At 74.0% G+C, this 57,671-nt stretch carries 40 protein-coding genes, 1 tRNA gene, 7 pseudogenes and 2 other annotated features (1 of these 50 running past the window's edge); of the genes and pseudogenes, 8 read left to right on the top strand and 40 right to left on the bottom strand.

Annotated elements, in window-relative coordinates:
* From Ae150APs1_RS33105 to Ae150APs1_RS32465, 5 genes and pseudogenes are all read right to left on the bottom strand, one after another.
* A pseudogene (locus tag Ae150APs1_RS33105) lies at window positions 1-2,855 on the bottom strand (SDR family NAD(P)-dependent oxidoreductase) (its annotated part extends 18,184 nt beyond the left edge of the window); the annotation flags it as partial.
* Between the two features lie 20 nt (window positions 2,856-2,875).
* Window positions 2,876-7,682: pseudogene (locus tag Ae150APs1_RS00260) on the bottom strand (type I polyketide synthase).
* Between the two features lie 1,989 nt (window positions 7,683-9,671).
* A pseudogene (locus tag Ae150APs1_RS31790) lies at window positions 9,672-12,370 on the bottom strand (type I polyketide synthase); the annotation flags it as partial.
* A gap of 45 nt (window positions 12,371-12,415) precedes the next feature.
* Window positions 12,416-14,371 carry an acyltransferase domain-containing protein gene (locus Ae150APs1_RS32470; RefSeq protein WP_075294940.1) on the bottom strand — a complete coding sequence of 652 codons (1,956 nt, stop codon included), beginning with the start codon at window positions 14,369-14,371 and terminating at the stop codon, window positions 12,416-12,418.
* A complete protein-coding gene (locus Ae150APs1_RS32465; protein WP_075294938.1) occupies window positions 14,329-15,567 on the bottom strand; it encodes a polyketide synthase in 1,239 nt (412 codons plus the stop codon). The genes Ae150APs1_RS32470 and Ae150APs1_RS32465 overlap by 43 nt, the downstream gene beginning before the upstream one ends.
* Before the next feature lie 214 nt (window positions 15,568-15,781).
* On the opposite strand from Ae150APs1_RS32465, the gene Ae150APs1_RS00220 reads away from it, so the two are divergent.
* The 5 genes and pseudogenes from Ae150APs1_RS00220 (at window position 15,782) to Ae150APs1_RS00190 (ending at window position 22,237) form a co-directional block, all read left to right on the top strand.
* A complete protein-coding gene (locus Ae150APs1_RS00220; protein WP_075294936.1) occupies window positions 15,782-17,197 on the top strand; it encodes a glycosyltransferase in 1,416 nt (471 codons plus the stop codon).
* A gap of 33 nt (window positions 17,198-17,230) precedes the next feature.
* Window positions 17,231-19,591: a cytochrome P450 gene (locus Ae150APs1_RS33095; protein WP_249266154.1), complete on the top strand. Its 2,361-nt coding sequence runs from the start codon at window positions 17,231-17,233 to the stop codon at window positions 19,589-19,591.
* A 34-nt stretch (window positions 19,592-19,625) separates the two neighbouring features.
* A pseudogene (locus Ae150APs1_RS00200) lies at window positions 19,626-20,872 on the top strand (IS3 family transposase).
* Window positions 19,907-20,035 (top strand) — a sequence feature (AL1L pseudoknot). (Overlaps the previous pseudogene by 129 nt.)
* A gap of 102 nt (window positions 20,873-20,974) precedes the next feature.
* On the top strand, window positions 20,975-21,304 hold the full coding sequence (locus tag Ae150APs1_RS00195; RefSeq protein WP_060572285.1) for a metalloregulator ArsR/SmtB family transcription factor: 330 nt from the start codon (window positions 20,975-20,977) through the stop codon (window positions 21,302-21,304).
* Between the two features lie 15 nt (window positions 21,305-21,319).
* Window positions 21,320-22,237: a hypothetical protein gene (locus Ae150APs1_RS00190; RefSeq protein WP_075294935.1), complete on the top strand. Its 918-nt coding sequence runs from the start codon at window positions 21,320-21,322 to the stop codon at window positions 22,235-22,237.
* Window positions 22,238-22,671: 434 nt separating this feature from the next.
* Here Ae150APs1_RS00190 and Ae150APs1_RS00185 read toward each other — a convergent pair whose 3' ends face one another.
* From Ae150APs1_RS00185 to Ae150APs1_RS00160, 5 genes and pseudogenes are all read right to left on the bottom strand, one after another.
* On the bottom strand, window positions 22,672-23,013 hold the full coding sequence (locus Ae150APs1_RS00185; RefSeq protein ID WP_075294933.1) for a hypothetical protein: 342 nt from the start codon (window positions 23,011-23,013) through the stop codon (window positions 22,672-22,674).
* Between the two features lie 289 nt (window positions 23,014-23,302).
* Entirely contained in the window at window positions 23,303-23,788 is a 486-nt protein-coding gene (locus Ae150APs1_RS00180) for a serine/threonine-protein kinase (protein ID WP_083679851.1), read from the bottom strand.
* Between the two features lie 37 nt (window positions 23,789-23,825).
* A pseudogene (locus Ae150APs1_RS00175) lies at window positions 23,826-25,072 on the bottom strand (IS3 family transposase).
* Window positions 24,663-24,791: a sequence feature (AL1L pseudoknot), on the bottom strand. It overlaps the preceding pseudogene by 129 nt.
* A gap of 498 nt (window positions 25,073-25,570) precedes the next feature.
* The gene (locus Ae150APs1_RS00165) at window positions 25,571-26,215 is read right to left on the bottom strand and encodes a hypothetical protein (RefSeq protein WP_075294925.1); all 645 of its coding nucleotides are present in this window, start codon (window positions 26,213-26,215) and stop codon (window positions 25,571-25,573) included.
* Window positions 26,216-26,553: 338 nt separating this feature from the next.
* Window positions 26,554-27,159 (bottom strand): TetR/AcrR family transcriptional regulator, encoded by a 606-nt coding sequence (locus tag Ae150APs1_RS00160; protein WP_060572307.1) that lies wholly within the window; start codon window positions 27,157-27,159, stop codon window positions 26,554-26,556.
* Between the two features lie 56 nt (window positions 27,160-27,215).
* Here Ae150APs1_RS00160 and Ae150APs1_RS00155 point away from each other — a divergent pair, with 56 nt between their 5' ends.
* Window positions 27,216-28,256 carry a hypothetical protein gene (locus Ae150APs1_RS00155; protein ID WP_075294924.1) on the top strand — a complete coding sequence of 347 codons (1,041 nt, stop codon included), beginning with the start codon at window positions 27,216-27,218 and terminating at the stop codon, window positions 28,254-28,256.
* A 428-nt stretch (window positions 28,257-28,684) separates the two neighbouring features.
* Window positions 28,685-29,167 carry a tyrosine-type recombinase/integrase gene (locus Ae150APs1_RS32460; RefSeq protein ID WP_075294922.1) on the top strand — a complete coding sequence of 161 codons (483 nt, stop codon included), beginning with the start codon at window positions 28,685-28,687 and terminating at the stop codon, window positions 29,165-29,167.
* Window positions 29,168-29,176: 9 nt separating this feature from the next.
* Here Ae150APs1_RS32460 and Ae150APs1_RS00145 read toward each other — a convergent pair whose 3' ends face one another.
* The 20 genes and pseudogenes from Ae150APs1_RS00145 to Ae150APs1_RS00060 form a co-directional block, all read right to left on the bottom strand.
* Window positions 29,177-29,794, bottom strand: a complete 618-nt coding sequence (locus Ae150APs1_RS00145; RefSeq protein WP_075294919.1) for a hypothetical protein — start codon at window positions 29,792-29,794, stop codon at window positions 29,177-29,179.
* A 168-nt stretch (window positions 29,795-29,962) separates the two neighbouring features.
* Window positions 29,963-30,036 (bottom strand) — tRNA-Pro (locus Ae150APs1_RS00140).
* Between the two features lie 27 nt (window positions 30,037-30,063).
* Window positions 30,064-30,831 (bottom strand): LuxR C-terminal-related transcriptional regulator, encoded by a 768-nt coding sequence (locus tag Ae150APs1_RS00135; protein WP_249266153.1) that lies wholly within the window; start codon window positions 30,829-30,831, stop codon window positions 30,064-30,066.
* Complete coding sequence (locus tag Ae150APs1_RS00130) at window positions 30,828-31,559, bottom strand: DUF5995 family protein (protein ID WP_075294916.1); 732 nt, start codon at window positions 31,557-31,559, stop codon at window positions 30,828-30,830. The genes Ae150APs1_RS00135 and Ae150APs1_RS00130 overlap by 4 nt, the downstream gene beginning before the upstream one ends.
* Before the next feature lie 95 nt (window positions 31,560-31,654).
* Complete coding sequence (locus Ae150APs1_RS33090) at window positions 31,655-32,221, bottom strand: helix-turn-helix transcriptional regulator (protein WP_249266512.1); 567 nt, start codon at window positions 32,219-32,221, stop codon at window positions 31,655-31,657.
* A 797-nt stretch (window positions 32,222-33,018) separates the two neighbouring features.
* Entirely contained in the window at window positions 33,019-34,008 is a 990-nt protein-coding gene (locus tag Ae150APs1_RS33085; RefSeq protein ID WP_249266152.1) for a hypothetical protein, read from the bottom strand.
* Complete coding sequence (locus Ae150APs1_RS30165) at window positions 34,009-34,659, bottom strand: ATP-binding protein (RefSeq protein WP_170918019.1); 651 nt, start codon at window positions 34,657-34,659, stop codon at window positions 34,009-34,011.
* Window positions 34,660-34,710: 51 nt separating this feature from the next.
* Entirely contained in the window at window positions 34,711-34,953 is a 243-nt protein-coding gene (locus Ae150APs1_RS00120; RefSeq protein WP_010231558.1) for a hypothetical protein, read from the bottom strand.
* Between the two features lie 13 nt (window positions 34,954-34,966).
* Window positions 34,967-35,956, bottom strand: coding sequence for a zinc-binding dehydrogenase (locus Ae150APs1_RS00115; RefSeq protein ID WP_075294914.1), 990 nt, complete (start codon window positions 35,954-35,956; stop codon window positions 34,967-34,969).
* Entirely contained in the window at window positions 35,956-37,365 is a 1,410-nt protein-coding gene (der, locus tag Ae150APs1_RS00110) for a ribosome biogenesis GTPase Der (RefSeq protein ID WP_060576166.1), read from the bottom strand. Before der ends, Ae150APs1_RS00115 begins: the two co-directional genes overlap by 1 nt.
* A gap of 89 nt (window positions 37,366-37,454) precedes the next feature.
* The gene (locus Ae150APs1_RS00105) at window positions 37,455-38,144 is read right to left on the bottom strand and encodes a lysophospholipid acyltransferase family protein (RefSeq protein ID WP_075294912.1); all 690 of its coding nucleotides are present in this window, start codon (window positions 38,142-38,144) and stop codon (window positions 37,455-37,457) included.
* Complete coding sequence (gene cmk / locus Ae150APs1_RS00100) at window positions 38,141-38,815, bottom strand: (d)CMP kinase (protein WP_033200533.1); 675 nt, start codon at window positions 38,813-38,815, stop codon at window positions 38,141-38,143. Before cmk ends, Ae150APs1_RS00105 begins: the two co-directional genes overlap by 4 nt.
* Before the next feature lie 103 nt (window positions 38,816-38,918).
* Complete coding sequence (gene aroH, locus Ae150APs1_RS00095) at window positions 38,919-39,281, bottom strand: chorismate mutase (RefSeq protein ID WP_010241432.1); 363 nt, start codon at window positions 39,279-39,281, stop codon at window positions 38,919-38,921.
* On the bottom strand, window positions 39,281-40,042 hold the full coding sequence (locus tag Ae150APs1_RS00090; RefSeq protein ID WP_010241431.1) for a pseudouridine synthase: 762 nt from the start codon (window positions 40,040-40,042) through the stop codon (window positions 39,281-39,283). The genes aroH and Ae150APs1_RS00090 overlap by 1 nt, the downstream gene beginning before the upstream one ends.
* Before the next feature lie 4 nt (window positions 40,043-40,046).
* Window positions 40,047-40,805: an SMC-Scp complex subunit ScpB gene (gene scpB, locus Ae150APs1_RS00085; RefSeq protein ID WP_075301508.1), complete on the bottom strand. Its 759-nt coding sequence runs from the start codon at window positions 40,803-40,805 to the stop codon at window positions 40,047-40,049.
* 778 nt (window positions 40,806-41,583) lie between these two features.
* A pseudogene (locus Ae150APs1_RS30860) lies at window positions 41,584-42,294 on the bottom strand (segregation/condensation protein A); the annotation flags it as partial.
* Between the two features lie 92 nt (window positions 42,295-42,386).
* Window positions 42,387-43,271, bottom strand: coding sequence for a ParA family protein (locus Ae150APs1_RS00075; RefSeq protein ID WP_010241425.1), 885 nt, complete (start codon window positions 43,269-43,271; stop codon window positions 42,387-42,389).
* Between the two features lie 190 nt (window positions 43,272-43,461).
* On the bottom strand, window positions 43,462-44,145 hold the full coding sequence (locus Ae150APs1_RS00070) for a hypothetical protein (protein ID WP_139316759.1): 684 nt from the start codon (window positions 44,143-44,145) through the stop codon (window positions 43,462-43,464).
* Window positions 44,146-44,198: 53 nt separating this feature from the next.
* Window positions 44,199-45,122: a site-specific tyrosine recombinase XerD gene (locus tag Ae150APs1_RS00065; RefSeq protein ID WP_010241420.1), complete on the bottom strand. Its 924-nt coding sequence runs from the start codon at window positions 45,120-45,122 to the stop codon at window positions 44,199-44,201.
* A 4-nt stretch (window positions 45,123-45,126) separates the two neighbouring features.
* Window positions 45,127-46,119 (bottom strand): LLM class F420-dependent oxidoreductase, encoded by a 993-nt coding sequence (locus tag Ae150APs1_RS00060; protein WP_075294908.1) that lies wholly within the window; start codon window positions 46,117-46,119, stop codon window positions 45,127-45,129.
* Between the two features lie 109 nt (window positions 46,120-46,228).
* On the opposite strand from Ae150APs1_RS00060, the gene Ae150APs1_RS00055 reads away from it, so the two are divergent.
* Window positions 46,229-47,227, top strand: a complete 999-nt coding sequence (locus tag Ae150APs1_RS00055; protein WP_075294907.1) for a DUF1707 domain-containing protein — start codon at window positions 46,229-46,231, stop codon at window positions 47,225-47,227.
* Between the two features lie 15 nt (window positions 47,228-47,242).
* Here the strand turns inward: Ae150APs1_RS00055 and Ae150APs1_RS00050 are convergent, their stop codons facing one another.
* From Ae150APs1_RS00050 to Ae150APs1_RS31780, 10 genes and pseudogenes are all read right to left on the bottom strand, one after another.
* Window positions 47,243-47,881 carry an NUDIX hydrolase gene (locus tag Ae150APs1_RS00050; protein ID WP_075294906.1) on the bottom strand — a complete coding sequence of 213 codons (639 nt, stop codon included), beginning with the start codon at window positions 47,879-47,881 and terminating at the stop codon, window positions 47,243-47,245.
* Window positions 47,882-48,204: 323 nt separating this feature from the next.
* On the bottom strand, window positions 48,205-49,980 hold the full coding sequence (locus Ae150APs1_RS00045) for a CTP synthase (RefSeq protein WP_075294904.1): 1,776 nt from the start codon (window positions 49,978-49,980) through the stop codon (window positions 48,205-48,207).
* A 24-nt stretch (window positions 49,981-50,004) separates the two neighbouring features.
* Window positions 50,005-50,922 (bottom strand): copper transporter, encoded by a 918-nt coding sequence (locus tag Ae150APs1_RS00040; RefSeq protein ID WP_075294902.1) that lies wholly within the window; start codon window positions 50,920-50,922, stop codon window positions 50,005-50,007.
* On the bottom strand, window positions 50,919-52,094 hold the full coding sequence (gene steA, locus Ae150APs1_RS00035; protein ID WP_075294900.1) for a putative cytokinetic ring protein SteA: 1,176 nt from the start codon (window positions 52,092-52,094) through the stop codon (window positions 50,919-50,921). Before steA ends, Ae150APs1_RS00040 begins: the two co-directional genes overlap by 4 nt.
* A gap of 130 nt (window positions 52,095-52,224) precedes the next feature.
* Window positions 52,225-54,066: a DNA repair protein RecN gene (gene recN, locus Ae150APs1_RS00030; RefSeq protein ID WP_083680366.1), complete on the bottom strand. Its 1,842-nt coding sequence runs from the start codon at window positions 54,064-54,066 to the stop codon at window positions 52,225-52,227.
* A 100-nt stretch (window positions 54,067-54,166) separates the two neighbouring features.
* Window positions 54,167-55,078, bottom strand: coding sequence for an NAD kinase (locus Ae150APs1_RS00025; RefSeq protein WP_010226916.1), 912 nt, complete (start codon window positions 55,076-55,078; stop codon window positions 54,167-54,169).
* Window positions 55,075-55,899 (bottom strand): TlyA family RNA methyltransferase, encoded by an 825-nt coding sequence (locus Ae150APs1_RS00020; RefSeq protein WP_075294896.1) that lies wholly within the window; start codon window positions 55,897-55,899, stop codon window positions 55,075-55,077. Before Ae150APs1_RS00020 ends, Ae150APs1_RS00025 begins: the two co-directional genes overlap by 4 nt.
* A 2-nt stretch (window positions 55,900-55,901) precedes the next feature.
* Window positions 55,902-56,108 carry a hypothetical protein gene (locus tag Ae150APs1_RS00015; RefSeq protein ID WP_010226912.1) on the bottom strand — a complete coding sequence of 69 codons (207 nt, stop codon included), beginning with the start codon at window positions 56,106-56,108 and terminating at the stop codon, window positions 55,902-55,904.
* A 278-nt stretch (window positions 56,109-56,386) separates the two neighbouring features.
* Window positions 56,387-57,406 carry an HAD hydrolase-like protein gene (locus tag Ae150APs1_RS00010; protein WP_075294894.1) on the bottom strand — a complete coding sequence of 340 codons (1,020 nt, stop codon included), beginning with the start codon at window positions 57,404-57,406 and terminating at the stop codon, window positions 56,387-56,389.
* Window positions 57,403-57,671 (bottom strand): annotated as a pseudogene (locus Ae150APs1_RS31780) (hypothetical protein); the annotation flags it as partial. The pseudogene Ae150APs1_RS31780 and the gene Ae150APs1_RS00010, both read right to left, overlap by 4 nt.

Raw genomic sequence — 57,671 nt, 5'->3', positions numbered from 1 at the left:
ACGAACGCGGTGCCGGGCAGCAGCGCCCGGCCCTGCACGCCGTGGTCGGCGAGCCACGGGTGGGTGCGGACGGACAGCCGGCCGGCGAACAGCACGCCGTCGTCGCCCGCGAGCTCGACGGCGGAGCCGAGCAGCGGGTGGCCGGCCGTGCCGAGCCCGGCGGCGGTGACGTCCCGGGCGCCCCGCCCGGGCGCCGGCCAGTAGCGGGTGTGCTCGAACGGATAGGTGGGCAGGTCGACCCGGGTCGCACCGGTGCCGTCGAACAGCCGGGCCCAGTCCACCGTCGCCCCGCGGACGTGGGCCGTCGCGAGGCCGGTGACCAGCGACAGCTCCTCGCCACGGTCGCGGCGCAGCAGCGGCACGGCGACGGCGCCCTCGGGCAGGGACTCCTGCGCCATGCCGGAGAGCACGCCGTCGGGGCCGAGCTCGACCAGCGTGGTGACGCCGCGCGCGGTGAGGGCGGCGACGCCGTCGGCGAAGCGGACGGTGCCGCGGACGTGCCGCACCCAGTAGTCGGCGGAGCGGATGTCGGCGACCTCGGCGACCGAGCCGGTCAGGTTGGAGACGACCGGGATCCGCGGCTCGTTATACGTGAGACCGGCGGCGACGGCGCGGAACTCGTCGAGCATCGGGTCCATCAGCGGCGAGTGGAACGCGTGCGACACCCGCAGCCGGGTGGTGCGCCACTCCTGGGCGCGGGCGTGCCCCTCGATGGTGGTGATCCCGTCGGCGTCGCCGGCCACCACGACCGACGACGGCCCGTTGACCGCGGCGAGCGAGACCCCGTCGGTGAGCAGGGCGGCGACCTCGTCCTCGGTCGCGCCGACGGCGAGCATCGCGCCGCCGCGCGGCAGCGCGGCCAGGAGCCGGGCGCGGGCGGCGACGAGCGTGCAGGCGTCGTGCAGCGACAGGACGCCGGCGACGTGCGCGGCGGCGATCTCACCGATCGAGTGCCCGCCGACCAGGTCCGGGGTCACGCCCAGCGAGGCGACCAGCCGGTACAGGGCGACCTCGATCGCGAACAGCGCGGGCTGCGCCCAGCCGGTGTCGTCGAGGGCGTCGGCGTCCGTGCCCCACAGCACGTCGCGCAGGGTGCGGCCGGTGTCGGGCAGCGCGGCGTCGAGCAGCGCGGCGGTCTCGTCGAACGCCTCGGCGAACACCGGGAACCGCGCGTGCAGCTCCCGTCCTGCGCCCAGGCGCTGCGAGCCCTGCCCGGAGAACAGGAGCGCCGTCAGGCCCTCCCCGGCGACGCCGCGGGCGATCTCGGTCGCGTCGTCCCCGGAGCCGAGCAGCACGGCGCGGTGCTCGAAGGTGGCGCGGCCGGTGGCCAGCGAGGCGCCGACGTCGAGCGGCCGGACGCCGGCGGCCGCCGTGGTGAGCCGGGTGCGCAGGGTGTCCAGGGCGGTGGCGGTGCGGGCGGACAGCGGCCACGGCACCACGGCGGGGGCGGGGACGTCGGCGGCGGGTGCCTGCTCGTCGGTCTCCGGGGCCTGCTCCAGGATGACGTGCGCGTTGGTGCCGCTGATCCCGAACGAGGAGACGCCTGCGCGGCGCGGGCGGCCGGTCTCCGGCCAGTCGACGGCGCCGTCGAGCAGCTCGACGGCGCCCGCGGTCCAGTCGACGTCGGCCGAGGGACGCTCGGCGTGCAGGCTGCGGGGCAGCACCCCGTGCCGCAAGGCCATGATCATCTTGATGACGCCTGCGACGCCCGACGCGGCCTGGGTGTGGCCCATGTTGGACTTCACCGAGCCGAGCAGCAGCGGGTGCGCGCGCTCCGCGCCGTACGTGGCGAGCAGCGCCTGCGCCTCGATCGGGTCGCCCAGCGTGGTGCCGGTGCCGTGTGCCTCGACGGCGTCGACGTCGCCGGAGCCCAGGCGCGCGCTCTCCAGCGCGGCCCGGATCACCCGCTGCTGGGACGGGCCGTTGGGGGCGGTCAGGCCGTTGGAGGCGCCGTCCTGGTTGATCGCCGACCCGCGCAGGACGGCGAGCACGTCGCGGCCCTCCCGGCGCGCGTCGGAGAGCCGCATCAGCACGAGCATCCCGGCGCCCTCGGCCCAGCCGGTGCCGTCGGCACCGTCGGCGAACGGCTTGCAGCGGCCGTCGGCGGCCAGGCCGCTCTGCGCGGTGAAGGAGACGAACGGGCCGGGGGTGGCCATGACCGACGCACCGCCGGCCAGCGCCACCCCGCACTCGCCGGCGCGCAGCGCCTGCACCGCCTGGTGCATCGCGACGAGCGACGACGAGCAGCCGGTGTCGACGGTGACGGCCGGGCCCTCGGCGCCCAGGGTGTAGGACAGCCGCCCGGAGATGACGCTCGCGGCGTGCCCGGTCGTCGAGTAGACGGCCACGTCCTCGTCGGACGCGCGGATCACCTCGCCGTAGTCCTGGCCGGTGGTGCCGACGAACACGCCGGTGTCGGTGCCGCGCAGCGACGACGGGTCGATGCCGGCCCGCTCCAGGGCCTCCCAGGTGATCTCCAGGAGGATCCGCTGCTGCAGGTCCATCGCGACGGCCTCGCGCGGGGAGATCCCGAAGAAGCCCGGGTCGAACCCGGCGACGTCGTCGACGAACCCGCCGACCTGGGCCAGGCTGCCGCCCTCGCCGTCACCGGCGAGCGCGTCGAGGTCCCAGCCGCGGTCGGCCGGGAACGGCCCGAGGACGTCCCGGCCCTGGGCGACGACGTCCCACAGGTCCTCCGGGGAGGCGACGCCGCCGGGGAAGCGGCAGCCGATCCCGACGACCGCGACCGGCTCGGCCGCGGCCGCGACCAGCTGCTCGTTCTGCCGACGGAGCCGCTCGACCTCCTTGAGGGACGACCGGAGTGCCTCGACGTACTTCTGGTCCGACGTGCTCATCAGAATCTCCTGCTTGTCGTTCAGTTCGCCGAGTTCTCGGTGACGAGCCGCAGCAGCGCTTCGGCGTCCATGTCGTCGAGGGACTCCGTGCCGTGCTCCTCGGTCCGGCCCGCGTCGGGGTCGGGTTCGTCGGCGGCACCGGGGTCGGCGTCGGCGAGGCCCAGCACCATGTCCAGCAGTCCGGCCCGTCGCAGCCGTCCGACGGGGACGGAGGCGAGGACCTCGCGGATGTGGGCGTCGGGATCGTCGGCTCGGGTGGTGCCCTGCTCGCCGGGGGTGTCGCCGAACAGCAGCGTCCCCAGGTGGCGGGCCAGGTCGGTGGGTGTCGGGTGGTCGAAGACGAGCGCCGCGGGCAGCGACAGCCCGAGCCCGGCGCGGAGCCGGTTGCGCAGCTCCACCGCGGTCACCGAGTCGAACCCGACGTCGCGGAACGCGCGCCCGGCAGGAATCGCGTCGGTGCCGTCGGTGCCGCTGTGGCCGAGGGTGGCCGCCGCCTCGCCGCGGACCGCCTCGACCAGCGCCCGGGCCCGCTCGGCGGTCGGCAGTGCCTCCAGGCGGCCGCGCAGCGGTGGGACGGCCGCGTCCGCGCCGGTGTCGCCGGGGACCGTGGCCTGCCCGTCGGCGAGCGCGGCGACCGCCTCGGGCACCGTGCCCAGCAGTGGGCTGGGACGCAGCGCGGTGAAGCTCGGCGCGAAGACCTCCCAGTCCATGCGCGTCACCGCCACCGCGGTGTCGCCCTCGCCGAGCGCCAGCTCCAGCGTGGACAGTGCGTCGGCCGGGTCCATCGCCGGGACGCCCTGGCGGTGCAGCCGCTCGTGCACCTCGGGATCGGTGGCCATGCCGACCTCGCCGAACGTGCCCCAGGCGACCGACGTCGCCGGCAGGCCGAGCCCGCGGCGGTGTGCGGCGAGGGCGTCGAGGTAGGCGTTGGCCGCGGCGTAGCCGGGCTGGCCGCCGCTGCCCCACACGGCGGCGCCGGAGGAGAACAGCACGAACGCGTCCAGCTCGGTGTCGCGGGTGAGCTCGTGCAGGTTCCGGGCCGCCGTCAGCTTGGACCGCAGGAGCGCGTCGAGCTGCTCCACGGTCAGGTCCGCCACGGGGGCGTCCCCGTCGGCGACGCCCGCCGAGTGCACGACGGCCGTCAGCGGCAGGTCCGCGGGCAGTCCGTCCAGCAGGGCGGCGAGCGCGTCGCGGTCGGCGGCGTCGCAGGCGGCGATCGTGACCCGCGCGCCGAGCGCCTCCAGTTCGGTGCGCAGCGCCGCCGCGCCGGGGGCGTCCTCACCGCGGCGGCTGGTCAGCAGCAGGTGCCCGGCGCCGCGCTCGGCGGCCCGCAGCGCCGTCCGCCCGCCGATGCCACCGGTGCCGCCGGTCACCAGCACGGTGCCGCGGTCGCAGCCGCCGCGCCCGGGGCGCGGTGCGGCCGGTGCGGCGTGGGTGAGCCGGCGGGCGAGGAGACCGTGGGCGCGGACCGCGAGCTGGTCCTCGGTCCCGGCCCCGGCGACCAGCGCGGCGACCCGCTGCGCGGTCCGGGCGTCCGGGCCGGCGGGCAGGTCGATCAGCCCGCCCCACCGGTCGGGGTGCTCGAGGGCGACGACCCGGCCGAGACCCCACAGGGTGCCCTGCTCGGGAGCGGTGACGGCGTCCCCGGGCGTGGTACCGACGGCGCCGCGGGTCAGGCACCACAGCGGCGCCGTGACCCCGGCGTCGCCGAGTGCCTGGACGAGCGCGAGGGTCCGGGCCAGCGCGGCGGGGACGCCCGGGTGGTCGGGGTGCGGTCGTCCCGTCGTGTCCGGGAGTGCCACGACCGCGGTGACCGGGCCGTCGGCGGCGTGCCGGGCCAGCTCGGCGGCCCACCCCGCGCGCCCGGTACCGGGGTCGGTGACGGGGACGGCGCCAGGGCCGAACGCGTCGAGCAGCCCGTCGTCCGCGGTGCCGGTAGCCGGTCCGTCGCCCACGATCAGCACCCGCCCGGCGGGCGGGCCCGCGGCGGGCTCCGGGACCGGGGCCCAGTCGACGCGGTAGCGCAGGTCGTTCGCGCGGGTGCGGGCGCGGGACCCGGCGCGCCAGGCGGACAGCGCCGGCAGCACGGTGTCGAGGGCGCCGCCGGGCACGCCGAGCGCGTCCGCGAACGCCGCCGGGTCCTGGCCGTCGACGAGGTCCCAGAACGCGGCGTCGTCGGCGGCACCCGACGGGTCCGCCTTCGGCTCGGGCCAGTAGGTGCGGCGCCGGAACGCGTAGGTCGGCAGGTCGACGTGACCGCCACCGGTGGCGGGCAGGGTCGTCGTCCAGCCGACGGCGGCGCCGTGCACGTACGCCTCGGCCAGCGAGGTCAGCACCCGGGCGGGTCCGCCCTCGTCGCGGCGCAGCGTGCCCAGCACGACCGCGGCGGCGGTGCCGTCGGGGTCGGCCACCTCCTGGGTCTCCTGGATCGGCCCCGCGAGCACCGGGTGCGGGCTGACCTCGACGAAGATCCGGTGCCCGGCCACGAGGAGGGCCTCGGTCGCGTCCTGCATCCGGACGGTGTGCCGGAGGTTCGTGTACCAGTAGGTGCCGTCGACGCCGCCGTCCTCGGCGGTGTCGAGGCGCCCGCCGGTGACGGTGGAGTAGAACGGCACCGCAGGCGTGCGCGGGGTGACGGGGGCGAGTACCTCGGCGAGCTCGTCGCGCACCGCCTCGACGTGCGGGCCGTGCGAGGCGTAGTCGACGGAGACCCGTCGGGCGCGGACCCCGGCGGACTCGCAGGCGGGCAGCAGTTCGTCGAGCGCGCCCGCGTCGCCGGAGACGACCACCGACGACGGCCCGTTCACCGCGGCGACCGACAGCGCGCCGTCCCAGGGGGCGATCAGCTCCGTGACCCGGCCGGCGGGCGCCGCGACCGACACCATCCCGCCGCGCCCGGACAATCGCGGCAGCGCGCGGCTGCGCAGCGCCACCACGCGGGCCGCGTCGTCGAGGTCGAGCGCACCCGCCACGTACGCGGCGGCGATCTCGCCCTGCGAGTGCCCGACGACCGCGGCCGGCTCGACGCCGTGGGCGCGCCAGACCGCGGCGAGGCCGACCATCATCGCGAACAGCGCGGGCTGGACGACGTCGACGCGCTCCAGCAGCGCCGGGTCGCCGTCGCCGGTGAGGACGTCGTGCAGCGACCAGTCGACGTGCGGGGCCAGCGCGGCGGCGCAGTCGTCGACCGCGGTGCGGAACGCCTCGGAGGTCGCGAGCAGCTCGCGGCCCATCCCCCACCACTGGGCGCCCTGCCCCGGGAACACGAAGACGGGACCGGCGGGGTCCTCGGCGGCGGTGCCGGTGACCAGCCCGGCCGCGGAGGTGCCGTCGGCCAGTGCTGTCAGGCCGCGGGCGAGCTCGTCGGGCGTCTCCCCCACGACGACGGCGCGGTGGTCGAAGGCGGCGCGGGTCGTGGCCAGGGCGTGCCCGGTCCGGGCCGGGGCCAGCAGGTCGCGCCCGGCGGCGTCGCGCAGCCGGGCCGCCTGGGCGCGCAGCGCGTCGGCCGAGCGGGCGGACACCGCCCACGGGACGGGTCCCACCGCGGTACCTGCCGGCTCCCCCACCTCGGCGGGGGCCGCCTGTTCGAGGAGGACGTGGGCGTTGGTGCCGCTGATCCCGAACGACGACACCCCGGCCCGGCGCGGCCGGCCGGTCTCCGGCCACGCGGTGCGGCCGGTGAGCAGCTCGACGGCCCCCGAGGTCCAGTCGACGTGGCTGGTCGGCGCGTCGAGGTGCTGGATGCCGGGCAGCTCCCCGGCACGCATCGCGGCGATCATCGTGATCACTCCGGCGACGCCCGCGGCGGCCTGCGTGTGCCCGATCGCGGACTTCACCGACCCCAGCCGCAGCGGCTCGTCCCGGTCGTGGCCGTAGGTCGCGAGGAGCGCCTGGGCCTCGATCGGGTCGCCGAGCGCGGTGCCGGTGCCGTGTGCCTCGACGACGTCGACGTCGGCCGCGGTCAGTCCCGCGTCGGCCAGCGCCCGGCGGATCACACGCTGCTGTGACGGCCCGTTCGGCGCGGTCAGCCCGTTGGAGGCGCCGTCCTGGTTGATCGCCGACCCGCGGATCACGCCGAGCACCGGGTGCCCGTGGCGGCGCGCGTCGGAGAGCCGCTCCAGCAGCACGACGCCGACGCCCTCGGCGAGGGTCATCCCGGCGGCGGCCTCGGAGAACGGCTTGCAGCGGCCGTCGGCGGCGAGTGCCCGCTGCCGGCTGAACCCGACGAACGCCTGCGGGGTCGCCATCACCGCGGCGCCGCCGGCCAGTGCCAGCGAGCTCTCCCCACTGCGCAGCGACCGGCAGGCCAGGTGCATCGCGACCAGCGACGACGAGCACGCCGTGTCCAGGGTGACGGCGGGCCCCTCCAGGCCCAGCAGGTACGACACCCGGCCGGACAGCACGCTGGCGGCGGTGCCGGTGACCATGTGGGTCTCGGTGTCGCCCGCGACGTTCGCCATCGTCGTCGCGTAGTCCTGGTAGGTGGCGCCGACAAAGGTGCCGGTGCTGCTGCCGCGCAGCGACGCGGGGGCGATCCCGGCGCGCTCGAACGCCTCCCACGAGGTCTCCAGCAGCATCCGTTGCTGCGGGTCCATCGCGGTCGCCTCGCGCGGGGAGATCCCGAAGAACCCGGCGTCGAAGTCGGCGGCGGTGTGCAGGAATCCGCCCTGCACGGAGTAGGTGCGGCCGGTCCGGGTCGGGGTCGTGCAGGGCGGCGGCGTCCCAGCCGCGGCCCGCGGGGAACCCGGTGATCGCGTCGACGCCGTCGAGCGCGAGCCGCAGCAGCGCCTCGGGGGTGTCGGCGCCACCCGGGTAGCGGCAGCTCATGCCGATCACGGCGATCGGGTCGCCGTCGGTGGCGCTGCCCGCCGGGCCTGACGAGTACTGCTGCGCCCCGTCCCCGGCGCCGAGCGCGGCCTCCTCCAGGCGGCCCGCGAGCGCGGCGGGGTTCGGGTGGTCGAAGACCAGGGTGGAGGGCAGCACCAGGCCGGTCGCGGCGGCGAGCCGGTTGCGCAGGTCGACCGCGGTCACCGAGTCGAACCCGGCATCGCGGAAGGCGCGGCGCTCGCCGAACGCGTCGGCGGAGGCGTGCCCGAGCACGGCGGCGGCCTCGGTGCGGACCAGCGTGATCAGCAGCCGGGAGCGCTCGGCCGTGGAGAGCGGCTGCAGGCGTGCGGCGAGGTCCCCGCCCGCTCGGCCGGCGGCGGGCCGGTCGAGCCGGGCCCGGACCTCCGGGATCGCGTCGAACAGGTGCGAGGGACGGCCGGCGGTGAAGACGTCGTTGTAGACGTCCCAGTCGATGTCCATCAGGCCGACGACGGTCTCGTCGTCGTCGAGGACGCAGCGCAGCCCGGTCAGCGCGCGCTGCGGGTCGAGGTACTCCAGGCCGCTGCGCCGGATCCGGTGCGGGTCGGCCTCGGTGCGGCCGGAGTCGGCGTCGGGCCACTTGCCCCAGTGCACCGAGGTGGCGCGCAGCCCGCGGGCGCGGCGCTGCTGCGCCAGCGCGGACAGGAACGCGTTGCCCGCGGCGTAGGCGGCGTGCACGCCGCTGCCCCACATGCCCGCCGTCGACGAGTACAGGACGAGGTCGGTGTCCGGGTCGTCGAGCAGCTCGTCGAGGATCCGGGCGCCGGTCACCTTGGCGTGCACGACCTCGGCGAACTCGTCGACGGTCGTGTCGGCGATCGCGGCCAGCCCGATCACCGCCGCGGTGTGCAGGACGGTGCCGACGGTGCGGCCCTGCGCGGCGAGGCGGTCCAGCAGCGCGGCGACGGCGGCCCGGTCGGTGATGTCGCAGGCGACCGCCTCGGCCTCGGTTCCGGCGTCGGCCAGCTCCGCGACCAGCGCGGCCGTGCCCGGGGCGTCGGCGCCGCGGCGGGACAGCAGCACGACGTGCTCCGCGCCGTCGGCGGCCAGCCGCCGCGCCAGGTCGGGGGCCAGGGTGCCGGACCCGCCGGTCACCACGGTGGTGCCGCGCGGGCTCCAGTTCCGGGCCGGGGCCCGGCCGCCGCGGCCGGCGCGGACGATGCGGCGGGTGAGGACGCCGGACGGGCGGACGGCGAGCTGGTCCTCGTCGCCGAGCCGCCCGGCCAGGACGGCGGCGAGCCGGTCGCCGGTCCGGGCGTCGAGCTCCTCGGGCAGGTCGACGGTGCCGCCCCGGCGGTGCGGGTGCTCGACGGCGGCGGTCCAGCCGAGCGCGGCGACCTGGCTCTGCAGCGGCCGGGTCACGGTGTCGCCGGGCGCGGCGGTGGCCGTGCCGCGGGTGAGGTGCCACAGCGGGGCGTCGGACCCGGCGTCGCCGAGTGCCTGGACGAGCGCCACCGACAGGGCGAGACCGCGGGTCAGGCCGGGGTGGCGGGGGTCGTCGTCCTCGGCGGCGGCCAGCAGCGAGACCACACCGGTGATCTCCCCGCCTGCGGTGGCGTCCTCGATCCGGGCGCGCAGGAGGCCCCGGTCGGTGTCGTCGTCACCGAGCACGAGGGGACGGACCCCGGCGCCGTGGCCCGCCAGGACACCGGCGACGTCAGCCGGGTCCGTGCCGGTCGCGGAGACCACCAGCCAGTCACCGGTCGGTCCGGTGCGGGGCGGCTGCGGGGCCGTCGCCCACTCGACGCGGTAGCGCCAGGCGTCGACGTCCGCGCGGTCGGCGCGGGACCGGCGCCAGGCCGACAGCCCGGGAAGGATCGCGGCGACCGACGCCTCGTCGGTGCCGAGCGCCGCGGTCAGGGCGGGCAGGTCGGCCTGCTCGACGGCGGTCCAGAACTCGGCGTCCATCACGCCGGTGTCCGGGGCCGCGGCGGTCACGGCCCGGGTGCTCCAGTACCGCTCGTGCTGGAACGGGTAGGTGGGCAGGTCCACCCGGGCCGCGGCGCCGGCGTCGGACAGGACCGCCCAGTCGACGTCGAGGCCGCGGACGTACAGCTCCGCCGCGGACAGCAGGAACCGGTCGTGGCCACCCTGGTCGCGACGCAGCGTCCCACCGGCGACACCGGGTGCGCGGCCGACTCGACGAACACCCGGTGCCCGGCCGCGGCGAGCGCGCCGACGGCGTCGGCGAACCGGACGCGGTTGCGCAGGTTCTCGTACCAGTAGGAGGCGTCCATCGTGGACGTGTCCAGCAGGTCGCCGGTCAGCGTCGAGTACAGCGGCACCGCGGACGCCTGCGGGGACAGGCCCGCGAGGGTCTCCAGGATCTCCCCGCGCAGGTCCTCGACCTGGTGCGAGTGCGAGGCGTAGTCGACCGCGATGCGGCGGACCCGGACCCCCTCGCCGTCGAGCACCGCGCCGAGCTCGTCGAGCGCCTGCGGCTCCCCGGAGACGACGACCGAGCGGGGTCCGTTGACCGCGGCCACCGAGACCCGGCCCGCGTACCCCTCCAGCCGGCCGGACACCGCGTCGACGGGCAGCGCGACCGACATCATGCCGCCCCGTCCGGCCAGCGACCGCCCGATCGCCCGGCTGCGCAGGGCCACGACCCGGGCCCCGTCGTGCAGCGACAGCGCACCGGACACGACGGCCGCCGCGATCTCGCCCTGCGAGTGGCCGACCACCGCGTCCGGCTCCACACCGTGGGCGCGCCACAGCGCCGCGAGCGCGACCATCACCGCGAAGGACGCCGGCTGCAGCACGTCCACCCGCTCCGCGTCCGGCGCGCCGCCGGCGCCGCGGAGCACGTCGTGCAGCGACCAGCCGGTGACTGGGTCGAGGGCGCCGGCGCACTCCGCGATCCGCGCGGCGAACACCGGGGACTCGTCGAGCAGCCGGGCACCCATCCCGAGCCACTGCGCCCCCTGGCCGGGGAACACGAACACGGTGCGGCCCTCGACGTCGGCGACGCCGTGCACGACGTGCGGGGCGGGCGTCCCGGCCGCGAGCGCCCGGGTCCCGTCGAGCAGGTCGTCGCGCCCGGCACCGACGACGACGGCCCGGTGCTCGTGCCGGGCGCGGGTGGCCAGCAGCGCGTGGCCGACGTCGTGCGGGCCGGCGGTGCTGTCGTCGCGCAGGCGGGTGTGCAGCGCGGCCGCCCGGTCGCGGCGGGCCTGCGCGGTGTGCCCGGACAGGACCCACGCGACGACGCCGTCGGGGCGCGCCCCCGCCCCGGTCTCCTCCTCGGCGGGTGCCTGCTCCAGCACGGCGTGGGCGTTGGTGCCGCTGATGCCGAACGACGACACCCCGGCCCGCCGGGGGCGGCCGGTCTCCGGCCACGCGGTGCGCTCGTCGAGCAGCCGCACCGACCCGGCCGACCAGTCCACGTGCGACGACGGCTCGGCGGCGTGCAGGGTCGGCGGCAGCACCCCGTGGCGGAGCGCCTGCACCATCTTGATCACGCCGGCGACGCCGGCGGCGGCCTGGGTGTGGCCGATGTTCGACTTGAGCGAACCCAGGTGCAGCGGTGTCCCGGCGTCGCGGTCGCGGCCGTAGGTGGCGAGGATCGCCTGGGCCTCGATCGGGTCGCCGAGCCGGGTGCCGGTGCCGTGCGCCTCGACGGCGTCGACGTCGGCGGGGGTGAGCCCGGCCCGCTCCAGTGCCTGGGTGATGACGCGTTCCTGGGACGGCCCGTGCGGTGCGGTCAGGCCGTTCGAGGCGCCGTCCTGGTTCACCGCGGAGCCGCGGAGGACGGCGAGCACCCGGTGCCCGTTGGCGCGGGCGTCGGAGAGCCGCTCCGCCACCAGCACACCGACGCCCTCGGCCCAGCCGGTGCCGTCGGCGTCGTCGGAGAACGCCTTGCAGCGCCCGTCCACCGACAACCCGCCCTGGGCGCTGAACTCCACGAAGACCGACGGGTCGGCGAGGATCGTCACCCCGCCGACGACGGCGAGCGACGACTCACCACTGCGCAGCGAGTGCGCCGCCAGGTGCAGCGCGACCAGCGACGACGAGCACGCGGTGTCCACGGTGACCGCGGGGCCCTCGAGCCCGAGCGTGTAGGAGAGCCGCCCGGACAGGACGCTCGCGGCGGTGCCGGTCAGGGCGTGCCCGCCCAGCTCGGTGCCGGCGTCGGCGGACGGGCTGCCCCAGTGGTACGAGCCGACGAAGACACCGGCCGGGCTCCCGCGCAGCGAGGTGGGGTCGATCCCGGCGCGTTCGAGGGCCTCCCAGGAGACCTCCAGCAGCAGCCGCTGCTGCGGGTCCATCGCGGCCGCCTCGCGCGGGGAGATCCCGAAGAACCCGGCGTCGAACCCGGCGGCGTCGTCGAGGAACCCGCCGCGGGCGGTGGCGCTGCCGCCCTCGCCGGTGCCCCGCAGCGCGTCGAGGTCCCAGCCGCGGTCGCCCGGGAACTCCGCGATCCCGTCGCCACCGGCGGACACCAGATCCCACAACGAATCCGGGGAATCGACGCCGCCGGGCAACCGGCAGCCCATTCCGACGATCGCGACCGGTTCGTTCCCGATCGATTCCAGTTCGTCGATACGGCGGCGGGCACGGCGCAGATCCGTCGTGACCCGGCGGAGCGAGTCGACGATTCTGTCCTGCTTGTCCGGCGATTCCTGCGGCTGGTTCCGGTGGTCCTGCATCGGCTCGTCCTCGTCATCCGGTCGCGCGCGGAGGCAGCGAATTCGTCATGCGGTGTCGAACTCTTCGTCGATGATGTCGAGCAGCCTGTCGACCGACACCGAGTCGAGGTCCTCGTCGGGGACTGCTCCCCCGGGGCCGGGACGGCGCAGCCCGGCGGCCAGGGCGTCCAGGCGGTCGGCGACGGCCCGGCGGTCCGGTCCGTCGCCGGGCAGCCCGGCCAGCGCCGCCTCCAGGCCGGCCAGCTCGGCCCCGCAGGGCTCCTGCGGTCCCGGGTCGAGCAGGTCGCCCAGCGCGCGGGCGGCGAGCTCGGGCGTCGGGAAGCTGAACACCAGCGTCGCGGGCAGTCGCAGTCCGGTGTGGCGGGCGAGGCGGTCGCAGAGCTCGACGCCGGCGAGCGAGTCGAAGCCCAGCTCCTTGAACACGCTGCGGACGCCGACGTCGGCGGGATCGGGGTGCCCGAGGACGGCGGCGGTGTGCGTGCGGACCAGGTCGAGCAGTGCCTTCTCGCGCACCGCGGGGGGCATCGCGGCGTAGCGCTCACCGGGGTCGCCCGCCACCGTCCCGGGGCGCGCGGGATCGGGTCGGTCGGTCGGGGCGGGGTCCGTGACGGTCCGGGCGTCGTGGGCGGAGTCCGCCGTGGTCCGGGCACCGGAGGCCGGGAGCAGCCCCGGCGCCCCGCCCGGGTTCCCGGGCGTCGGGGGCGCCGGCCAGTGCCGGACGCCGCGGAACGCGTAGGTGGGCAGCGGGACCCGGCGGGCGCCGGTCCCGGCGTGGAAGGTGTGCCAGTCGACCGGCACGCCGAGCGCGTGCAGCCGCCCCAGCGCGACGGCGAACGACGCCTCCTCCGGCCGGTCCCGGCGCAGCACCGGGACGGCGTGCGCCGCGCTGTCCGGGCCGAGGGTGTCGCGGGCCATCGCCGACAGCACCCCGCCCGGACCGAGCTCGACGAGCACGTCGACGCCGTCGGCGGCGAGGGCCCGGACGCCGTCGGCGAACCGGACGGTGCCGCGCACGTGCCGCACCCAGTATCCCGGGTCGGTGGCAGCGAGCCCGCCGAGCTCGCCGGTCAGGTTCGAGACCAGCGGGATCTCCGGCTCGGCGAAGGTCAGTCCCTCGACGACGTCGCGGAACGCGTCGAGCATCGGGTCCATCCGCGGCGAGTGGAACGCGTGCGACACCGCCAGCCGGCTGGTGCGGCGGCCCCGGCCGGCCAGGTCGGCGGCCAGCGCGGTGACGGCGTCGTCGTCACCGGCGACGACGACCGAGCCGGGCCCGTTCACCGCGGCCAGCGCGACCCGGTCGCCGAGCAGCGGTGCGACCTCGTCCTCGGACGCCTCGACCGCGACCATCGCGCCGCCGGCCGGCAGTGCCTGCATGAGCGTGGCGCGGGCGGCGACGAGGCGCGCGGCGTCGTCGAGCGACAGCACCCCGGCGACGTGCGCGGCGGTGATCTCGCCGATGGAGTGGCCCCCGACCGCGGCCGGGCGCAGGCCCAGGGCCGTGACCAGGCGGAACAACGCCACCTCGACGGCGAACAACGCGGGCTGGGTCCAGCCGGTCTCGTCGAGCAGGGCGGCCGCGTCGTCCCCGGTGCCCCAGAGGACGTCGCGGACCGGCCGGTCGAGATGGGGGTCGAGGGCGTCGGCGACGTCGTCGAGGGCGCGGGCGAACACCGGGAAGCGGGCGGCGAGCGCGCGGCCGGTCCCGAGCCGCTGGCTGCCCTGCCCGGAGAACAGGACCGCGGCGCGGCGCGGCGCGGCCTCCTCGCGGGCCACCTCGACCGGGCCGTGCTCGCCGGGCAGCAGGACCGCGCGGTGCCGCAGCGCGGCGCGGCCGGTGGCCAGCGACCAGCCGACGTCGCGCGGGTCGGGCGCGCCGGGCCCGGTGGTGTGCGCCCGCAGGCGCTCGATCTGGGCGTCGAGGTCGCGGGCGGCGGCGGCGGAGACCGGCCAGGGCGTCACCGCGGACGGCGCGGTCCCGCGCTCCGCGGCGCCGGGCACGTCGGCGGCCGGGGCTCCTCGACGATCACGTGCGCGTTGGTGCCGCTGATCCCGAACGACGACACCCCGGCGCGGCGCGGCCGGTCGCCGCGCGGCCACGGCACCGGCGCGGTGCGCAGCGCGAGGGCCCCGGCCGACCAGTCGACCCGGGTGCTGGGGGTGCCGGCGTGCCGGGTCGCGGGCAGCAGCTCGTGCCGCAGTGCCTGCACGATCGCGATCAGCCCGGCGATCCCGGCCGCGGCCTGCGCGTGCCCGATGACCGACTTGAGCGAGCCGACCCACAGCGGGCGGTCCGGGTCCCGGTCCTGCCCGTAGGTGGCGAGCAGGGCGCGCGCCTCCACCGGGTCGCCGACCGGGGTGCCGGTGCCGTGCGCCTCGACGGCGTCGACGTCGGCCGCGGTCAGGCCCGCGTCGGCGAGCGCGTCGCGGATCATCCGCTCCTGCGCGGCACCGCTCGGCGCGGTCAGTCCGTCGGTGGCGCCGTCGGCGGTGATCGCCGAGCCGCGCAGCACCGCGAGGACGGGGTCGCCGTCCGCGCGGGCGTCGGAGAGCCGCTTGAGCACGACGACGCCGACACCCTCCGCCCAGGCGGTGCCGTCGGCGTCGTCGGCGAAGACCTTGCAGCGACCGTCGGGGGCGAGGCCGCCCTGGCGGGAGTGCCCGACCAGCGCCGCCGGGGTGGACATCACGCACACGCCGCCGGCCAGGGCGGCGGTGCACTCCCCCGCGTCCAGCGACCGGATCGCGAGGTGCAGCGCCACCAGCGACGACGACGACGTCGTGTCCACGGTCAGCGCGGGCCCCTCCAGCCCGAGCAGGTGCGCGAGCCGGCCCGAGGTGAGACCGGGGATCAGACCGGTGAGGGCGTGCCCGGCGAGGTCGTCCGGCGAGTTCTGGACGGCCCCGGCGTAGTCCTGCGGGTCGGTGGAGACGGCCTCGCGGGGGGACATCCCGAAGAACGCGGCGTCGAAGTCCCCGGCGCCGTCGAGGAACCCGGCGGTGCGGGTCGCGCAGCGCCCCGGCCCGTCGCCGTGCAGGGCGCCGATGTCCCAGCCGCGGTCGTCCGGGAAGCCGGTGGCGGTCTCGCGGCCGGAACACAGCAGGTCCCAGAAGCCGTCGGCGTCGCGCACGCCGCCCGGGTAGCGGCACGCCATCCCGACGACCACCACCGGGTCGGCGCCGTGTCCTGCCGTCATGCCTCACCCCTGCACACGAATTCGGTCGTCTCGATGTGCGGGGACCGTACGGTCGGCGCGGCTGTGGTTTTCCCTAAGGAATGGGACGCGGCGGTGGCGAAGACTAGGGATTCCCCGGCCACCGGCGTGGGATCAACTACCTGATCGCTGCACCGCGCCGCGGTGCGCCACGCGGCGGGCATCGGCCCGTCACAGTCGGAGAGGGTGTCTACCCATGGGCGCGAATCGGCGGCCAATCCTGTTCGTCAGCTACGCGGAGAGCGGACTGCTCAATCCGCTTCTGGTACTCGCCGGGGAACTGTCCCGGCGCGAGGTCGGGGACCTGTTCTTCGCCGCCGACGAGAAGGCACGCGACGACGTCGAGAGCGCGGGCACCGGCAGCCCCGTCACCTTCACCTCGCTCGGCGACACCGTGTCGGAGATGTCCGCGGTGACGTGGGACGACGAGACCTACGCCGCGGTGACCCAGCGGGACCGGTTCAAGGCGCACGCCGCGGTCATCCGGCACTCGTTCGCTCCGGAGTCGCGGATCGAGAAGTACCGGGCGCTGGAACGCGTCGTCGAGGAGGCCCGCCCGGCCCTCATGGTGATCGAGAGCATGTGCCAGTACGGCTACGAGCTCGCGATCACGAAGGGCATCCCGTTCGTGCTCGGCGTGCCGTTCGTGCCCAGCAACGTGCTCACCTCGCACGTGCCGTTCGCGACGTCCTACACGCCGTCGGGGTTTCCGGTGCCGCACTCCGGACTGCCCGCCGACATGACGCTGCGGCAGAAGGTCGCCAACCAGCTCTTCCGGATCCGGACGCTCGGCATGTTCGTGACCAAGGAGACGCGGAAGGTCGTCGAGCGCGACGACGCCGTCCGGGCCGAGCTGGGCATCGCGCCCGAGGCCCGGCAGATGATGGCCCGCATCGACCACGCCGAGCAGGTCCTCTGCTACTCGGTGCCGGAGCTGGACTACCCGTTCGACCTGCACGAGAAGCTGCGCCTCGTCGGCACGATGGTCCCGCCGCTGCCCCAGGTCGCCGACGGCGGCGAGCTCACCGACTGGCTGGACGAGAACCCGTCGGTCGTCTACATGGGATTCGGGACGATCACCCGGCTGACCCGGCCCCAGGTCGCGTCGCTGGTCGAGGTCGCGCGACGGCTGGACGAGCAGGGCCACCAGGTGCTGTGGAAGCTGCCGCGCGAGCAGCAGGAGATGCTCCCGCCCGCCGACGAGCTGCCCGGGAACCTGCGGATCGAGAGCTGGGTGCCGTCCCAGCTCGACGTACTGGCCCACCCGAGCGTGAAGGTGTTCTTCACCCACGCCGGCGGCAACGGCTACCACGAGGGCCTCTACTTCGGGAAGCCGCTGGTGGTCCGCCCGCTCTGGGTGGACTGCGACGACCAGGCCGTCCGCGGCCAGGACTTCGGGGTCAGCCTCACCGTCGACCACCCGGAGACCGTCGACACCGCCGACGTCCTCGACAAGGTCACCCGGGTCCTCGACGACCCGGCCTTCACCGAGCGCGCCGCACACATGGGCCGGCTGCTGCAGGAGGCGGGCGGCCGCGCCGCCGCCGCGGACCTGCTCCTCGGCCTGCCCGCGCTCGCCGGGTCCGGCGCCCCGGCCGCCCGGACCGCCTGACCCCACCCGACTCCACCGACCCAGGGAATCGCGATGTCCTTCACCCAACCGGTGTCCAAGCCGTGGCTCGACGGCCACGAGCTCTCCTACGTCACCGACGCCGTCGGCGGCGGCTGGATCTCCTCGCAGGGCCCCTACATCGCGCGGTTCGAGGAGGCGTTCGCCGCCTGGAACGGCGTCCCGCACGGGGTCGCGTGCTCGTCCGGGACGACGGCGCTGACCCTCGCCCTGCGCGCACTCGGCGTCGGCCCCGGCGACGAGGTGATCGTCCCGGAGTTCACGATGATCGCCTCGGCGTGGGCCGTCACCTACACCGGCGCGACGCCGGTCTTCGTCGACTGCGGCGACGACCTGAACATCGACGTCACGCTCATCGAGGAGAAGATCACCCCGCGCACCAAGGTGATCATGCCGGTGCACGTCTACGGCCGCCGGTGCGACATGGAGCCGATCCTCGAGCTGGCCTACGAGTACAACCTGCGGGTCGTCGAGGACTCCGCCGAGGCGCACGGCGTCCTGCCCACCGGGGACATCGCCTGCTTCTCGCTGTTCGCCAACAAGATCATCACGTCCGGTGAGGGCGGGATCTGCGTGACCCGCGACGCCCACCTGGCCGGCCAGATGGCGCACCTCCGGGCGATGGCGTTCACCCGCGACCACAGCTTCCTGCACAAGAAGCTCGCCTACAACTACCGGATGACCAACATGCAGGCCGCCGTCGCGCTCGCGCAGACCGAGCAGCTCGACGGCATCCTGGCGGCCCGGCGCGACATCGAGAAGCGCTACGACGACGCCCTCCGCGACGTCCCCGGCGTCACCCTGATGCCGCCGCGGGACGTGCTCTGGATGTACGACGTGCGCGCCGAGCGCCGCGACGAGCTCCTCGCCCACCTCGCCGCGCAGGGCATCGACACCCGGGTGTTCTTCAAGCCGATGAGCCGCCAGCCGATGTACCTCGACCCGGTCTGGCCGTCGCTGAACGCGTCACGGCTGGCCGCCGACGGCTTCTACCTCCCCACCCACACCGGGCTGACCGCCGAGGACCAGGAGTTCATCACCGGCCAGGTCCGCGCGTTCTACGAGTGGCATGAGCACCGGCACCGAGGAGACCACGCCCGCCGGGTCCGGACCCGACACCGGAACCGGAACCGGGACCGGGACCGGGACTGCCTGCCCCGTCACCGGGGCCGGCAGTGCTGCCGCCGGAGCCGGTGGTGTTGCCGCCGAGGCCCATGGTGCCGCCGCCGGCTGCCCCGTCGCGTTCCCGCTGCGCCGCCCCGGCCGGCCGTTCCCGCCGCCCGAGTACGCCGACTACCGCGACGGCGGCGAGCCCGTCCGGTCCGAGCTGCCCAGCGGGCCGGTCTGGCTGATCACCCGGCACGCCGACGTCCGCGCCGTCCTCACCGCCCCCCCCCGATCAGCGCCGACCCGTCCCGTCCCGGCTTCCCGAAGGCGGCCCGGACCGGCGGGGCTCCGTCGGCGGACGAGGTGCCGGGCTGGTTCGTGTCGATGGACCCGCCGGAGCACGACCGGTTCCGCCGGACCCTGATCCCGGAGTTCACCGTCCGCAAGGTGCGCGCGCTGCGCCCGGAGATCCAGCAGATCGTCGACGAGCGGATCGACGCCGTCCTCGCCAAGGACGGCGCCGCCGACCTGATCGAGGACTTCGCGCTGCCGGTGCCGTCCCTGGTGATCGCCGGCATGCTCGGCGTCCCGAAGGCGGACCGCGACTTCTTCGAGGCGAAGACCCGCGTCCTGGTCACCCTCAGCTCCACCGACGACGAGCGCGACGCGGCCACCGCGGCCCTGCTCCGCTACCTGGGCCGGCTCATCCGGATCAAGGAACGGCGCCCCGGCACCGACCTGATCAGCCGACTCGCCGCGGCCGGGACCCTGTCGCGGCAGGAGCTCTCCGGCGTCGCGATGCTGCTGCTGATCGCCGGGCACGAGACGACGGCGAACAACATCGGCCTCGGCGTCGTCCAGCTGCCGACGAACCCGCAGTGGATCGGCGACGACCGCATCGTCGAGGAGCTGCTGCGCTACTACTCGGTGGCCGACCTGGTCGCGTTCCGGGTGGCCCTGGAGGACGTCGAGATCGGTGGCCGCACCATCCGCGCCGGTGAGGGCCTCGTACCGCTGCTCGCCGCCGCCAACCACGACGGCGACGCCTTCGACGGAGCCGGCGCCTTCGACCCGGACCGCTCCGCGCGCTCGCACGTGGCCTTCGGCTACGGCGTGCACCAGTGCCTGGGCCAGAACCTCGTGCGGCTGGAGATGGAGATCGCGTACCGGACCCTGTTCGAGCGCATCCCGACCCTCCGCCTGGCCGTGCCCGCCGAGGACCTGCTCGTGAAGTACGATGGCGTCCTCTTTGTCTCGCGCCGGGTTTGATGGAGGGTGTCAAGCCAGGAGATGATGAGCAGCGATGGCAGCCCCACGGAAGCACCCCAACGAGCTGCGGGAACGAGCGATCCGGCTGGTCCTCGACGCCAAGGCCGACCCTGTCAACGCCGGCACGAACGTCTGCCGCCGTATCGGTGACCAGCTGGGAATCCTTCCGGAAACCCTGCGCGGCTGGGTGAAGCAAGCCGAGATCGACGCTGGATCCCGGCCTGGGACGACGACCGATCAGGCCGCTCGGCTGGCGGAGCTGGAGCGGGAGACCCGTGAACTCCGCCGGGCCAACACCATTCTCAAGTCCGCTTCGGCTTTCTTCGCGGCGGAGCTCGACCGCCCGCAACGGTAGTCACCGACTACATCGACAAGAACAGGAACGAGTTCGGGGTCGGGCCGATCTGTGCCGTGCTGAAAGACGCCGGTATCCCGATCGCCCCGAGTGCCTACTATGCGGCGAAGACCCGTCCACCCTCGGCCCGGGCGGAACGCGACATCCTCGTCTCCGCCGAGATCGCACGCGTGCACGCCGAGAACTACGGCGTCTACGGCGTCCGGAAAGTCTGGGCACAGCTGGGCCGCGAAGGCGGCGTGGACGACCGGCCGGTCGCGCGGTGCACCGTCGGCCGGCTCATGAAAGCCGCAGGCCTGCGCGGTGTCCGGCGGCAGCGGGTGCCGCGGACCACCATCCGTGCCGACAGCCCCGACCTGCGCCCGGACCTGGTCGAGCGCGACTTCACCGCGACGGCCCCGAACCGGTTGTGGGTCGCCGACATCACCTACATCTAGACGCATTCCGGTTGGGTGTATGCCTCGTTCGTCTTGGACGCGTTCTCCCGGAGGATCGTGGGTTGGCAGCTGTCACGTCATCTCTACACCGATCTCGCCCTAGACGCACTCAACATGGGGATCTGGATCAGGGAACGCAGCGGTGCAGATCTGTCGCGGTTAACGCATCATTCGGACCGCGGTGTCCAATACGTTGCCATTCGCTACACTGAGCGGCTCGGCGAAGCTGGTGTCGTCGCTTCCGTCGGGTCGGTCGGCGATTCCTATGATAACGCGATGGCGGAGGCATTCAACTCGTTGTTCAAGGCCGAATTGATCCGCAACAAGGGGCCGTGGGCGGGGATCAGCGACCTTGAACTCGCGGTCGCCGAGTACGTCGACTGGTACAACCACCGCCGACTACACGGCGAACTCGGCTTCGTCCCGCCGGTCGAGTACGAGATCCATAACGCCACCACCACGACCGCCCGGCAGCCCGCCGGAGCATGAGAACTCAGCCTCTACCAAACCCGGCACTTGACAAAGCACGTGACTCGTCTGGACACGGCCGGGCTGCGGCGCGATCCCCCTCCATGCCTGCAGGATGGGGTGATGAGTCGCCCCCTCTATCAGGTCAAAGCTGAGTTCTTCAAGACATTGGGGCACCCGGTCCGGATTCGGGTGTTGGAGTTGCTCAGCCAGCGCGAGCACGCGGTGGCCGAGCTCCGTGCCGATGTCGCGATCGAGCCAGCGTCTCTGTCCCAGCAGCTCGCCGTTCTCCGCCATGCCGGTGTCGTTCGATCCCGTAAGCAGGGGTCCGCCGTGTACTACTCCATCACCAGTCCCGAGATCGCCCAGCTCTTGGTGGTCGCGCGGTCGATCTTGACCGGGATGTACTCGGACCAGGCGGAACTTCTCGAGGAACTGCGGTCTGCTCCATGAGCATCACGGAGCGATGTGGAAGCCAACGAATCTGAGGCCGATTCCGCCGACGGCTCCGGCATCGGCGGCCCGGCCGACACCGCCGGTACCGCGGTCGCGGTCGTCAGCGACGGTAGCCGTCACAGCCAGCACACCAGCCGACGATCGCTGAACGAGGCGCTCGCCACCGATGCCGAGATCGTGGCCGGCCTCGGAGGTTTCGCCGCCGATCCGGTCGTTGTTCCCGCCTCGACCGACGGTTCCCTCGACGTCACCGGGTTGTTGGACGCGCTCGAGAAACTGCCGCGCCGCTACCGCGCGGTCTTCCTCACCCGGACCAGGGTCCCCTCGGACTTCCTCGACGCGGTCCACGGACGTGCGGACCTGCCCCTGGTGCTCTCGGAGCAAGCGGCGAGCATGACGGTCCTGTGTGCCTCAGCCTTGGCGCACCTGCGCCGTACCGAACGCACACCGCTGGAGAGCCGGGTCCTGCTGGCCGGCGCGCACCTGATGCCTGATCTCGGGCCGTTACTGATGCTCGCCGGGTTCTATCACCAGACTTTCTGGAGCGACCGGGATCGACAGACCATCTCCCTCGAGCGGACCAGCGATCTGGCCGACGTCGTCATCGACGTCCGTCAAGGGTCCGCTCCGGCGGTCCAAACTGCGCTGATCGCCCAAAACTTCCCCGACGGAGCGGTCATCCGTCCGACCGGGCTCGATGCCCGCACGCTGGTCGCTCCGGGGATCTTGAGGGTCGCATTGGAATCACCTCCCACCTCGATCCAGGTGCGGTTGCCACTTCTGCGCCGGTGCGCCGAAGCACTGGCACAGTCCCTGCCGCTGACGATGCCGTGGCCGGGCCTGAGCGAGGACCAGCGTGGGGAGACAGTCACGAAGTCGGTGGCCGATGCAGTCAGACGAGGCCTCGATCCCCGCATAGTAGATCCCTGACTGTGGAACATCGTGAGGTCGTCCAGGAATCAGCGACGATGACCGTGCGACCCGCCGTGCGGTCGTTGGTATCAGTAGGTCGATGTCGGCGCCTGGATGTGCCGCCGAACGCGGGCTGAGACGCCCGGCAGACCACCGTGCCTCTCGACAGTCCACCTCACGGCGGCGCGGGACCAGCAGCCGAACCGCCACCGAGCAAGTGGCCGAAGGCGGCATCAAGTCCGTGCCGGGCGCCGAGGACGATCATGAGGGCGTTGTACTCGTCGGCGACGGCGGCAAGCAGGAGCCATCACGCCTTCCGGGACCTCGATAGCCACCGCATCGAGGATGTGCGATCGTGACGTGGTGAGCCTGCCTAGCCTGGCGTAGGGCGATGACGACAGCGGCCCCCGGACTCGTTGTCGCAGGGGCCGCTGTTGTGGCGTGGACTGTGATCAGTCGACGCTGTCGCCGGCACCGCCGGCCTGGGCGCAGTTGTCGGACTGGTCGGTGACCGAGTCGCCCGACTTCGACTTGGCGTCGCCGAGGATTCCCAGGGCGCCGGTGAGGCCGTTGCCCGCCGCGGCGTCCTCGACCGGGACCTGCACGCCCAGCACGTTGACCGGGACGTTGTTGTTGCAGACCTGGACCGGCACGTCGACGTTGTTGCCGTTGAGCCCGGCGATCAGGCCGTCGGCGTCCTTGTCGATACCCCCGTCGGCGGCGAACGCCATCGGGCTGACCGCCAGCAGCGTCGCCACGGATCCGGCGACGACCATTCCAGCCTTCTTCAACACAGTGTTTCTCCTGTTGTGTCCCGGTCACACCCGCACGGGCCTGACCCACTCTTGCCGACATATCGAATAGGTGGGAGCCCATGCCAGCTGCTGGACATGTTTCCGGTCGTTCAGGATCGATTCAATCTGAGCAAGCCTATCGAGGGAACATATTGCTGACAGTTCGGTTACTCCTCCGATACGGCCAATCATTCAGCGTCCAGATCGATCAGGTCGGCCGCATCAGATCACCGAGAGCTTGGGATACCACTCGACGGAGGTACGCCTTTGGGTAGTCGGTCGGTTGGTGTCACTGACGGTGGGCGAGTCGGATGGACAGGTCTGCGGCGAGGATGCGGTCGTCGGGGCGGGTGTAGGTCGCCGCCCGGAGAGCCTCCTGCAGGAAGCTGGGCAGTGTGGCGGGCACGCGAGGTCTGCGATGCAGCCGGGCCACCGCGGACTCGATGGGGGTTCCGGGGTATTCGCGCTGCCCGGTGAGTGCTTCGATCAGCAGCAGCCCGAGGGCGTAGACGTCGGCGGCGGGGCTCACCGAGTCGCCGCTGGCCTGTTCGGGTGCCAGGTAGGCGGCCGTGCCGAGGATGGTGCCGGTCTGGGTCAGGGACGCATAGCCCATGACGCGTGCGATACCGAAGTCGGTCAGCCGGGCGCGGCCGGTACGGGCGCAGAGCAGGATGTTGGAAGGTTTGACGTCGCGGTGCACAACTCCCCGGGCGTGAATGTGGGCGAGCCCGCCGGCGACCTCGGCGCCGATCCCGCAGGCCTGCTCAGGCGTCAGTGGCTGTCAAGTGCCGGGTTTGGTAGAGGCTGAGTTCTCATGCTCCGGCGGGCTGCCGGGCGGTCGTGGTGGTGGCGTTATGGATCTCGTACTCGACCGGCGGGACGAAGCCGAGTTCGCCGTGTAGTCGGCGGTGGTTGTACCAGTCGACGTACTCGGCGACCGCGAGTTCAAGGTCGCTGATCCCCGCCCACGGCCCCTTGTTGCGGATCAATTCGGCCTTGAACAACGAGTTGAATGCCTCCGCCATCGCGTTATCATAGGAATCGCCGACCGACCCGACGGAAGCGACGACACCAGCTTCGCCGAGCCGCTCAGTGTAGCGAATGGCAACGTATTGGACACCGCGGTCCGAATGATGCGTTAACCGCGACAGATCTGCACCGCTGCGTTCCCTGATCCAGATCCCCATGTTGAGTGCGTCTAGGGCGAGATCGGTGTAGAGATGACGTGACAGCTGCCAACCCACGATCCTCCGGGAGAACGCGTCCAAGACGAACGAGGCATACACCCAACCGGAATGCGTCTAGATGTAGGTGATGTCGGCGACCCACAACCGGTTCGGGGCCGTCGCGGTGAAGTCGCGCTCGACCAGGTCCGGGCGCAGGTCGGGGCTGTCGGCACGGATGGTGGTCCGCGGCACCCGCTGCCGCCGGACACCGCGCAGGCCTGCGGCTTTCATGAGCCGGCCGACGGTGCACCGCGCGACCGGCCGGTCGTCCACGCCGCCTTCGCGGCCCAGCTGTGCCCAGACTTTCCGGACGCCGTAGACGCCGTAGTTCTCGGCGTGCACGCGTGCGATCTCGGCGGAGACGAGGATGTCGCGTTCCGCCCGGGCCGAGGGTGGACGGGTCTTCGCCGCATAGTAGGCACTCGGGGCGATCGGGATACCGGCGTCTTTCAGCACGGCACAGATCGGCCCGACCCCGAACTCGTTCCTGTTCTTGTCGATGTAGTCGGTGACTACCGTTGCGGGCGGTCGAGCTCCGCCGCGAAGAAAGCCGAAGCGGACTTGAGAATGGTGTTGGCCCGGCGGAGTTCACGGGTCTCCCGCTCCAGCTCCGCCAGCCGAGCGGCCTGATCGGTCGTCGTCCCAGGCCGGGATCCAGCGTCGATCTCGGCTTGCTTCACCCAGCCGCGCAGGGTTTCCGGAAGGATTCCCAGCTGGTCACCGATACGGCGGCAGACGTTCGTGCCGGCGTTGACAGGGTCGGCCTTGGCGTCGAGGACCAGCCGGATCGCTCGTTCCCGCAGCTCGTTGGGGTGCTTCCGTGGGGCTGCCATCGCTGCTCATCATCTCCTGGCTTGACACCCTCCATCAAACCCGGCGCGAGACAGCCCAGATCACAATGCCGCTGGAAGTCCAAGCCCCACCGGGTTCGGCACTTCGCGACGGCCGATTCCGGCTTGAGTCCCGGCAAACCAAGAGACCACCGATGCTTGGACATGTACTGCCGCTGGGGAAAAGCCGACCACCCGAAACACCACCAATCCGGCCGCCGACCTACTGATTCGCTGGTCGAGACGGGTCGTCGTTTGACGTCACTGGTCGGGCTGGCTTGTACCGGATTGGTACCGGCTGCTTCGCCACTTGGCGACCAGGCTCGTCAGTGCACTCCACGCGCACCACCACGACGACGGGCTGAGCCTGGCGTTCACCACGTGGCCCGATCACTCCGCGAACACGTAGGCATCACCGGTGCAACGGACAGTCTGGTCGCGGCGCGACCTCTAAGGACGGGCCGTCGACCCATGATGGGACCGACGCGACATCGGACCGCGTCAACAGTCACTCTTGGGAACCAGCCCCTGCTCGCACGCGTACTGCATCTGGATCTCACCGCTGGTCGGCGCACGGCCAGCCAACGTGCCCGGGTCCAGGTATCCCTGGTAGGCCGAGCACGACGGGTCGAACTTCCCGGCAGCGATCGCCCGCTGCGCGCAGTTACCCCCAGACTTCCTCGTCTCCCGAGTCTTGTCAGTGGGCTGTCGGACTTGGCCGCGCCTGGCCGCCTCCTGCGCTTGCGCCTTCTCCTCGGCCGCCTTCTTCTCGGCCGCCGCAGCTCGGTCAACCTCCCTGCGGACTGCCTCGATCGCTCCGGCCACGGTCGCACTCAGGCTGGACGACCCCGCATCGAGACGGGGTAGCAGCGCGGCGGCAGGTACGGACTGGTTGACCGCCAACGGGGTCGTCGACTCGGCAGCGACTCGGTCGGCACCCGACGCTGCGGTGCACGCGACACTCACGAGAGTAGTAGCGATCACGCCGGCAAGGACGTAGCGGCCGATACCCATCGTTGCCTCCCGGTTCGCGACACCGACCGCCATGCGCTGGGGGCCTGCACACCGTGTCGCGGGTGGCCTAGCGATGGTTACGACGTCCGCCGAGTAGTCACCACTTCTGATGAGCGTGGCGAGGACCTGCACCTCGCCACTCCATTAGACACTCGGGCCAACGCCTGGACACCCAGCTTGGAAGGCCTCGCAAGACTGGCGTTCTCCGTCACTGACCTGTAAAAACAGCGGACTGCGCACCCCGCGGCTGACCGTGGTTGACCGCCGGTAGTTGCACGCCAATTGCACGCTCCGAGCACTGCGGTTCCCGATCACGACTTCTTCCATGTGAAAAAACCAGAGCGTCAGGCAGACGGGCGGGTAATGCCCATCCAGTGTGCCCGTCTCATCCCTGGGCGTCCGCAGGCAGTTGATCAAGCAGACCGTGGTCACCTCGGTGCCGCGCCCTGGATCCGGGGAGACGAGATCCGCTACGTCAGCCCGCACTTGTAAAGACACCGTCCACGGATGAGCGGTATGAAGATCTCGTCGATGATCTCTATCAGGACCTCGTCCGGTACGGCCGGAACACCGAGCAAGGCGTACTCGCCACGCAACACCGTCATAGGGAGCGCCGCCACCCTCGGATGCACGGCTTCCGGCGAAGCTTCGCCGCGCACCACCGCCTGGTCCACGATCGCCACCCAGGCGGCGTCCAGCGCGCCCCCTCCGGCCTGCTCGCGCAGCAGCTCCAGCAGCGCGGGCTCGTCGGCGGCCGCGGCCAGGAGATCACGCAGGATCTCCCCGCGAGGCGAGGACCAGGTCGAGTTGACCTGCCGCAGCAGCTCCAGGGCATCACTGCGGAGATTTCCTGTGTCCGCGGCCGGAGTGTGAGCGTCTGCCACGTATGTGTAGGCGGCGACGCCGAGCGCAGCGCGCCCGGGCCAGCGCCGGTAGATCGCGTTCTTGTTCGTGCCGGCGCGCAGCGCGACCTTGTCCATCGTCATACCGGCGTAGCCGGAAGCAACGAGTTCATCGGCGGCCGCACGCAGGATCGCCTGCTCCAGTTCCGCACCGCGCCGCCGCCCCCCTGTCACGGTACGGAGCGTACCTCCACCTGCTACGGTACTGCTCGTACCTTATGGAGGTTGCGATGCGAGCATGGGGCGTCACCTACGACACCGGCTTCACCAGCTGCGGAAGCACGACACACGAACCGTACGACCCCGCGGTCGTCGCCGAGGACATGCGGATCATCCGTGAAGAGCTTCTCGCCGACGCCGTACGGATCACCGGCGGAGTCGCCGACCGCCTGGAGACCGCCGCGCGGCACGCGGCAGCCGTCGGCCTGGAGGTCTGGTACTGCCCGTTCACCCATGACCTGACCACCGACGAGCTGTTGGCATTCCTACTGGACGCAGCCGAGCGCGCGGAGCGCATCCGACAGGAAGGTGCGGACATCCGGTTCCTCACCGGCTCGGAGATCAGCATCATGACGATCGGCCTGATGCCCGGGCAGACGCTGGCCGAACGATCCGCGGTACTCGCAGACCCGGCGCGTGTTCGCGAAATCCTCCCGGGAGTGCAGCGCAGGACCAACGCACTACTGGCCCGAGCAGTCGAGGGGGCACGCGAGCGATTCGGAGGCCTCATCGGCTACGCGTCACTCCCCCTGGAGGGAGTGGACTGGACGCCATTCGACTTCATCGCGACCGACGCGGGTTACCGCGATGCCGGCAACACCGACACCCTACCCGCGAACCTCGCCGCCATGACCTCGCACGGAAAACCGTTCGCAGTGACCGAGTTCGGTTGCGCAGCCTTCACCGGAGCCGCCGATCGGGGCAGCCGGGGCGACATCATCGGCTACGACGACCGGACAGGGCACGCAACGCACCTCACCGAGACCGTCGAGCGCAACGAATCCGAACAAGCCGCCTACCTCCTGGATCTCCTCCACCTCTACGACTCGGGAGGCGTTGACACGGCGTTCGTGTACACCTTCGCCTCCAGACACCTGTCGACCTCCGACCAGCCAGAGCAAGACTTCGACCTGGGAAGCTTCGGGATCGTCAAGCCCCTTACCGACGGACGCACCGGCAACGCCTACCCAGGGATGCCATGGGAGCCAAAAGCAGCCTTCTCGGCACTGGCCGAGTACGGCCGGACGCGGACCGTCCGACCCGAGACCTGAAGCTTCGACGAGACGCTGCGCACCAACCGTTCCCCCATCGAGGACCCTGCGGAGGTCGACTGCACTGCACGCCTACCGGCACTGACAACTCACCCAAGCGGCAGCGCGCAGCGAGATGCCACCGGGCAACTCGAAATCCGCGGAGACAAGATCCACTACTTCCGGCGACTCTCGACGTTCGCCGTCGCCCCTCGTGCACTGCGCGGACTCACCGACGCGCCCTCCACCGGTAACGGTCCGCCGTCGGCTTCTGCCGTTGAATTCCAGGAGTAGCCCGGGGGCGAGCCCGCTCCCCCGCGCCTTCTGAGTGCCATCAGGCGACCGCGCTTTCTCAGGCCGCCGAGTCCAGTCCGCTGCGGGCGTATATCGTCCTCTCTCTTCTCACCGGGGCTCGGACCGAGGAAGTGCGCGCACTGCGCTGAGGCGACGTGGACCTCGACGGGACTCCGAACGCAACTCCGCCGCTCCCGCCGTCGATCTCCGTCGTCAGATCGGTGCGGATCGGTGGAGACACCAAGACGCGGAAGTCCCGCCGTCGTCTTGGGATGCCACAGCGTTGCGTCACCGTGCTCCGTGACCACGCGAAACGGCCCGGGGCTGAAAGTGCACTGGACTCGCTCGTTTTCGCCACCCGCACTGTATCGGAGATGGACGCGCACAACGTCCGCCGCTCGTTCCGCAAGATCGCAGCCGCCGCCGGCCTGCACGCGGCCGAGTGGACACCTCGGGAGATGCGGCACAGCTTCGTCTCGCTGCTCGCGGACTCCGGGATGCCTCTGGAGGACATCTCCCGGCTGGTCGGGCACAGCGGGACGGCCATCACCGAGGCCGTGTACCGACAGCAGCTCCGACCCGTTCTCGAACACGGCGCGACAGCAATGGACGACATCTTCCCGGTCGTGGACCGCTAGTTCATCGGATCACGCAGTGGTGAGTCCGGGAAGTAGGTCGACGAGGGCATCGAGCAGCGCGGGATCCGACCGGTCCTGGCGAGGCTCGATGCCCGTCGGCACGCCCGACCCCGGCAGCCCCCACCACACACGCCCCGGCTCCAGTCCGTCCACAGCTCGGTACCACTCCTGCAACGGCTCACGTAGCCGCGCGTGCAGCTCGAAGCTGCGCCGCGACCTCGTCCGGTCGCCGGCCTTCCGCGCCCGCAACGTCGCCAGATCGGGGACGTGCACCAGCACGAGATCGGCGAACCCCAGCTGACCGGCCTCGAACGCCCGGTGCACTGCGCGCAGTTCACGCTCCCACCGCCCGATCGAACCCGCTCCGATCCGCGCCAGACACCAGCTGTAATGCAGCTTCAGCGGGTCGCTGTCACACACCGCGACACCACCTGCCGACTCGATCGCCCTCGCCGCAACCCATCGACCAATGTTCACCCCGACCCAGAAGGCCGCCTGGGTCTCCAAGTCCTTGCCGTCGGGCTCGCACCCTGTCGGGGCGTACTCCGGCACCACCGCATCCCCTTCGAACCGCGCACACCACGTCGTCTTCCCCGCGGCGCTGGGGCCCTCGACAGCGACGATCATGGCGCGTCGGCCTCCCGCCCATAGTCACTCAGCGGTTCGCGGGACTGGCCGAAACTTCGGGTGCGACAGCCGCGAGGACCGTCCAGGGACCACTGCACGATCACGAATCCACAGGTCAAACGCGTAAAGGCCGGTACCCGATGATGTCGGATACCGGCCTCCGGCCCGTCGGGACGACAGGATTTGAACCTGCGACCCCTTGACCCCCAGTCAAGTGCGCTACCAAGCTGCGCCACGTCCCGGCCGCCCCTCGCGGAGCGAGAGCAACACTACCTCACCCCCGGCGCCGGAACTCCGGGGGTGTCGTCCCCCGGGCCCAGGCTGCGCACCAGCGCCACGGCCTCCAGCTGCGACCCCACCTCGAGCTTCCCGAGCACCGCCCTGACCTGCGTCCGGACGGTCGGCAGCGACACCACGAAGTGGTTCGCGATGGCCTGCGCGCGCATCCCGCCGGCGAGGAGGTCGAGCACCTCCCGCTCGCGCCGGGTCAGTGCCGCCAGCCGGCCCCGGACCGACTGCTGGCGGGCGTCCCACTCCAGATACCGGCGGACGAGCTCCTCGCGCTGGGTCGGCTTCAGCAGCGACCGGCCCGCACGGGCCTCGCGGATGTTCACGAGCAGCGTGGGCATCGCCGCCGACTTCGGCACCCACGTGAATCCCCCGTGGTGCAGGGCCGCGCCGATCCGCAGCGGGTTGGAGCTCCCCGAGAGCACCAGGATCCGCCAGCCCGCGCGCCGCAGCTCGGGGATCAGCGGGATCGTGTCGACCCGGCGGCCCCGTTCGTCGCGGCCCAGGTCGAGGTCGAGGACGAGCAGGCCGGGGACGACGCCGTCGACGGCCCGCCGCACGTCGATCTCGGAGTGCGCGGGGACGAAGTGTGCGTCCTCGCCGTCCCGGCGCAGTGCCGTCGCCAGCGACGTGCCGACGAGCTGGTGGTCGTCGAGCACCAGCACGGCGCCGCTGGCGAGCGCGCCGCCACCGCCGTCGGCCGGTCGTGACCACGACACCCGCCCGTCCCCCACACGGGCGGGTGTCATGTCAGGGCTCCCGGTGTCAGGAGTCCCCGTCCGAGGAGCGCGGTGCGCAGGTCCAGGGCGTCGATCTCGCGCTCGTAGGCGGTCGGGCGCGACCGCCGGTCCCACAGTTCGAGGGCCTGTCGCCACGCGATCTCCCGGGGCAGCACGATCGCGATGCAGCAGCTCGCCCCGTCCCGGATGAGCGCGGCCAGGTGCTGGGTGACGACGTCGTGCACGGCCCGGCAGTCGGCCCGCTCGGCCGCTCCGGGCGCGCCGCGGCCCAGCACCGTGCAGGTGCGGACGACCGCGGCCGGCAGGTCGAGGTTCACCAGCGCGTTCGCCCCGACGACGGCGAGCTGCACCGGAGAGATCCGCCGCTGCGACCGCCGGTCGACCAGCACCGCCCAGGAGCGCGGCGGGACGCCGCCGGCGACCGAGGCCCGCAGCGCCTGCAGGTAGCGGCGGGCGAGCTCGACGTCCAGCCGGGCCAGGAAGTCCTTGTCGGGGACGTGGTCGTCGTCGAGCTGGGCCCTGATGTCCTCGGTGATCCGGAGGTGGAGCCGGTTGAAGGCGGCGACGCCGTCGCGGCGGCCGTGGTCCTCGACGAGCATCTCCTGCAGCTGCTCGAGGTGCCCGACGACGCCGTCGACGTCGTCCGGGACGGTCCCGAGCAGCCGGCCGATCCGCGGGGCGAGGTGTGGTGGGCCGGCCCCCGGCACGCCCGGCGGGCGCTCCGTCATGGTGGTCATCCGGGCCTCCCGGCGGGATCGGCGAGGAGACCAGCATCGACCGGTGCTCGCCCGACGCCATCGGGCGTATGCCTTAGACCGCGTCCGGGAGCGCCCTAATCCGGCACGCCCCCGTGCTCGACGACGCCCGCCTCCGGCAGGTGCCGCCGCAGCACGCCGGCGGCCTGGGTCCGGTTCGTCACGCCGAGCTTGGCGAAGATCCGTGCCAGGTGCGCACCGACCGTCTTGGGCGCGATGAACAGCCGGGCGGCGATCTCCTTGTTCGTCGCACCCGCGGCGAGGACCTGGAGGACCTCCAGCTCACGCCCGGTGAGCGTGCCCAAGGGGTGGTCCACCGGCGACGACGGCCCGGGCACGGCGACCGGGCCGCCGTTGCCCGCGGGCAGGTCCGGCAGGTCCGGGACCGCGATCCGGGCCCGCCGCGCGACGGTGGCGATCTCGGCCAGCAGGGGTTCGGCCCGCAGCGCCCGCGCCCCCGCCGCGGCCCGGGCCAGCTCGGCGGCACCGGTGGCCCGCCGGCCGGTGAGGAGGGCCTCGGCGCTGCGCAGCCGTGCGTACGCCGTCGGGTAGGGCTGGCCCAGCCGCTCCAGGAGGTCGGCCACCCGGCCCCAGGTGCCGGGGTCGGCGCCGGCGGTGGTCCGGGCGTCCTCCGCGGTGCACATCGCCTCGTAGGTGGCGAGGACGCCGCGCAGCGCCGGGTCGGAGCGTTCGCCGCGGGCGGTGAGCTCGCGGCGGTGGCGGCGCAGCCGGCGTACCGCACCGGCGTCGACGGGGTGCCCGGCGAGGAACGCCTCGGCCTGTGCCCGGGCGCCGTGCCAGAGCAGCGGCGCGACCGCGAAGACGACGTCGAGACCGGTCCCGACGTGGTCGAACGCCGTCCCGGGGCGGCCGCGCCACATCTCGAGGCCGGCGCGCAGGATCAACAGAGGGAGGCGCAGCTTCGGCAGGCCGGTCGATCCGGCGACGAGCTCGACGGCCGCGAGGTCGGTGTCGGAGCCGTCGAGGTCCCCGCGGCCCATCCGCAGCCGGGCACGGGCGAGCCGGAGCTCGATCATCTCCGAGCCGGCCGGTGCGGCCGCCCAGGCCGTCGCCACCTCGTGTTCGGCCTCGTCCCACGCCCCCTTGCGGAACAGCCCGTTCGCGGCCTCCGCGCGCAGCGACACCGCCGCCGTGCGGCCGAGGCCGAGCGCGGTCATGCGGTCGGCGCCCGCACGGGCCTCGGCGACGCCCTCGTCGAGGGCGTTGAGCGGGCCGGACAGGAGTGCCGCGCGCCGCAGCAGGCACTCCCCCAGCGTCGCCGGGTCGCCGGTCGCCTCGGCGATGCCGACGGCCTCCGACAGCGCCTCCATCCCGGCCGTGCCGTCGCGGGAGTGCGCCGCGCCGAACCCGAGCACCCCCAGCACCGACGCCAGCGCCCGCGGCTCGCCGACCCGCCGCGCCGGTACGAGCGCGCGGTGGGTCATCTCCCGGGCGGCGACGTAGTCGGCGCGCGCGAGCAGCGCCGACGCGTACCCGGCGAGGACCTCGGCGCGGGCGCCGTCGGCCGGGTCGACGGGCAGCGCGTCGGGGCGGACGCCGGGCACGGTGGCCGGGTCCCCGGGCACCGCGTCGGGGCCGGGGGGGGTTCGGGGAGCGCGGCCGCTGCCCGCCGGTAGGCCTCCTCCGCCTCCCCCGCCTGCCCCGCCGACATCAGGTAGCGGCCCAGCCGGGCGCGCAGCACGGCCTCGTCGAGCCCGGACGGGCCGTCCGGGTCGGCGAGGCGTTCGGCCAGCAGCGCGACCGCGGAGTCGTGGTCGCCCGCGAGGTCCGCCGCCGCGGCCGCCCGTTCCAGGTATCCACCGCGGGCGCCGTCCGCCCCGGGGACGGGCAGCGTCGCGGCCCGCAGCCAGTGCCGGTGCGCCTCGGCGTACCCGCGCAGCCGTTCGGCCTCCTCCGCCGCCGCCAGTGTCGCCTCCAGCGCCTCGGCGGGGCGCCCGGCCCGCTGCCAGTGGTGCGCCAGCCGGGCCGCGGTGCCGGGCCGTGCCACGGACCCGGCGACGGCCCGCGCGTACCGCCCGTGCAGCTCCACCCGCTCGGCGGGCAACAGGTCGCCGGCGACCACCTCGGCCATCAGTCCGTGCCGCAACGCGTAGCCGTCGGCGGCGGTGACCACGACGAACCCGCCGTCGACGGCCTCTCGTACGGCCGTCGCCAACTCGGCACCCGGTGCGTCCAGCACCGTGGCCAGCAGGGCGTGCTCGACGTCGCCGACGCCCGCGGCGACCGCGCGCACGACGTCCTGTGCCTGCGGCGACAGTCCCGCGACCCCGGCCCGGACCAGCTCGCGCACGGTCTGCGGCACGCCGGTCGGGTCCCCGTCCTGCACCGCGCGGACGGTCTCCTCCGCGAGGAACACGTTGCCCGCCGAGTGCGCCCACACCAGGGGTTCGAGATCGGGCCGGTCCGGCATTCACCGCCCGACCAGCTCGGCCAGCTCGGCTCGCGGGAGCGGCCCGACCTGGGAGAAGGAGACCGTGCGGTGCCGGCGCAGCTCGGTCACCAGCGGCAGCAGTACGGCGGGCGTCCCGCCGGTGGGGTCGTCGCGGTAGGTGCCGACGACGAGCACCGGCTCGGTCGCGAGGCCGGCCAGCAGGTAGGCGAGCAGGTCGCGGGTCGACCGGTCGGCCCAGTGCAGGTCGTCGACGACGAGCACCACGGGCCCCGGGCGGGCCGCCCGTCCGACGAGCGCCGAGAGCTGCGCGAGCATCCCGACCCGGTCCCCGACGGCGCGGCCGGTGTCGTCGAGCCGGTCGAGCGCCTCGGTGAACACCCCGGCGAGCGGCCCCGGCACCGAACGGGCGTGCGCCCGCAGGGCCGACACGACCGGCCAGAACGACGGCGCGGCGGCGATGTCCAGCGCCCGGCCGGTGAGCACGACCGCGCCGTCGGCCGCCGCCGCCCGGCCGAACTCGGTGACCAGCCGGGTCTTGCCGACGCCGGCGTCACCGCCGAGCAGCACGGCCGACGCGCCGCGCTCCGCGGTCCCGGCCAGCGCGGCGCGCAGGAGCTCCAGCTCGGCGCCGCGGCCGTGGAAGATCCGCTCGGCCGGAGTGTCGCTCACGGTGCACAGATTAGTGAGAGGGCATGTACCGATCCAGCCCGTCGGTCCGATTCATGCAGTGTCGGCCACGACCCACCGGGCGACGAGGATGCTGAGCCAGGCCAGCACGCGGGCGTCCGGCTCGCAGCCGCGCCCGTCCCACGGGTGCATCATGTCGGCGTACCAGGACGCCTCGGTGCGCGCGTCGTCGACCAGCTCGTCACCGCCACGGTGGGCCAGCGCGATCTCGCACGCCGCGCGTACGCGCCAGATCCACCATCGCTCGACCACCGTCACGGGAGCGGTCTCGGCCACGGGCCCCGATCGGTTACAACGGTGCCGCGGCGGCGTCGGAGAGGTCGAGGACGATCTTCCCCGTCACCTCTCCCGACCGGAGCAGGTCGGCCGCCGTGGCGGCCTCGGCGAGCAGGACCACCCGGTCGACGGTGGCGCGTACCCGGCCGTCGGCGACGAGGTCCAGCACCGGTGTGAGCGCGCCGGCGACGGCGGCGCGCTCGTCGGCGCCACGCACGCTGAACGTCGTGCCGATCAGCCGCAGCCGACGGAACGACAGCGTGTTCAGGTCCAGCGTCGCGGCCGGCCCGGCGAGGCGTCCGATCTGGACGGCGGTGCCGCCGATCCGGATGCCGGCGAGCGCCGCCGCGAGGTGGTCGCCACCGACGAGGTCGAGGACGACGTCGACGCCGGCCCCACCGGTCGCCTCGCGCAGGGCAGCGGCGAGCCCGTCGGTACCGACCAGCGGCTCGGCGCCCGCGGACCGCAGCGAGCCCGCCTTCGCCGGGGAGGTCGTCGTCGCCAGCACCGGGGCGGCACCGAGTGCCGCGGCGAGCCGGATCGCGACCTGGCCGACGCCCGTCGTCCCGCCGAGCACCAGCACCGACCCGCCGTCGAACCCGGCCTGGGTGACCAGCGCGTCGTGCACGGTCTCCAGCGCGACCGGGAGTGCGGCGGCGTCGGTCCAGGCCAGCCCGGCGGGGACCGGCAGCGCCCGCCGCGCGTCGACGACGGCGTAGTCGGCGAACGCGGCCGGCGCCGTCGCGAGCACCCGGTCTCCCAGTCCGCGGCCTGCGGTTCCCGGGCCCGCACCGACGACCTCGCCGGCGAGCTCCATCCCGGCCGTGAACGTGCCGTCCGGATCGGCGTGCGGGACGGGGTAACCGCCCGCCAGCGCCAGCAGGTCGGCCCGGTTCACGCCGGCCGCCCGGACACGGACGAGCAGCTCGCCGGGGCCGGGCTCGGGCACCGGCACCTCGGCGACGTCCCACTGCGGCCCGGTCCCGCCGCGGAGCGCGCGCATCACGAGCGCGGGCGCTTCTCGCGCACCCGCACCGACACCCGGATCGGCGAGCCGCCGAAGCCGAACTCCTCACGGAGCCGCCGCTCGACGAAACGCCGGTAGCCCGCCTCGAGGAAGCCGGAGCTGAACAGCACGAACGTCGGCGGACGGGTCTGCGCCTGCGTCGCGAACATGATCTTCGGCTGCTTGCCGCCGCGCACCGGCGGCGGGGTGGCGGCGACCAGGTCGCTGAGCCACTGGTTGAGCCGGCCGGTGGGCACGCGGGTGTCCCACGACTCCAACGCCCGGCGCAGCGCGGGCGCGACCCGCTGGGTCGCCCGGCCGGTCAGCGCGGACACGTTGACCCGCTCCGCCCAGCGGACGCTGATCAGGTCGCGCTCCAGCTCCCGGGTCAGCTGGTGGCGGCGCTCCTCGTCGACGAGGTCCCACTTGTTGAACAGGATCACCAGCGCCCTGCCTGCCTCGGCGACCATCGTCAGGACCCGCTGGTCCTGCTCGGCGATCGGCTGCGACGCGTCGATCAGCACCAGCGCGACCTCGGCGGCCTCGATCGCCGAGCTCGTCCGCAGGCTCGCGTAGTACTCCATGCCCGACGCCATCTTGACCCGCTTGCGCAGGCCGGCGGTGTCGACGAACCGGAACACCTCGCCGTCCAGGTCGACCAGGGAGTCGACCGGGTCGACGGTGGTGCCGGCGACGTCGTGCACCACCGACCGCTCCTCGCCGGCGAGCTTGTTGAGCAGGCTGGACTTGCCGACGTTGGGCTTGCCGACCAGCGCGACCCGGCGCGGACCGGCACCGGAGGCGCCGAAGTCGTCGCGCGGGGTCTCGGGCAGCACCTCGAGGATCGCGTCGAGCAGGTCACCGGAGCCGCGGCCGTGCAGGCCCGAGACGGGGTGCGGCTGGCCGAGGCCGAGCCGCCACAGCTCGGCGGTGTCGGAGGTGAGCCGGTCGTCGTCGACCTTCGTCGCGGCCAGCATGACCGGCACCTTCGCGCGGCGCAGCACCCGCGCGGCCGCCTGGTCGGTGGCGGTCGCGCCGACCGAGGCGTCGACGACGAGCAGGACGGCGTCGGCCGTCCGCATCGCCGTCTCGGCCTGCTGGGCGACGAAACCCTGCAATCCGTCCGCGTCCGGCTCCCAGCCACCGGTGTCCATCAGCTTGAACCGGCGGCCGTTCCACAACCCGTCGTAGACGACGCGGTCGCGGGTCACCCCCGGCACGTCCTGCACGACCGCCTCGCGACGCCCCAGCATCCGGTTGACCAGCGTGGACTTGCCCACGTTCGGTCGTCCCACGACGGCCAGCGTCGGGGTCGCCAGCACCTCGTCGGGGTCGATGCCGGCCGCGACGCGGCCCTCCTCGTCGACCGCCACGAACTCGGCGGGGTCCAGGCCCAGCCGGTCCATCTCCGCGCGGTCGGCGGCGTCACCGATCTCGACGCCGGCGGGGTACTCGTCCCCTGCGCCGGTGCTCGTTCCGCGTCCGCTGCTCTCGTTCACCTGTCACTCACGTCCCCGGCCGGATCGATCCGGCCGCTCTGCTGTCCCTCTCGGGACGTCTCCAGTTCGCGGACCAACGTCCGCAGTGCCGTCGCGACGGTGGTGGTCGCCGCGGCCAGTCCGGCCCGCCCGGGCTCCGACGGTGCCGGCAGCGGCTCGCCCACCAGCACGTCCACCCGCGGGCGGAACCGGCGCCCGCCCCCGTCCGGACGGCGGGTGCCACGCACCGCCACCGGCAGCAGCGGCGCCCCCGCGGCCCGGGCGAGCCAGGCAGCGCCCTGCCGGGCGGCGGCCACGTCGCCGGTACCGCGGGTCCCCTCCGGGAACACCGCGACCAGCCCGCCGTCGCGCAGCACGCCCAGCGCCGCCGTCAGCGGCCGCCGGTCGACGGTGTCCCGGCGGACCGGGATCTGCCCGATGGCCGGCAGCAGCACCGCCAGCGGCCCGGCGAACATCTCCGCCTTCACCAGGAACACCGCGCGCCGCCCGAACATGCCGAACAGCAGCGGTCCGTCGACGAACGCGCTGTGGTTCGCGACGACCACCACCGGCCCCCCGGCCGGGATCCGCCCGCCGCGCAGGAGCCGGACCCGGTAGAACGGCACCCACAGCCACGTCCCGATCCAGCGGGCCAGGTCGTGCAGCCACCCGAGCCCGTGCTCCGGCAGCGCACGGGCGGGGCTCACCCGACCAGCCCCCGTTCCGCGACGAGCTCGCGCAGCCGCTCCAGCACCGAGTCGGCCGAGAGCCGGTCCGTGTCGAGCACCAGCGCGTCGGCCGCCGCGTAGAGCGGGGAGATCCGCCGTGACGAGTCGAGCCGGTCCCGGCGCTCGACGTCGGCGAGCGTGACGTGCAGGTCGGACTCCCGCCCGGCCCGCGCGTCCTGCCGCCCGCGCCGCGCCGCACGGACCTCCGGCGACGCCGTCAGGTAGACCTTGAGCGGCGCGTCCGGCACCACCACGGTACCGATGTCACGGCCCTCGACCACGATCCCGCCGCCGTCCCCGGTCGCCGCCCGGATCAGCGCGTGCTGCCGTGCGACCAGCTCGGCCCGGACCTCCGGGACCGCGGACACGGCCGACACGAAGCCGGTCACCTCCGGGCCGCGGATGTCGGCCGACACGTCCTCGCCGTCCAGGGTGATCGACGGAGCCGCCGGGTCGGTACCGGACTCCATGCGTGCACCGGTCGCGACCCGCGCGATCTCCTCGACGGGGGTGTCCTCGGTCAGCCCGGCCCGCAGCGCCGCCAGGGTCGCGGCGCGGTACATCGCGCCGGTGTCGAGGTAGGCTGCCGAGCAGGCCTGCGCCAGCCGCCGGGAGACGGTCGACTTGCCCGTCCCGGACGGACCGTCCATCGCGACGACGCCCCGCAAGGCCACCTGTCCCCCATGAGGTCGAGCCGATGATTCCGCAGGGCATTCTCGCCGGTCCGGTGCGGTGCACCGGGGGCGGGGTGGCCTACTGCGGAAGATCGGTGCGCAGGGCGCGGGCCCCGTGCAGGTAGACGTGCCGCATCTCGGCCCGCGACTTCGGTGTGTCCACGTGGGCGAGCAGCCGCAGCACCCGCGGCAGCGCGCCCGGCACCGACATCTCGGTGGCGCACATCAGCGGGACGTCGGTGAGCCCGAGCAGCCGCGCCGCATAGGCCGGGAACTCCGCGGACAGGTCGGGGGTGGCGGTGAACCAGATCGAGATGATGTCGTCGGAGACGAGCTCGTTGCGTTCCAGCACCGCGCTGACCAGCTCGGCGGAACGGTCGAGGATCTGGGACCGCTCGTCGGCGTCGACCTGCGTCGCGCCCCGCAGCGCACGGACCGCCACTACAGCCCCACAGCCTTGTACAGCGACCCGACCTCGACCCGGTCCAGCGGACGGAGCTTGCCGGGCTTCTGGTTGCCGAGCCGGACCTCGCCGACGGCGGTGCGCACCAGTCGCTGCACCGGGTGCCCGACCTCGGACAGCATCCGCCGCACGATGTGCTTGCGCCCCTCGTGCAGGATCAGCTGCACGGTGGAGCGGCCGGGCACGGCGTCGACGAGCTTGAAGGCGTCGACGCGGGCGATGCCGTCCTCCAGCTCGATCCCGTCCCGCAGCCGCCGGCCCAGGTCGCGGGCGATCTTCCCCTCGACCTCGGCCAGGTAGGTCTTGGGCACCTCGTACGACGGGTGCATCAGCCGGTGGCCGAGCTCGCCGTCGTTGGTGAGCAGGAGCAGGCCCTCGGTGTCGGCGTCCAGGCGGCCGACGTGGAACAGCCGCTGCGCGGAGTTCATCAGCTCGACCCGGTCGGCGAGCAGGTCACCGACGCAGGGGCGGCCGAGGTCGTCGGACATCGTCGAGTGCAGGCCGACCGGCTTGTTCAGTGCCAGGTAGACCTGGTCGTCGCGCAGGGTGACCCGGGCGCCGTCGACGTGCAGGACGGCGGTCTCCGGGTCGATCCGGCGGCCCATCTCGCGGACGGTCTCGCCGTCGACCTGGACGCGGCCCTGGGCGATCAGCTCCTCGGCGGCGCGCCGGGACGCGACACCCGCGCGGGCCAGCACCTTCTGCAGCCGTACGCCGTCGGGGTCGTGTGCGGTACTCATTCGTCTATCCGTCCAGGTCGTCGATCGCGTCGATGTCGGGCAGCAGCGGCGCCAGCGGGGGCAGGTCCTGCACCGAGGAGAGCCCGAGCCGTTCGAGGAACAGCTCGGTCGTCCGGAACAGTGTCCCCCCCGTCTGTTCCTCGGTTCCCGCCTCCTCCACCAGCCCGCGGGTGAGCAGCGTACGGAGCACGCCGTCGCAGTTGACGCCCCGCACCGCGGCCACCCGCGCACGGGTCACCGGCTGCCGGTACGCGACGACGGCGAGGGTCTCCAGCGTCGCACGGGTCAGCCGGGCACGCTGGCCGTCGAGCAACAGCTTCTCGACGTAGGGGGCGTAGCGGTCGCGGGTGTAGAACCGCCAGCCCTCACCCACCCGCCGCAGGTCGATGCCGCGGCGGTCCGCGGTGTACGCCAGCGACATCCGGTTGAGGGTCTGCCGGATCCGCGACGGCGTCTGGTTCAGCGTCGTGGCCAGGGAACCCTCGTCGACGGGTGAGTCGACGACGAGGAGGAGGGCCTCGAGGGCGAGCTCCAGCTCGGTGTCGTCGGCGAGGTCGTCGGGGTCGAGGTCCTCGGCGTCGAGGTCGTCGGCGTGGGGCTCCCCGGTGCCGGGCTCCCCGGCGTCCTCGGCGGCGTTCTCGTCGGCGTCGTCATCGGGCCCGGCGGCCCCGGCGTCCTCGTGGCCGGCCTCGTCGCTCGGTGCACCGGACTCGCTCGGCTCCCCGGTATCGGCCCGCCCGGCCACCTCGGCCCGCTCAGCCATCTCGGCCCGCTCCTCGTCGGCCCGATCCGCCCCGTCGACCGGCTCCGCCACGCCCGGCTCGCTCTCTCCACCGCCGTCGACCTGCACGGCATGGCCCTGACGAGGGCCGGAACGTGCACCCCGATCACCGGGAACGGGATCCTCCACCGGGCCGGCGTCGAGCGTGACGTCCGGGTCCTCGGAGGAGCCCTGGCGCAACGCTCGGTCCGCCTCGGGGGTGGGAGCAACCGCGTGGGGACTGCGCGGCACCGTCCGGCCGATCAGGCGCATCAGCTCGGACGGGTCCTCCGGGTCGTCGGATCCCGGGCGGTCGTCCGGCTCAGTCACCGGTCGTCCCGGCCCTCTCGCCGTGCACGGTGCCGTCGTCCGCGGCGGGTCTGCCCACGCCGCCCGAGCCGGAGTCGACCGGGCCCGAGTCCCCGGAGTGGGAGTCGACGAGGTCGGAGTCGGAGTCGCCGTACTCGGGGTCGTCCACCCAGGTGTCGTCCGCGGCCGAGTCGACCGCGTCGGAGTCGACCGCGTCGGAGTCGTTCACCCAAGGGTCGTCCGCGGCCGAGTCCGCCCCGGGACCCTCGCCGTCGGGATCGTCCGCGGCGGGGTCACCGACGTCCTCGGAACCACCCGGAGCGGAACCCTCGGCACCGGAGCCGTCGCCGCCGTCGTCGACGCGGTTCTTCTTGCGCCGCCGCCGGTTCCGCGCCCGCACGGCCTCCTCCGCGGCCGCCGCCTCGTCCTCCAGTGCGGCCGCGTAGGCGACGGGGTCGTCGGTACGGTCCGCGGTCCAGGTGACGGTCAGGTCGGCGAAGGGCTCCGGCTGCTCCAGCGAGACCGACCGCTCCCGGTACAGCTCCAGCAGCGCCATGAACCGGGCGATGACCTCGATCGTCGCCACGCAGTCCGCGGTGAGGTCGGCGAAGCTCGCGACCCGGTCGACGGCGAGCCGGTCGCGCAGCAGCTGTGCGTGCTCGGGCACCGACACGTGCACCGCGTGCAGGTGGTCGACGCCCACCTCCTCCGGCGGCCGCGGCCGGAACACGGTGGCGGCCAGCTCGGCGAACGCCTGCGCGTCCACCCCGAGGAGCACCTCGGGCAGGAGCTCGGCGTACCGGTCCTCGATCGACACCGAGCGCGGGAAGCGGCGCAGCGCACCGTTCTCCAGCTCGACGAACAGCTGCGCGGCCTGCTTGTAGGCCCGGTACTGCAGCAACCGCGCGAACAGCAGGTCACGGGCCTCGAGCAGGGCGAGGTCGTCCTCGTCGTCGACCTCGGCGCCCGGGACGAGCCGGGCCGCCTTCAGGTCGAGCAGGGTCGCCGCGACGACCAGGAACTCGGTGGTCTCGTCGAGGTCGAAGTCGTCGCCGAGGTCCGCGAGGTGGGCGATGAAGTCGTCAGTGACCTTGTGCAGCGCCATCTCGGTGACGTCGAGCTCGTGCTTGCCGATCAGCTGCAGGAGCAGGTCGAACGGGCCCTCGAAGTTCGCCAGCCGCACGGTGAACCGGCGGCTCCGCGGGGAGGCGACGTCGCCGTCGTCGAGGTTCTCCGGGAGGGCGGCACCCTCGCCCGGCCCGTCGGCGAGCAGCGTCACCGGGCGATGACCTCGCGGGCCAGCATCCGGTACGCCGCGGCCGCGTGCGACGTCGGCGCCCACGAGGTGATCGGCTCCCCGGCGACCGTCGTCTCCGGGAACTTGATCGTCCGGTTGATGACGGCGTCGAACACCTTCTCGCCGAACGCCTCGACGACCCGGTCGTGCACCTCCTTGGTGTGCAGCGTCCGGGTGTCGAACATCGTCGGGAGGACGCCGAGCAGCTGCAGGTCCGGGTTGAGCCGGTCGGTGACCTTGTCGATCGTGTCCATCAGCAGCGCCACCCCGCGCAGCGAGAAGAACTCGCAGGCCAGCGGGATGAGCACCTCGTCGGCGCAGGCCAGGGCGTTGATCGTCAGCAGGCCCAGCGACGGCTGGCAGTCGATGAGCACGATGTCGTAGTCCGGCAGGAACCGCTTGAGCGAGCGCCCGAGCGCCTGCTCCCGGCCCACCTCGGTGACGAGCTGGACCTCGGCCGCCGACAGGTCGATGTTCGACGGCAGCAGGTCCAGGTTCTCGACACCGGTGTCCTGCAGCACGTCGTCCGGGTCGGCGTCGCGCTCCATCAGCAGGTTGTAGATCGTCGACTCGAGCTGGTGCGGCTGCACACCCAGCCCGACCGACAGCGCTCCCTGCGGGTCGAAGTCGACGAGCAGCACCTTGCGGCCGTACTCGGCGAGTGCGGCGCCGAGGTTGATGGTCGACGTCGTCTTGCCGACGCCGCCCTTCTGGTTCGCGACGGCGATCACGCGGGCCGGGCCGTGGACGTCGAGCGGCGCCGGTTCGGGCGCGCGGCTGCTGGTCCCGGGCGATCCCCCGGTGGCGTCCGGCTCGCCGGACGCGTCGTCGAGCCGGCCCTGGGATTCCGGCGTCGGATTCATGCGGTCTCCGGTCTCCTCGTGGGGTGCGTACCGGGTCTCGGATCAGTGGCGGCGATCCTGGACCCGCACTGTAGGAACCGCCCCCACGTGCGGCAACGCGCCTCGCCGTACACGGCGCGAACTGGTGTCGGATCACCTTACCCGCGGGGTACGACGGGCCCGCGGAGCCCGGGGCGCGGCGTGTCGGTCGTCAGCCGCCGGGGGCGACGGTGACGCTGCCGGCCGTGCTGCGGGCGGTGATGCGGTGGTCGGCGCCGGGCTGGTCGGGCACTCCGACGTCGGTCGAGCCGGCGGTCGTCTCCGCCGACACGTCGTACACCGGACCGACGGGTACCCGGACCGTCACCGACCCGGCCGTCGACTCGGCGGTGACGTCCGGCGCGGCGGCGGCGAAGCCCAGCTCGACGCCGCCGGCGCTCGAGCTCGCGGTGACGGCACCCGGCCCGAGACCGCTGCCCCGCACCGCGCCGGCCGACGAGCGCAGCTCCTGCTCGCCGGTGATCCCGGCGACGTCGATCCCGCCCGCGGCCAGGTCGGCCCGCGCGGACGCCGCCGCCGGGACGGTCACGACGAGCCCGGCCTGGCACCGCTCACGGCCGTCGTCCGGGCAGCGGACGGTGATCCGCAGGACGTCGCCGTCGAGGCGGTGCTCGACCTGCGGGCGCGCGTCCCCGGTCCAGAGCAGGTCCTGCTCGACCGACGCCTGCTCCCCCGCGGCGAGCCGCAGCGCACCGGCGTCGGAGTCGATCTCGACCCTCGTCACCGCCCCGTCGATCCGGTCGGTGACGCTCTCCCGCTGTTCCGGTCCCGCCCCGCCGCATCCGGCCATCGCCAGCGCCGCGGCCGCCCCGACCACCCACACCCCGTATCGCATCGGTTCCGGAACGTAGCGGTCCGGGTTCGCGGCCCCGCACGCGGGCCCGGGCATCACCCCAGGGCGCGGGGGTGGGCGGTGGCGTAGACCTCGCGCAGGGTGTCGACGGTGACGTGGGTGTAGATCTGGGTGGTCGCCACCGAGGCGTGCCCGAGGAGCTCCTGGACGACGCGGACGTCGGCCCCTCCGGACAGCAGGTGCGTCGCGAAGCAGTGCCGCAGCGTGTGCGGCGAGACGGCGGCGACGACGGCCGGTCCGAGCCCCGACGCCTCGGCCGCCGCCCGGAGCGCGTGCCACGCACTCTGCCGCGACATCCGCCCGCCGCGGGCGTTGAGCAGCAACGCGGGCGAACCGGTGCCGCGCCCGGCGAGGTCCGGACGGGCGCGCACCCGGTAGGCGTCGACGGCGGCCAGCGCGGGCCGTCCCACCGGGACGATCCGCTGCTTGTCCCCCTTGCCGTGCAACAGGATCGTGCGGGCCCCGGGATCGAGGTCGTCGAGGTCGGCGCCGACGATCTCGGAGATCCGCCCGCCGGTGGAGTACAGCAGCTCCAGCAGCGCCCGGTCCCGGAGACCGGTGGGCCCGTCCGCGACGCACCCGGCGAGGAGCTGGTCCACCTGGTCGACCGTCAGCGCCGTCGGCAGCCGCGACGGCAGCGACGGCGGCGCCACCCCGGCCGCGACGTCGGCCGGCACGGTCCCCTCCAGGACCGCGAACCGGTGCAGGCCGCGCACGGCGGCGAGCGCCCGGGCCGCCGACGACGCGGCCAGTGGCCGCTCCCCCGTCCGCAGCGCCGTCACGAACCCGGCCACGTCGGTCTCACGGACCCGGCCCAGGTCGTCGATCCCGGCGTCGGCCAGGTGCGCGACGTAGCGGTCCAGGTCGAGGCGGTACGAGCGCAGGGTGTTCTGCGCACGTCCGCGTTCGACGGCGAGGTGGCCGAGGTAGTCCTCGACGACCCGCTCCGGCGCGGGCATCCCCTCAGCCCCGCAGTGCCGGCACGACCTCGCGCTCGAACAGCTCGATGCCGGACCGGTCGTAGGCGGCCTCCGGGAAGTAGAAGATGCCGTAGCTCATGCCCTCGTCCTGCAGGGCGGAGAGCTTCTCGACGATCTGCTCCGGGGTCCCGACGCCGGGCAGCCCGCGGAACGCGCCCAGCGCGCCCTCGGCCTTCTCCGCGCCGACGATCGGCTCGAGCCGGGCCCGGAGCTGCTGCAGCCGGTCCTCGACCTCCGCCTCGGTGGTGCCGATCGCGACGTTGTAGTTCGCCGACCGGACGATCGCGTCGTAGTCGGTGCCGAGCTCGGCGCAGTGCCCGGCGAGCACCGACGACTTGTGCCGGAAGCCCTCGAGCGTGCCGTCGAAGTTGGTGTACTGCGCGTAGCGTGCCGCGATCTTCAGCGTGACCTTCTCACCGCCACCGGCGATCCAGAGCGGGATACCGCCGTCCTGCAGCGGGCGGGGCGCGACGATGGCGCCGTCGACCTGGTAGTGCCTGCCGTCGAGGGTGGCCCGGCCGTCCCGCCACGCCTGCGCGAAGATCTGCACGCCCTCGTCGAGCATCCCGAGCCGCTCACCCGGCCGCGGGAAGCCGTAGCCGTAGGCGCGCCACTCGTGCTCGTACCAGCCGCCGCCGATGCCCATCTCGACCCGGCCCTTCGAGATCACGTCGGTCGTCGCGGCGACCTTCGCCAGGTAGGCGGGGTTGCGGTAGGCCATGCAGGTGCACATCTGGCCGAGCCGGACCCGCTCGGTCGTCGCGGCGAACGCCGCCATCAGGCTCCAGGCCTCGTGGCAGGCCTCGTCGGTCGGCTCCGGGACGGTGTGGAAGTGGTCGTAGACCCACACCGACTCCCAGGTGTCGCCGCGGTCGGCGTACTCGGCGAGCCCGCGCATCACGTCCCACTGTGCGGTGGGATCGATGCCGACGAGATCGAGCCGCCAGCCCTGGGGAACGAAGAGTCCGAATCGCATTCCCCGAGCCTAGGGCGACGGGCCGCCGCCGTCCGTCACGCCACGGTGTGGCGGGTCGCCCGGCGCGGAACGTCGCCGGTGGACGGTCCGGGCGGATACCGTCGCGTCCATGAGCACGCGACCGATCGGCTACGCCGAGCAGGAGGACGCGGTGCGGGCCCTGTCCCGGCACTACACGGGCGGACGACTGGACGTCGACGCATTCGACGACCGGGTCCGGCGGGCCCGCGCGGCGACGACGGTCGCGGACCTCGCACCGCTGTTCGGCGACCTGCCCGAGCCGCACCCGGACGCCCTGCGGGACACCGGCGGCGCGAGCGGTGCGTCCACCGACGGCACCCCGACGGATACCGGCAGCCCGGACCGCGCCGGAGACGGAGACACCGGCACCGGGGGCGCGGAGGCGACCGCCCGCATCCGCCCACCGGATCCGACACTCTCCGCGCCGGCGGAGCCGGACCCGTCCGGTCACCCCGCCGCGGGCCCCTACCCCGACTCCTCTCCGACGACGGGGCAGCCGCACCCGGGCTCGCCGTGGTCGGCGTACGACGACTCCCCGGCCCACGGCGGCGACGCGTACGGCGCACCGGGCGGCCCTGCCGGCCCGGCCGGAGCCGGGTACGGCGGCCCCGGGTACGGAGCTCCGGGGTACGGGCCCCCCGGTCCGGACACCCCGGGGTACGGCGCGGGCTACGGAGCCGGCTACGAGGGCGGCTGGGGAGCCGCGGGATACCAGCCCGGCTACGGGCTCGGGCAGACGCCGGGCGCTCCCGGGTGGGCGCCGGGCCCGGGCGGACCGGCGTACCCGCCGCACGCGGGCCCGCCCGCCTACGGCCCCTACGGCTACGACCCGGCCGCACCGTTCGGCCGCGAGGCCTGGTCCGGGCGGCCGTACTCGGACAAGCAGAAGATCGTCGCCGGGTTGCTGCAGCTGTTCCTGCCGTTCGGGATCGGCCGCTTCTACTCCGGCCACACCGGGCTCGCGATCGCCCAGCTGCTCGTCATGATCTTCACGTTCGGGCTGGGCGCGATCTGGAGCTTCATCGACGGGATCGTGATCCTCGCGGGCAGCCCCACCGACCCCGACGGCAGGCCGTTGCGGCCGTAGCCGCGGTGCCGGTCGTCAGTCGTCGCCGTCGCGGCGGCGGGCGAAACGCTCCGGCCGGTCGGTCCACGCGGTGCCGGGCGGCCGGGGCTCGAACTCGCCCGCCAGCACCGAGCGGGCGGCGAGCAGCCCGGCGCAGGACACCGCGTTGACGATCTCGCCGGAGAACACCATCCCGACGGCGTCCTCCAGTGCGATCCAGCGCAGCTCGAGATCGGCCTCCTCGTCATCGCCCAGGTCGGGGCGCGGCTTCTCGACGAGGTCGCGGGCCAGGAAGATCCGCACGGACTCGTCGGAGAACCCGGGCGACGGGACGACGTCGAGCAGCACCGACCAGTCCGACGCCGTCAGCCCGGCCTCCTCTGTCAGCTCCCGGTCGGCGGTGACGGCGGGGTCCTCGCCGGCCACGTCGAGCAGGCCCGCGGGCAGCTCCCACAGCCGTCGTCGCACGGCGTGCCGGTACTGGTGCAGCATCCGCACCTGCCGGTGCTCGTCGACCGCGACGATCGCGACCGCACCGGGGTGCTCCAGGATCTCCCGGGTCGCGACACGGCCGCCGGGCATCACGACCCGGTCGGAGCGCAGCGCCATGACCCGGCCCGAGTAGATGTCGGTGGCCGAGCGGACCGGGAAGTCGTGCTCGCCGGGGCGGGTCATCGGGACACCGCCGCGCGCACGGGTGCGGGAACGCTGAACGAGACGATCACGCCTCGCACAGTAGTGGCCGGGCGGCGCCTCCCGCGCTCCCGACGACGGCGGCCGGCGACGCGCACCGCCCGGCGGTCCCCGGCACGCGCCGGATGGGTAGCGGCTCGCCCGGCCCGGTGCGGCAGCCCCACCCGGCCGTCCGGCGCGAGTCGGCCCGGCACGCAGGTCGTGGCCCGGACCGCCCGACACGGCCGACGGGGACGCGGGCGGCGCCCGGAGACACGAACGGCGGCCGTCCCCGGACCGGTACGGCCGCCGTCGGCGCGGGTGGATCAGCTGCCGGGCGTGCTCTCCGCCGGCACGGAGCCGTTGGTACCGGTGGAACCGGCCGGCTCGTCGCCCTCGACCAGCTCGGCGTCGTCGTCGCCGTTGGCGCGGCCGGGCAGCCGGACCGGCAGCCGGTCCTCGGCGCGGTACCGCAGCGCAGCCTTCACGAACGCAGCGAACAGCGGGTGCGGCCGCGTGGGACGGCTCTTCAGCTCGGGGTGCGCCTGGGTACCGACGAAGAACGGGTGCTGCGACGCCGGCAGCTCCACGAACTCGACGAGTGTGCCGTCCGGCGACGTGCCGAACACGAGGCCGGCGTCGGCGAGCTGCTGCCGGTAGGCGTTGTTGACCTCGAACCGGTGCCGGTGGCGCTCGGAGATCTCCCGCGCCCCGTAGGCCTTGGCCGCCACGGAGCCGGGCTGCAGCACCGCCGGGTAGGCGCCCAGCCGCATGGTGCCGCCCATGTCCCGCTCCCCCGCGACGACGTCGCGCTGGGTCGCCATCGTCGAGATCACCGGGTGCTCGGTGTCCGGGTCGAACTCCGAGGAGCTCGCCCCGTCGAGCCCGGCGATGCTGCGCGCGGCCTCGATCACCATGCACTGCAGGCCGAGACACAGTCCCAGGGTCGGGATGCCGCGGGTGCGGGCGTGGGTGATCGCCCCGAGCTTGCCCTCGATGCCGCGGATGCCGAACCCACCGGGCACGAGGACAGCGTCGACGCCGTCGAGCGCCTCGGCCGCGCCGGCCGGCGTCTCGCAGGAGTCCGACGGGACCCAGCGGACGGCGACCTTCGCGTGGTGGGCGAACCCGCCGGCACGCAGCGCCTCGGTGACCGACAGGTACGCGTCGGGCAGGTCCACGTACTTCCCGACGAGCGCGATCGTCGCGGTCTCCTGCGGGTGGTGCACCCGCTCCAGCAGGTCGCCCCAGACGGTCCAGTCGACGTCGCGGAACGGCAGGCCGAGCCGGCGCACGACATAGGCGTCGAGACCCTCGCCGTGCAGCACCTTCGGGATGTCGTAGATCGACGGGGCGTCGGCGCACGCCGCGACGCCGTCGAGCTCGACGTCGCACATCAGCGAGATCTTGCGCTTCATCGCCCCCGGGATCTCCCGGTCGGCCCGGAGCACGAGCGCGTCCGGCTGGATACCGATGTTGCGCAGCGCGGCGACGGAGTGCTGGGTCGGCTTCGTCTTCAGCTCGCCCGACGGCGCCAGGTACGGCACCAGCGAGACGTGCAGGAAGAAGCAGTTGTCCCGGCCGACCTCGTGCCGCACCTGGCGGGCGGCCTCGACGAACGGCAGCGACTCGATGTCGCCGATGGTGCCGCCGACCTCGGTGATCACGACGTCCGGCGCGATGCCCTCCGCGTCGGGCTCCGCCATCGCGAGGACGCGGTCCTTGATCTCGTTGGTGATGTGCGGGATGACCTGCACGGTGTCGCCCAGGTACTCGCCGCGGCGCTCCTTGGCGATCACCTCGGAGTACACCTGGCCGGTGGTGACGTTGGCCCGGCCCTGCAGGTCGCGATCCAGGAAGCGCTCGTAGTGACCGACGTCGAGGTCGGTCTCCGCACCGTCCTCGGTCACGAAGACCTCGCCGTGCTGGAACGGGTTCATCGTTCCGGGATCGACGTTGAGGTACGGGTCGAGCTTCTGCATGGTGACGCGGAGCCCGCGAGCGGTGAGCAGTTGGCCCAGGCTCGAAGCGGTGAGGCCCTTACCCAGCGAGGATGCGACCCCACCGGTGACGAACAGATGACGGGTGGCGCGAGTCTGCACGGAGCTTCAGCCTACCGATCGCGCTCAGAGGGCCGGAACCGGGCCCGTGGACCCCGCGCCGGAGCCGTACTGACCGGCCCGTCCGGCGTTGCGCTCGGCGAGCGCGAGGACGGTCGCGACCCGGCCTGCCGAGGTGCCGACGCCGTCGACCGTCGACGGTCCGGGGCCCTGGCCGGCGTCCGCGCGGACGGCCCCCACGGCCGACGACGGGCCGGCGTCCCGTCCGGCGAGCACCGCCCCGGCGCCGCGGCGGTCCAGCTCGTCGGCGAGCCCGGCGGCGGTCGCCGCGGACCCCGCGGCGTCGACCCCGCCGAACGCGCCGCCGGTGACGACGACGGCGAGCCGCCCGGCGGACAGCTCCCCCTCCGGCGTCTCGGCGAAACCACCCCCGGCGAGACCGGCGACGACCGCACCGGCCTGCTGCGGGTCCGGCGCGGCCCCGCCCTGCGGGGCGAGCAACGCGGAGCCGAGCAGGCCACCGGCGAGCGCTCCGGCGTCCGACGACGCCGGCAGCTGCGCCCCGGCGGGCAGCAGCCGTGCCGAGAGGTCCCGCAGCTGGTCGGCGCGGGCCGGGTCGGTGACCGCCGGGGTGAGCACGACCTCGCCCGCGACGCTCCCGCCGGCGGTGGTGATCAGCTCGGCGACGGCGCGCGTGTCGGCCGGGTCGGCCCCGAGCGCGACGACGGTGACGGGCACCCCGGCGAGCTTCTCCCTGACCAGACCGGGCGCGGTGCGCGCGGTGAACTCGTCGCTCGCCCGCTGCTGCGCCGCGAGCGCGTCCCGCTCGGTGCGCAGCTGGTCGATCTCACCGGTGCCGGTGGTCGACGCGACCGTGCTCGCGATCCGCTGCGGCAGCCCGACGGTCGCGACGGCGACCCCGGCGGCCAGTGCCAGCACGAAGACGGCGACCAGGGCGATCCGGTGGTAGCGCCGCGAGATCACGCCGGGAACCAGGACCGCACGGTCTCGACCAGCCCACCGGCCCACTCCAGCACCGCGGGCCCGGCGCCGGAGACGAGCACCGCCACCACGACCGCCACGAGTGCCGCGGCGATCAGCAGGAGCAGCGGCGCGAACGACGTCCGGCTCCGGTACATCTGCGCGATCATCTCGCCGTCGACGACCGACCCGCCTGCCTGCAGCCGGGTCAGGAACGTCGACGCGTTGCTGCCAGACCGGCCGCGGTCGAGGAACTCCGCCATCGACGCCGACAGCCCCACGGTGACGATCATGCTGGCGCCACGGTGGTGCGCCAGCAGCAGCGCGAGGTCCTCCGGGTTGGCCATCGACGGGAAGGTGACCGCACTCGCGCCGAGGTCCTGCACGCGGTGCAGACCGGGGGCGTGCCCGTCCGGGAAGGCCGGCACCACGACGTCGGCCCCGCTGGTCAGCGCCTGGTTCGACACCTCCGACGGGTCGGCGACGATCAGGTCGGGCCGGTACTTCGCGTTGACCAGCGCGTCCGCACCGGCACCGACGCCGACCAGCACCGGCCGGTACTCCTTGATGTAGGCCCGCAGCCGCTTCAGCACCCCCGCGTACTCGAAACCGGCGGCGACGACGAGCACGGGGCGCCCGTCGAGCGCGATGTCGATCTCCGGGACCCCGTCGCCGTCGAGGAGCAGGGACCGCTCACGGCGCATGAACTCGGTGGTGTTCGCGGCGAACGCCTCGAGCTGGTGGGTGAGCCCCTGCTTGGCCTCGTCGAGGGCGTCGGCGACGGTGTCCTCGGTCTGTTCGCGGCCCTCGCCGAGCGGCTGCTCCCCCGAGTACAGGACTCCCTCGTGGAGCCGGACCTTCGCGCCGTCCTTGACCGAACGCATGATCTCGGTGCCGCAGTCGTCGACGAGCGGGACCCCGGCCTCGACCAGCACCTGGGGGCCCAGGTTCGGGAACCGGCCGGAGATCGACGGCGACGCGTTGACGACCGCCGCGACCCGCGCGGCCACCAGTGCGTCGGCGGTGGCGCGGTCGAGGTCGACCTGGTCGAGGACGACGATGTCACCGGGCCGGAGCCGGCGCAGCAGGGCTTCGGTACGACGGTCGGTGCGGGCCGGGCCGGTCAGCCCCGGCAGCTCCGGTCGCGTTCGGTGCAGCAGGCCGGACAGCTTCATGGCGGGCACTGTGACACCCGGGAGCCCCGGGACGGTGCAGGCACGCCGCAGCGTGACCACAGTGTCACCGCCCGAGGCACGACGCCCGCCCCGCGACGGGACACCCTGTCGCGAGGGCGACGCGGGCCCCTCACCCGGCCTGTGCGACCTTCCGGCGCCGGGTGCCGCTCCCGCCGCGTGTCGCGCCGGCCCGCCGCGACCGGGCCTGGGCCAGGTCCGCCGGCTGCTCGGCGGCGCGGTCGGCCTGCCGGTGCGCGGTGGCCGCGGCGAGCAGCTCCTCGGCGTGCGCGCGCCCGGTGTCGGTGTCGTCCATCCCGGCGAGCATGCGGGCCAGCTCCTGGGTCCGCTCCTCCTCGGACAGCCGCGTCACGCTGGAGCGGGTGACACCCTCACCGGAGGCCTTGTGCACCACGAGGTGCCGGTCGGCGTAGGCCGCGACCTGCGGCAGGTGTGTCACGACGATCACCTGGTGGCGGGCGGCCAGCCGCGCGAGGCGGCGCCCGATCTCGACCGCGGCCCGGCCACCGACGCCGGCGTCGACCTCGTCGAAGACCATCGTCGGCACCGGGTCGGAACCGGCCAGTGCGACCTCGAGGGCGAGCATCACCCGGGAGAGCTCACCGCCGGAGGCGCCCTTGTGCAGCGGCTGCGCGCTCGCCCCGGCGTGCGGGACCAGGCGGATCTCCACCTCGTCGACCCCGCCGCTGCCGGCGTGGCACTCGCGTCCGCCGACGACGAGGGACGGCCCCCCGTCACCGGCGGGCCGGGGCGCGACACCGACCTGCAGCTGCGCGTCCTTCATGGCCAGCCCGGCGAGTTCGGCGGTCGTCGCCTCGGCGAGCCGCCCGGCCGCCTCGGTGCGTGCCGCGGTGACCTCGGCGGCGTGGCCGGCCAGGTCGCGGGCCAGCTCGTCGCGGCGGCGGGCCAGGTCGGCGAGCGCCTCGTCGGAGGTGTCCAGCCCGGCGAGCCGGTCGCGCGCCGTCGCGGCCCAGTCCAGGACACCGTCGGTGTCGGCCGCGTACTTGCGGGTGAGCGACTTCAGCTCGGCCTGCCGGGCGAGCACCTGGGACAGGCGCTCCGGGTCGGCGTCGAGCCCGTCGAGGTAGACCGACACCTCGGCGGCCGCATCGGCCAGCACGGCGATCGCCTCGGCCAGGCGCGGCCCCAGCCCGGCCAGCGCGGGATCGTCGCTGCCCTCGGCCAGTCCCTTGGCCTGCCCCGCGAGGCCGACCGCCCCGGGGGTCTCGCCGTCGTCGGAGCCGGACAGCGCCATCCGGGTCCCCTCCGCGGCGGAGCGCAGGTCGTCGGCCTCCACCATCCGGCGGGCCTGGTCGACGAGCGCACGGTCCTCACCGGGCTGCGGGTCGACGGAGTCGATCTCGGCGAGGCCGTGCCGCAGCATGTCGGCCTCCTGGGCGAGCCGGCGCGCGTTGTCGCGGCGCTCGGCCAGCTCGGTGACGATCTCCAGCCACTCGGCGCGCACCGCCCGGTAGGCGGCGAGGGGCGTCGCGACCGGGTCACCGGCGAAGCGGTCGAGCAACGCGCGCTGGTCCGAGCCGCGCAGCAGGCGGAGCTGGTCGTTCTGCCCGTGCACGGCGAGCTGGGCCTCGGCGAGACGGCCGAGCACGCCGTTCGGCACCGACCGGCCACCCAGGTGCGCGCGGGACCCCCCGTCGGCGGAGACGGTGCGGGCGGCGATCAGCGTGCCGTCGTCGTCCGCCTCGGCGCCGACCTCCTCGGCCAGCGCGAGCGCACCGGGGGACGCCGTGAACCGCCCCTCCACGACGGCCCGCCGCGCGCCCGCGGACACCCGCGACGACTCGGCGCGACCGCCACCGAGCAGGTTCAGCCCCGTCACCGCCATGGTCTTACCGGCCCCTGTCTCGCCGGTGAGCACGGTCAGGCCCGGGTCGAGCTCCAGGGTCGCGTCGTCGATCACGCCGAGTCCCTGGATCCGCATCTCGGACAACATGCGGGCGACCATACGTTCGAAGACCGACGGGCACCATGCTCGACGCGCCACGAGACCGAACGGATGTTCGCGCGGTCGGCTCCGTGCGCCGAACGGTCGATCAGGTGTTCGATCCCCGGCCGCGCCAGCCGCGGACGGGGAGATCGAACTTCCGGACCAGGCGGTCGGCGAACGGCTGCGCGGCGAGCCGCACCATCCGGACCGGCTCGGTCGCCCGGCTGAGCTCGACCCGCGAGCCGGGCGGCACCGAGACGGTGCGACGGCCGTCGCAGTCGAGGACCGCCGACGGGCCGTCGGCGGACACCTCGATCGCCACCGCGCTGTCCGGTGCGATGACCATCGGCCGGGCGAACAGGGCGTGCGCGTTGCTGGGGACGACGAGCAGCGCCTGCACCTGCGGCCAGATCAGCGGCCCGCCCGCGGAGAAGGCGTAGGCGGTCGACCCGGTCGGCGTCGAGCAGAGCACCCCGTCGCACCCGAACGACGACACCGGCCGGCCGTCGACCTCCAGGACGACCTCCAGGATCCGCCCGCGGGTGTTCTTCTCGACGACGGCCTCGTTCAACGCCCAGGTGCGGCCCAGGACGGTGCCGTTCGACCGGACGACGGCCTCGAGCGTGGTGCGTTCCTCCACCTCGTAGTCGCCGGCGGCGAGCTTCTCCAGGGCCTCGTCGAGGGTGTCCTCCTCGGCCTCGGCGAGGAATCCGACGTGCCCGAGGTTGACGCCGAGCAGCGGCACCCCGGCCGGGCGGGCGAGATCGGCGGCGCGCAGCAGCGTGCCGTCGCCGCCCAGGACGAGGACCGCCTCGGCACCGCGGGCGCACTCCGGACTGCCCGGGACCTGCACCGGGGTGAAGTCCTCCGGCACGTCGGGATCGGCGCCCAGCTCCGCCCACTCGTCGGCGAGCACCCGGACCCGCAGCCCGAGCCGGGCGAGCTCGTTCATGACGTTCAGCGCGGTCTTGCGGTTCGCCGGACGCCCGGTGTGCAGGACGAGCAGGATCTCCCTCATGCCGGCCCTCCCGCGACGGCACCGGCCAGCAACGGCTCCAGGTCGGGCGCGGTCGTGGCCCCTCCGGCGCCCGGGCGGTGCAGGTGCAGGAAGTACTCGACGTTGCCGGAGGGCCCCGGCAGCGGGCTGGCCGTCGCGTCGAGCACGACCAGACCCAGGTCGACGGCCGTGGCCGCGACCTCGCGCAACGTCTCGGTCCGCAGCTCCGGGCTGCGCACGACGCCGCCGGACCCGAGCCGCTGCTTCCCCACCTCGAACTGGGGCTTGACCATCGGCAGCAGGTCACCGCCGGGCGCGGTGCAGGCGGTCAGTGCGGGCAGGACGGTGCGCAGCGAGATGAAGGAGAGGTCGGCGACGGTCAGGTCCACCGGACCCCCGATCGCGTCCGGCTCGAGCGCGCGGACGTTGGTGCGGTCGTGCACGTGGACGCGCTCGTCGGACTGCAGCCGCCACACCAGCTGGCCGTATCCGACGTCGGCGGCGACCACCTCGCGCGCGCCGCGGGTGAGCAGCACGTCGGTGAACCCCCCGGTGGAGGCGCCGGCGTCGAGGCAGCGGAGACCGGCGGGGTCGACGACGGTGAACGCGTCGAGGGCGCCGAGCAGCTTCTTCGCGCCGCGTGAGGCCCACTCGGGTTCGCCGTCGTCGTCCGGGCGGACGACGACGGGCGCGTCCCGGTCGACGACGGTGGCGGCCTTCTCGGCGGGCATGCCGTTGACCGAGACGCGGCCGGCGGCGATCAGCTCCGCGGCCTGGCCGCGGGAGCGGGCGAGCCGGCGCCGGACCAGCTCGGCGTCCAGGCGGGATCGGGTGGGCGCCACCCTCAGCCCCGCTCCGACCCGGCGGTGAGCGCCCGGCCGAGCGCCGAGTGCACCCGCTCGAACGCCTCCGGGTGCTCGGACACCGGGCGCTCGGCGAGGGAGTCGAGGCCGGCGACGGCCTCGTCGACGTCGGCGCGCAGGTCGGCGACCGGACGCTGCTCCGGCGGACGCGGGTCACCCGGGCGCGGGCCGGGTGTGGGGACGCTCATCGATGATCTCCGGGGACGGGGGACTCATCGTCACGGTAGCCGACCCCACCGACGGCCGGACGCGACGGCCGACCCGACGGACAGGTCGCGGTCACCGGTGCGCCGGACGGCCTCGGGCGCACCGGCACCCGGTCGCCGCGGCGGCACCGCCCGTGGATCACCGGGCCGCGTCGGCCCGCCCATCGAGCCGCCCGTCGAGGGGTCGCCGGGGCGGTCGTCAGACCACCACTCGTGGCCGGTCCTCGGGCCGACCGTCGAGCCGGCCGTCGGTCCGCTCGTCAGTCCGCTCGTCGGTCCGCTCGCCGGTCTGCGAGGCCCAGTTCGTGCAGCACGCCCGCGGCCACGTCTCCGGAGGCGGTGACCCGGTGCGTGCCGTGCTCCCATGCGGCGGCACAGAGCACCCGGAGCGCGTCCACGACGGGCTCGTCGCCGTGGCCGTCACCGGACAGCACGAGGGCGTCGCCGTCGATCTCGGCCCGCCAGCCGTCCCGGGCGCCGGGCACGAGCTCGTCCGGGTGCCGGGTGAAGGCCGCCAGATCGGCCCCGATGTAGGTCGGACGCAGTGCGGGAGGCGCGGCGAGCAGGTCGGCGGCACCGCTGACGCCGGTGAGGACCATCAGCGACGGCGCACCGAGGGCGTTCGCGCCCTCGATGTCGGTGTCGAGCCGGTCGCCGAGCACCAGCGGCCGGTCGGCGTCGCCCTGCCCCTCGCGGAGCAGGCGCGCGCCCGGCTTGCCGGCGACGGCCGGTTCCACACCGGCGGCGTTCCGCACGACCTGCACCATCGAGCCGTTCCCCGGCAGGGGGCCGCGCTCGGTCGGGAGCGTGAGGTCGACGTTCGTCGCGACCCAGAGCGCTCCCGCCCGGATCGCGAGGACGGCCTCGGTCAGCTGCCGCCATCCGGTGTCCGGCGAGTGCCCCTGGACGACGGCGTCAGCCCCCTCCCCCGTGCCGGTCGGCACGAGGCCCCGTTCCCGGACCTCGTCGGCCAGCGCCGGGGTACCGAGGACGAGCACCGTCGCCCCGGACGGCAGGCGTTCGGCCAGCATCGCGGCACCGGCCTGGGCGCTGGTGCGGACGTCCGCCACGCGCGCCGGGAACCCCAGGTCCGCGAGGTGCCCGGCGACGGTCGACGGGCTGCGCGAGGCGTTGTTGGTGACGTACACCGTCGGGACGCCGCGGAGCTCTGCGCTCCGCACGGCCTCCACCGCACCGGGGACCACGTCGGGTCCCCGGTACAGGGTGCCGTCCAGGTCGGCGAGGAGGACGTCGTGCCGGGACAGCAGGTCGTCGGTCACGGCCGGTCCGCCTCGGTGCCGTCCGACGGGCGGTCGTGCTCGTCGGCATCGGAGGTGCCGTCGACCGTGTGGTCGTCGCCTCCCTCGGGGTTGTCGCCGATCCCGGGGGCGTCGCCGATCCCGGGGGCGTCGCCGGCCTCCGGGGAGTCCTCGGCCTCCGCCGCGACGCCGACCTCCGCCGTGTCATCGGCCTCTGCGGTGTCACCGACCTCCGCGGTGTCACCGACCTCCGCGGTGTCACCGACCTCCGCGGTGTCACCGACCT

This window comes from Pseudonocardia sp. Ae150A_Ps1 (genome assembly GCF_001932315.1).
Lineage (GTDB): Bacteria > Actinomycetota > Actinomycetes > Mycobacteriales > Pseudonocardiaceae > Pseudonocardia.
The sequence above is the reverse complement of the archived record's forward strand: the minus strand, read 5'-3'. Positions and strand labels throughout refer to the sequence as shown.

What these genes read in the sequence shown, in the direction of transcription:
- Ae150APs1_RS00135 (WP_249266153.1), bottom strand. Translation starts at nt 30,831, where the DNA reads ATGACACCCGCCCGTGTGGGGGACGGGCGGGTGTCGTGGTCACGACCG.
- Ae150APs1_RS00075 (WP_010241425.1), bottom strand. Translation starts at nt 43,271, where the DNA reads ATGAATCCGACGCCGGAATCCCAGGGCCGGCTCGACGACGCGTCCGGC.
- Ae150APs1_RS00050 (WP_075294906.1), bottom strand. Translation starts at nt 47,881, where the DNA reads ATGACCCGCCCCGGCGAGCACGACTTCCCGGTCCGCTCGGCCACCGAC.
- Ae150APs1_RS00070 (WP_139316759.1), bottom strand. Translation starts at nt 44,145, where the DNA reads ATGCGATACGGGGTGTGGGTGGTCGGGGCGGCCGCGGCGCTGGCGATG.
- cmk (WP_033200533.1), bottom strand. Translation starts at nt 38,815, where the DNA reads ATGGACGGTCCGTCCGGGACGGGCAAGTCGACCGTCTCCCGGCGGCTG.
- steA (WP_075294900.1), bottom strand. Translation starts at nt 52,094, where the DNA reads ATGAAGCTGTCCGGCCTGCTGCACCGAACGCGACCGGAGCTGCCGGGG.
- recN (WP_083680366.1), bottom strand. Translation starts at nt 54,066, where the DNA reads ATGTTGTCCGAGATGCGGATCCAGGGACTCGGCGTGATCGACGACGCG.
- Ae150APs1_RS00055 (WP_075294907.1), top strand. Translation starts at nt 46,229, where the DNA reads ATGAGCACGCGACCGATCGGCTACGCCGAGCAGGAGGACGCGGTGCGG.
- Ae150APs1_RS33090 (WP_249266512.1), bottom strand. Translation starts at nt 32,221, where the DNA reads ATGTGCACCGCGGAGGACGCCCGGACCACCGCCGGCGCCGACCCCGGC.
- Ae150APs1_RS00155 (WP_075294924.1), top strand. Translation starts at nt 27,216, where the DNA reads ATGCGAGCATGGGGCGTCACCTACGACACCGGCTTCACCAGCTGCGGA.
- Ae150APs1_RS00025 (WP_010226916.1), bottom strand. Translation starts at nt 55,078, where the DNA reads ATGAGGGAGATCCTGCTCGTCCTGCACACCGGGCGTCCGGCGAACCGC.
- Ae150APs1_RS00145 (WP_075294919.1), bottom strand. Translation starts at nt 29,794, where the DNA reads ATGATCGTCGCTGTCGAGGGCCCCAGCGCCGCGGGGAAGACGACGTGG.
- Ae150APs1_RS00115 (WP_075294914.1), bottom strand. Translation starts at nt 35,956, where the DNA reads ATGCGCGCGCTCCGCGGCGGGACCGGGCCGCAGTGGGACGTCGCCGAG.
- Ae150APs1_RS00065 (WP_010241420.1), bottom strand. Translation starts at nt 45,122, where the DNA reads ATGCCCGCGCCGGAGCGGGTCGTCGAGGACTACCTCGGCCACCTCGCC.
- Ae150APs1_RS00195 (WP_060572285.1), top strand. Translation starts at nt 20,975, where the DNA reads ATGAGTCGCCCCCTCTATCAGGTCAAAGCTGAGTTCTTCAAGACATTG.
- Ae150APs1_RS00130 (WP_075294916.1), bottom strand. Translation starts at nt 31,559, where the DNA reads ATGACCACCATGACGGAGCGCCCGCCGGGCGTGCCGGGGGCCGGCCCA.
- Ae150APs1_RS00090 (WP_010241431.1), bottom strand. Translation starts at nt 40,042, where the DNA reads ATGAGTACCGCACACGACCCCGACGGCGTACGGCTGCAGAAGGTGCTG.
- Ae150APs1_RS00015 (WP_010226912.1), bottom strand. Translation starts at nt 56,108, where the DNA reads ATGAGCGTCCCCACACCCGGCCCGCGCCCGGGTGACCCGCGTCCGCCG.
- Ae150APs1_RS00060 (WP_075294908.1), bottom strand. Translation starts at nt 46,119, where the DNA reads ATGCGATTCGGACTCTTCGTTCCCCAGGGCTGGCGGCTCGATCTCGTC.
- scpB (WP_075301508.1), bottom strand. Translation starts at nt 40,805, where the DNA reads ATGGCTGAGCGGGCCGAGGTGGCCGGGCGGGCCGATACCGGGGAGCCG.
- Ae150APs1_RS00220 (WP_075294936.1), top strand. Translation starts at nt 15,782, where the DNA reads ATGGGCGCGAATCGGCGGCCAATCCTGTTCGTCAGCTACGCGGAGAGC.
- Ae150APs1_RS33095 (WP_249266154.1), top strand. Translation starts at nt 17,231, where the DNA reads ATGTCCTTCACCCAACCGGTGTCCAAGCCGTGGCTCGACGGCCACGAG.
- Ae150APs1_RS32465 (WP_075294938.1), bottom strand. Translation starts at nt 15,567, where the DNA reads ATGACGGCAGGACACGGCGCCGACCCGGTGGTGGTCGTCGGGATGGCG.
- Ae150APs1_RS33085 (WP_249266152.1), bottom strand. Translation starts at nt 34,008, where the DNA reads ATGCCGGACCGGCCCGATCTCGAACCCCTGGTGTGGGCGCACTCGGCG.
- der (WP_060576166.1), bottom strand. Translation starts at nt 37,365, where the DNA reads ATGGACCGGCTGGGCCTGGACCCCGCCGAGTTCGTGGCGGTCGACGAG.